This window comes from Cognatishimia activa, assembly GCF_001458335.1.
GTDB classification, from domain to species: Bacteria; Pseudomonadota; Alphaproteobacteria; order Rhodobacterales; family Rhodobacteraceae; genus Cognatishimia; species Cognatishimia activa.
In genome coordinates, this window is sequence record NZ_CYTO01000004.1 from 1 (window position 1) to 57,356 (window position 57,356).

Consider the following 57,356-nt stretch of genomic DNA (forward strand, 5'->3'; position numbering starts at 1 on the left):
CGCCCGCCACTGGCGGGCGTTTCGCGTTTTTACCTGTCCTTGACCGCGCTGAATGCGCCGGGTAAGCCAACCCTATGGATAAGCCAAAGAAAAAATCTCGTCAGCAGGTCTACACCCTGCTCGTGCAGGTCGGTCGCAAAGACGGCGACGGTCTTCCTGAAGGCGCTACGGGTGGGGCGTTGATGATCTACGCATCCGGTGTTGATGAAGCAGAGGCGGTGCGGGAGACGGTGGCGATCCTGAAACAAGCGGACCTCGCACCATTGGATGTAACCGGTTACGGTACTTTGCCTGAGCGGGAAGCACAGGGCCATGAGATCCACGCCGATGAACGCGAGTTGATGGCGCGAGCTTTGGAAGAGAACTCTGTGATTGTTGCGCAGATGACGCCTTTCTTTAATGGCGAAGAAAGCGCGGACGACGATCTAGTTCAGTGATCCGAACCATTTTCGACGCAGGCGATCGTATTCGCCATTTTCACGCAGCTTTAAAAGCGACTGATTGATGGGCTCTTTGAGCGTGCTGCCGCTTGGCATGGCAATCCCGTAGTTCTCTCTTAAGAACACCGGCCCGGTCAGCGTCGCGATGCCTTCGCCGGAGTTTTTTGCGTAGAATGCAAGAACCGGTGCATCAAAAACAACCGCGTCAAATTCTTCGGCGGCGAATCCCGCTTTCAAGCTGTCCAGATCCGGCTTCCCGACGAAAGCAATATCGCGATTGCCGAGGAAACTCGCGGCAGTCGACCCTTCAATTGTACCGACCTCACGACCGTAAAGATCGTTCACTGATGTGATGTTTTCGTTAATCGCCTCGACAGTCATAACGGCGGTGATGCGGGGCACAAAAACAGAAACAATGAAGAGGGATGAAAGCACCAAAAGCACAGCAAAGATGCGGCCAAAGAAGGAGCGAGGCACGCGTTCCTCAAAGCCGCCGTTCACCACAAGGTTCAGAGCCCACCAGAAGCTTGGGAACATTGCTTCTTTGGCTGGGCGGTCGAAATATGGCTGCGCTTTGCGTTCAAACACCCACATCAACATGCCTCCGCCAAACAGCATTGCGAAGGCTAGGACAATGGCAATCAACAAGTCTTTAGAGGCCAGTGCTGTCCAGATCGGAGACTGCGTGGAACCACCCTTTGGGACCATGATCTGCAAGCCGCTTTCAAAAATCGGATGGCTAAAATCCATGACCTGTTCACGAGACGCTGTGATCGAGATATTGGCGATTGCCACATCAGAGCTGCTTGCTTCGACAGAACCAAGCATGTCTGCAAAGGAGTCAAAGTAACTAATTTCGAAAGGGTAGCCGAGATCTTCAGCAATCAGTTCCATGAGTTCAATCGAGAAACCAGTTGGCGCGCCATCTTCCAAATAAGAGAACGGCTTGCGTTCGACGGTAGCGACCGAAACGGATTGTGCTGAAATTGGCAGAGCCCAAAACAGCAACATAAGTGTTGGAATCAAAAAACGTTTCAGCATCGGACGTCCCCACATCGACCCGAAGTGCCTACTCAATGCTTTGCTTTTGATCAAGAATTATGCGGCGCGCAGCTGTGCCAAGGTGACTGCTTCGTAGCTTTTGAGCACCGGAAATGCGGTTTTTGAATGCTCTGGCAGCGTATAAGGATCAAATTGACCCAAGAGTGTGGATTTCAACAGCTCTTTCTTGCGACGGATTCGACCTATGTTCATGCTTTCGATTGCTGTGCCACCTGCCAAAATTGGCTCGTGGTCGGGCAATAACAATTGGACATAAGTCACCAGTTTGTGCCCGTCCTCGTATCGCGCTGACGCCGCAGATGTCAGATGCTTCACTGGAACCAGCACGCTGTCGGATCCAAAGAGGTACTCGACCTGCGTTCCGCCGACGACAAGTCGCGCTTCTGGTGTGAGGACGACGTCTTGGGTTAGTCCGAAATAGGGCGCGCGCAGTCGGATTGGCTGAAATGATCCGCGCGCGGGCACGGTTTTTCTTAGAACTTGAAGAACCGGGATGGCGTCTCCATTCAACGACGTGACCAAATCACCGCGTTTGAGAGTGCCAATGGGTTTCATGCCCTCTGGTGTTTGCACAGGTGTTTTAGGGCAGATGCCGGGCATTGGGCCAATTGGCTCTACCTGATCGGACACTGCGATAAACACGAGATCTTCACACAAATGACGCCCGCCGCGCGGTTGCATCAGCGCCTCAATGGCGCGTGCGGTTATCGGTAGGGGGCGTTCGATTTCGCGCAGATACAGTTTATTGGTGCCTGGACGTTCGATCACCAATTGGCCGCGCCCGTTTGGCATGTCCCAGGAATAGCTGATCCGCAAAAGGCTCGACTGATCTTCTGCGTCGTGGGACAGGGCCGCGTGAATGATCTCATTCTCAGCACGCAGTAAGAAATGGATGCCGCCGCCGGGCATGGCTTGGATCGAAAGGTCACAGACCGAAGCGCCACGTAATTCAAGCCCTGCGATGGTTTGCGGTTTGCTGCCCGGTGCGACCAATGTTTCTAACATCAATGTGCCGCGCTCATGCAGCGCGCTTGCGCTCAGGTCTGACAGCGATTGGGAGCTGTTATCCGCAAGGGCTACCCAGCTCAAGAGATGGACTCCGGGCGTTTGAAGGTGGCGTGTTTTGTCATGTCTGCTCGTCCCAGATGTCTTGGGTCTTGTTTTGATTTTGTCTGATTCTAACACGGAGATTTAAAAGCTGAACAGGTTTTTCCGTTGGTTTGCACAGGTTCCGGATTCAGGCTAGGCGTGAGGGACCTAAGATCGAGGACATCATGCCCAAAACCGACGCAGCAAACCTGACCGCTGAACTTATCAAATGCCCTTCTGTCACCCCAGCAGAAGGCGGTGCATTGTTGCATCTGGAAAAGTTGCTTGTGGGCGCGGGTTTTGAATGCACGCGCGTTGATCGTGGCGAGGTGTCTAACCTTTTCGCGCGCTGGGGTGAGAAAGGCCATCCGCATACCTTTGGCTTTAATGGTCATACGGATGTGGTGCCAGTTGGTGATGAGGCTGCTTGGTCTAAGCCGCCTTTTGGCGCTGTGATTGAAGATGGCATTATGTTTGGGCGCGGCTCTACTGACATGAAATCGGGCGTTGCCGCCTTTGTCGCGGCGGCGATGGACCTCGTGAAAGACACACCGCCTCAAGGTGCGATCGTGATTACGATCACCGGTGATGAGGAGGGGGATGCCGTCGACGGAACCACTGCGCTGCTCGACTATATGGATGCCAATCAAGAAAAGATGTCCGTCTGTTTGGTGGGTGAACCAACCTGTCCAAATGAAATGGGTGAGATGATGAAGATTGGCCGACGCGGGTCTCTGACCGCTTGGTTCACCTTCAAAGGTGTGCAGGGCCATGCGGCCTATCCTCATCGCGCAAAGAACCCGCTTCCGGCGATGGCACAGTTGATGCACCAGTTTTCGAGCTATGAGTTGGATCAGGGAACCGAGCATTTTGATGCCTCTACTTTGGCAGTGGTTACGATGGATACAGGAAATCCGGCGACAAACGTGATCCCGTCAGAATGCAAATCCACAATGAATATCCGCTTCAATGATGCCCATTCAGGCGCGTCACTCACGGACTGGATCAATGAACAAGTGGCCGAAACCACGCGCCAAACCGGGATTGAGATCGATGTGACGATCAAGATCTCTGGCGAGAGTTTCATTACACCGCCCGGACCGCTGTCAGATCTGGTCGCCAGTGCGGTGCAGGCTGAGACCGGTGTGACCCCCGTATTGTCGACCAGTGGCGGAACCTCGGACGCGCGTTTCGTTCAGCATCACTGCCCCGTTGTGGAGTTCGGGCTGGTTGGGCAATCGATGCATCAGGTGGATGAACATGTTTCGGTGGCGCAAATTCACCAACTGAAAGAGATCTACAGCCGCATTCTAAAGGACTATTTCGCATGAGCTGGGAGATCTTCCAGACCGATGACATCGCGGCCTGTGTCGCTTTGCGGCGCGAAGTTTTTATCGTCGAACAAGGCATCGCTGAGGAAGATGAGATTGATGACCTCGACGATGAGGCGATCCATATCTTAGCGAGCGTTGACGGAACCCCTGTCGGCACCGCGCGGCTGTTGATTGCGGGCACCACGGGAAAAATCGGCCGGATTTGTGTTCTGAAATCCCAACGCGGCACCGGGCTTGGCGCGGCGCTTGTTCAATTTGGTGCGCAGCACCTCAAGGAACGTGGCGATCTAACCCGTATTGCACTGGGCGCGCAGGAATATGCGATTGGGTTCTACGAGAAGCTTGGCTTTAAAGTATGCGGCCCGATCTATGATGATGCGGGCATTCCCCATCGCGACATGGAAATCCTGCTCTAACCTTGCGGATCTCGCTTTCACAGTGACGTCTTGTGCCTCACGTGTTAGGGCGCAGATATGAGAATGCCTAGCAAAGAAGAAATCCTAGAATGGATTTCTGAGAACCCGACGCTTACCAGCAAACGTGACATCGCCAAAGCTTTTGGCATCAAAGGTGCTGCGCGCATCGATTTGAAACGCGTTCTGCGCGAGCTGGAGGCAGAAGGTCATCTGCGCAAACGCAGCCGCAGCTATCGCGATCCCGAACAGTTGCCGCCAGTCAGTGTCTTGCAAATCCTGGGCGCGGATGCGGATGGTGATTTGTTGGCGCGGCCCATGGAATGGGAAGGCGAGGGCGAAGAGCCGTCGATCCTGATGGTCCTGAAAGCGTCCGATCCAGCGCTTGGCGAGGGCGACCGGGTGCTTGCGCGCCTGACAGAAGTGAAGGGCGAGGATCACGCATATGAAGGCCGCTTGATCCGTCGCATTGGAACCAACCCGAAACGCGTGCTTGGTCTTTTCCGAAAAGGGACCGAGGGCGGGCGGATCGTGCCGATTGATAAAGGCACTGACAAAGAATGGTCTGTACCCGAAGGTCAGGTGAATGGCGCCAAAGATGGTGAGCTTGTCGAAGGTGAACAGATTGGCCCGAAATCTCGGATGGGATTGCCAAAGGCAAAGATCGTCTCGCGTCTTGGGGACCCAACCGCGCCGAAAGCGGTGTCTCTCATTGCCATCCACCAGCACGGTATTCCAGATAACTTCCCTGACGCGGTGATCGCTGAGGCTGATGCCGCGAAACCTGCTTCACTTGGTGACCGCACCGATTTGCGGACCATGCCGTTGGTTACCATCGACCCGGCCGATGCGCGGGATCACGATGATGCTTGCTGGGCGCATGCGGATGATGACCCCGAGAATATCGGCGGCCATATCGTTTGGGTCGCCATTGCAGACGTTGCCCATTACGTGACGCCGGGATCTGAGTTGGACCGCGAAGCAAAGAAGCGCGGCAACTCAAGTTACTTCCCGGACCGTGTTGTCCCGATGTTGCCGGATCGCCTGTCAGGCGATCTGTGCTCGCTGCATGAAGGTGTGCCGCGTGCTTGTATGGCGGTGCGTTTGAAGCTGAACGCCCAAGGGCAAAAGATCGGCCACCGCTTTGTCCGTGGGATGATGAAATCCGTTGCCTCATTGAACTATGAAGAGGTGCAGGCCGCACGCGATGGCAATCCGAATGAGCGCTGCGCCGAACTGCTGGATGAGGTGATTACACCGCTCTATGAAGCCTACGAAGCAACCAAGATCGCGCGGGCCGAGCGTCAGCCTTTGGAACTGGACCTGCCAGAACGTAAGATTGTGCTGAGCGATAAGGGCGAGGTGACCTCTGTCGATTTCCGTGAACGGCTGGACGCGCATAAGCTGATCGAAGAGTTCATGATCCTTGCCAATGTGGCTGCGGCGGAAACCCTGATTGCAAAGAAATCGCCACAGCTGTTTCGTGTGCACGAAGAACCAAGTCCCGAGAAATTGGACAGCCTGCGGGATGTGGCGCGGTCTTCGGGTTTGAACCTTGCGAAGGGGCAGGTGCTTCAGACGCGCCACCTCAATAAGCTGCTCAAAGACGCGCTTGGCACGGATGAGGCGGAGCTGATCAACCTGACAACTTTGCGGTCGATGACCCAGGCTTATTATGCGCCGAGCAACTTTGGACATTTTGGGTTGGCGTTGAAGTCATATGCCCATTTCACATCACCGATCCGCCGTTATGCGGATCTGATCGTTCACCGGTCGTTGGTGTCTTGCCATGGCTGGGGCGAGGATGGTCTGACACCGCATGACATTGAAAACCTCGAGCAGACTGGCAACCATATCTCCGAAACGGAACGCCGCTCTATGTTGGCGGAACGGGATACAACTGACCGTTACCTCGCCGCCTATCTGAGCGAGCGACTGGGCAATGAATTCAGTGGCAAGATCAGCGGGATCGCTCGGTTTGGGGTGTTTGTAAAACTCGATGAAACGGGTGCTGATGGTCTGGTGCCCATGCGCGAGCTGGGGAACGAATATTTCAAATATGACCCGGACAGCAATACATTGACCGGATCGGATACGGGTCTGGTGATCGGATTGGGTCAGCGAGTCACTGTGCGTTTGGCTGAGGCCGCGCCGGTGACCGGCGGTGTCATTCTTGAGATCTTGGAAATCAACGGCAAACGACCCTCGCAAGGACGCAAATCCGGCCGTCGAGGACCGTCGAAGCGCAAGATGTCTTCCGCCAAGAAAAAGGCAGCAAAGACCAAACGCAAAGTGGCGCGCAAAAGGCGTTAGTTCAGGTGATAGGTCAGGGCGTGTCGGATCAAGCTGCGCAAACGGAATGGCTCGATTTGATCTGTGCTGTCAAACAGCACCGCGCGGTTGCCGTCCAGCCGATCCCATCCCGGAAAACGCATGGCATAATCTGCAATGACCGTTGATTGGCAGTGCGCAAAAATCGCAAATTGGGCTTGTTTGTGGGTCCCAAGCCGAAGTGTGGTCGCCGCTTTCCGTTCCGGTGTGATGTAGCTGGGTTGTCCCCATCGCAAAACCTCTGACACTTCGCCGATTTCTGGAAGTGATTTTGCCTCTTCCAAAATCAAATCGCGCAGCGCGAGCAATCCCGCGCGGGCGGGAGGCGGGTAGGCGTCAAACACTTCTTTAATCTTTGGATCCGGAAACGTCATGCGACCTTCATGGCAGATACTCTTGCCAATTTTTGTCAGCAGTGGTCAGCTATACCGTAACCATGTCCAGAACCGCGCGTCTTTTTCAATTGATGCAAGCCCTTCGTAGCTTGCCTTCGCCCGTAACCGCCGAACGGTTGGCGGATGAAACGGACGTGTCAGTCCGCACGCTCTATCGTGATATCGACAGTTTGCGGGGCCTTGGTGCCGTCATCGATGGCGAGGCGGGCTTTGGCTATACGCTGATCGAGGATGCGACCCTGCCGCCATTGGGTTTTGAAGATGAAGAGTTGGAGGCGCTGGTCTTGGGTCTCCGAGAGGTCATGGCCGTTGGCGACCCGTCTTTGGCAAAGGGCGCTGAGTCCGCATTGGCGAAACTTGGTGCGCGGCTTCCAGAAGGGCAATCTCGACGTCTGAAACACGCGGTCTTGTCTGCCACGAGTTTTTTTCCGCCACCGCCGCCCACGGTCGACGCGGAGGTCCTGCGGCAAGCCGCTTGGGATGAACGGCGCATTCGGTTCAATTACTCTGATGCCAAGGGCGCAAAAACCCGCCGGGAGGTCTATCCGCTTTCCATTGTCTTCATGCAGTCCAGCCATTGCCTCGTCGGGTGGTGTCATTTGCGCAATGACTACAGGGCTTTCCGTTTGGATCGCATGTTGGATCTGGAGGTTATGGATGAAAGCTTCCGCCCGCGCCGCGTCAGCATGTTGCGGGACTATTGGCAAAAAATGCGCGCCGAAGCGCTGGAACATGGGTATTAACCATTTCGTTGTTCTGTGTTGCGCAGGTTTCCGGCTAAGCTGGCTTTGAGAGCGAGTAGAGAGTCAAATTATGGTATTTAAATCAACGTTGCGCGCTTTGATTTGCGCATTTGCATTGAGTCCAGCGAGCGGTTTTGCAAGCGCGCCAGAGACCTCGTTACGCCCTGTTCTGCGGGCCGCAACGTCGAATGTTCAGGTGGAAACGCCCGTTATTATGGCGTCGGTTTCGGTGCAAAGCTCGATGCGCCCTGTTTTGCGTCCAGAGAAGATCGCACCACAAGTCACACAGGCAAACGCGCGGTTCCAAGCTTGGATCAGGTCTTTCAAAACCCGTGCCGCAAGGCAGGGGATCTCAAAATCCGTACTCGATCGGGCATTCCGCGGGGTGCAATACAATGCGGACGTTGTGCGCCGAGATCGCAATCAGTCTGAATTCACCAAGACGCTTTGGGAGTATCTCGATTCTGCGGCCTCCGATAGCCGCGTGAAAAACGGGAAAGCTGCGCTTCGAAAGCATCGCCGTAAGTTGGAAGCCATCGAGCGCCAATACGGAGTCGACAAAGAAGTTGTCGTTGCCGTGTGGGGGCTAGAGAGTGCATACGGTGCCGTACGGGGTGACACACCCATCATTGAAGCTCTGGCGACCCTGGCATTCGATGGCCGACGTGGTCGGTTCTTTGAACAGCAGCTCATTGCGGCACTTAAAATATTGCAAAACGGTGATACCACGCCCCGCAACATGGTTGGCAGTTGGGCTGGCGCGATGGGTCATACGCAGTTCATTCCAACATCGTATTTGGCATTCGCTGTGGATTTCACGGGGGACGGGAAACGCGATATCTGGTCGGATGATCCAAGCGACGCTTTGGCTTCGACGGCAGCTTATTTGAAGCGTTCCGGTTGGGTCACCGGTCAGCCGTGGGGCGTCGAGGTGACATTGCCGCGCGGGTTTAACTACGCTTTGGCAAACAGAAAGATCAAAAAGAGTCCAAGCCAATGGGGTGCGCTCGGCGTCAAAGGTCTCGATGGGCGAAGTGTAAAAAACTATGGTCAGGCATCGCTCTTGCTACCTGCGGGCTCCAAGGGTGCAGCGTTCTTGATCTTCAAAAACTTCGACGCAATTGAGCGCTACAATACCGCCGATGCCTACGTGATCGGTGTCGGGCATCTAAGCGATCGGATCAAAGGTGGCGGCAAATTCCAATCGCGTTGGCCGCGCGAAGATCGGGCGCTGACGTTTTCTGAACGTAAGGAGTTGCAGCGACGTTTGACCGCCGCGGGTTTTGACACGGTTAAAATCGATGGCAAGATCGGACCGCTGACCATTGATGCGGTGCGGGCATATCAGCGGTCTGAAGGCCTAGAGCCAGACGGCTATGCCTCATTGGCGATTTTGAAACGATTGCGTTAGGCCGGATAGAGCGCGTTCAACTCTGCCTCTAGCGCCTCTTTGTAGGCTAGGTTTTCGCGCTCGATTTGCCACTGGCAGTAGGCAGACATCCTATAGTGATAGAGTGGCGCAAGCGCGTGGTAGCGCATCTGTTGCGCGTCATCAAACTGACGCAAGAAGCCTTGGGTTTCTTGCTCGGACAAGGTGGCACCCCGATAGAGAAGCTGCATCGCAGGGGACAAGAATACAGCGAGGTCTTCTGTTGGATCGCCGATTGCTGGACATTGCCAATCAATCAGGCGCAGGCCGTTTTCGCTCAGGATCAAGTTACCCGGCACGATGTCGCAATGGAGCATGACCTTGTTGTCGCTCGGCGCGACGCGACTTTCGACGGAAGGCGTCTGCAGGCTTTGTCCTGATTTTGCAAAAATGGCGTTGGCTTGTTGCATCAATTCTGCCGAGCCATTCGCTGCTGATCGTAAACCTGAGGGCGGTTCTATCGCATGAACACGCTTGACCAAATCCGCGACCTTTTTCACGCCATCCGTCCAAGGCTCGCCCGGCAAGGCATGATAGAGATTGCAATCCGCGCCGCTGGATTGGAAGCTTGCGATCCAGTCTGGGGCGATGCTCTTTCCAGCAAGATGCCGCAGTAATGTTGCTTCCGCACCCGCGTCATTGGGAAACAAAGGGTTGTCAGTCTTGTCGCGATAAAGCTTTAGAACCGCAGACTGTCCTTCGCTCCCATCAACGCGCCAAGACGCATTGGTCCTTCCGCCAATGAGCGCCTGCCAAACCCCGTGTTCCGCCCACGGAATATGCGCACATACTTCGGCGCGCACGTCAGAGGGAGGCAGCGGGTGGGATAGGATCACGGTGTCAGGTCCAATTTGAAAATCGCGCTGACGCTACTGGAGATGCGGTGATGCGGCAAGACTGTCAGTAGGGTGTGCCGCCGGGTGATTTCCATCTGGCCCAGAGACAACCATCATGGCACAAGGGTGCCCAAGAAACGTGGGAGCGGAACATGGCAGAAACGGGCGAAGCAAAGTTTGGCAAAGGATGTCACCTGCATCTGATCGATGGCTCGGCCTTTATTTTCCGCGCCTATCATGCTCTGCCACCACTAACGCGCAAATCTGATGGGTTGCCGATTGGCGCCGTCGCCGGGTTCTGCAACATGCTGCAACGCTATGTTGAAGGAAACACTGGACCGGATGCGCCGACCCATGTGGCAGTTATTTTTGACTATTCTGGCAAGTCCTTCCGCAATGACATGTACGACCAGTACAAAGCCAACCGCCCGCCTGCACCGGAAGACCTAGTGCCACAGTTTCCTTTGACACGTGATGCAACGCGAGCCTTCAATATCGCTTGCAAAGAGATCGAAGGTTTTGAAGCGGATGACATCATCGCAACGCTCGCTTGCCAAGCGCGCGATGCGGGGGGGCGCTGCACCATCATCAGCTCTGACAAAGACCTGATGCAGCTTGTGGGCGATGGGGTCGAGATGCTCGACGCCATGAAAAACAAGCGCATTGATCGCGACGGCGTGCATGAGAAGTTCGGCGTTGGACCGGAACGCGTTGTGGATGTGCAGGCCCTTGCGGGTGACAGCGTTGATAACGTACCTGGCGCGCCTGGGATTGGGATCAAAACCGCTGCGCTTTTGATTAATGAATTTGGTGATCTTGAAACACTTCTGGACCGTGCCGAAGAGATCAAACAGCCCAAACGCCGTCAGACGCTGATTGAAAAACGCGATCAGATCGAGCTGTCCAAGCGGCTCGTGCAATTGGATTGCGAGATGGAGCTGGACTTCACTCTGGAAAGCCTCGAGGTGCAGGACCCGGTGTCTGAGAAGCTGATGGAGTTTCTCGCAGAGATGGAGATGCGGACTCTGTCAAAGCGGATTGCAGCACAATTGGGTGTTGAAGCGCCGGTGATTGCCGAAGCGCCAAAGGCAGACACTGCTGCGGATGCACCCGAAGCGATCCCATTTGAAGTGGACAAATACCAACATGTCGATTCTGCCGCCGAGCTTGAAGCTTGGATAGCCAAGGCCCACAAACGCGGTTGGATTGCGGTGGACACGGAAACCACCGGGCTGGATGATATGCAGGTCGATCTGGTTGGGATCTCGCTTTGCGTCGAAGCCGGAGACGCCTGCTACATTCCTTTGGCGCATAAGAAAGGTGATGCTGACGACCTGTTTGGCAGCGATGATCTGGCGGACGGCCAGATGAACCTCGAGGAAGCGGTTTCAATGCTTAAGCCGTTGCTCGAAGACCCGGCGGTTATGAAGATCTTCCAGAACGCCAAATACGACTGCAAGATCTTCAAACGCTACGGTGTCTCTGTCGCGCCGATTGATGACACGATGCTGATGTCCTACGCGATGAATGCTGGGGTCCATAATCATGGCATGGATACGCTTAGTGAGACCTATCTGAGCCACAAGCCAATCTCGATCAAATCGCTCTTAGGGACCGGCAAATCCGCGATCACCTTTGACAAGGTGCCGTTGGAAGATGCGGTGAAATATGCAGCAGAAGATGCAGATATCACGCTGCGTTTGTGGCAGCTGCTCAAGCCGCAACTGCACCAAAAGAAAGTTACCACAGTCTATGAAACGCTAGAGCGTCCGCTGGTGCCGGTGCTGTCTGAAATGGAAATGCATGGCGTTTTGGTGGATCGAGATGCGCTTAGCCGAATGTCCAATTCCTTCGCGCAGAAGATGGCGCAGTATGAGGCGGAATTGCACGAGATCGCCGGTAAGTCATTCAACGTTCAATCTCCCGCGCAGGTAGGCCAGATCCTCTTTGAAGACCTCGAACTGGAAGGCGGCAAGAAAACCAAAACCGGCCAATGGTCCACGCCTGCCGACGTTTTGGAAGACCTTGCTGCGGAACATGACTTCCCGCGCCGCGTTCTCGATTATCGTCAGTTGCAAAAACTGAAGTCGACCTATACCGACGCGTTGCAAGACCATATCAATCCTGACACGGGACGTGTGCATACGTCTTACTCTCAGATCGGCGCGAACACCGGGCGGTTCTCTTCCAATGATCCGAACCTGCAAAACATACCCGTGCGTACGGAAGAGGGTCGTCGCATTCGCGAGGCATTTGTCGCGGCACCTGGCAACAAGCTAATTGCGCTCGACTATAGCCAGATCGAGCTGCGTATTCTGGCGCATATCGCTGGGATCGATGCGCTGAAACAGGCCTTCAAAGACGGGCACGACATCCACGCGATGACTGCGTCAGAGATGTTTGATGTTCCTTTGGATGAGATGACACCGGATGTGCGACGTCAGGCGAAGGCGATCAACTTTGGTGTGATTTATGGCATCTCGGCCTTTGGTCTTGCGCGGAACCTGCATATTCCGCGCAGCGACGCCCAGGCCTTTATCACACGCTATTTTGAACGCTTTCCGGGCATTCGCACCTATATGGATGACACAAAGGCCTTCGCGAAAGAGAACCTCTATGTGCAGACGTTGTTCGGGCGCAAAATCAACATGCCGCAGATCAATGCGAAGGGACCTCATGCGGGGTTCGCAGCACGCGCAGCAATCAACGCGCCGATTCAGGGTACGGCCGCTGACATCATTCGCCGCGCGATGATCCGCATGCCTTCAGCAATCAAAGGTCTTCCTGCCAAGATGCTCCTGCAGGTGCATGATGAATTGATCTTTGAAGTTGCCGAAGATGCGGTTGACGACACGATCGCGGTGGCACGCGATGTGATGCAAGGGGCGGCAGACCCAGCGGTGAAACTGGATGTGCCGTTGGTTGTGGATGCGGGCATCGGAGACAATTGGTCCGAAGCCCACTAAGTCACTTCGACATCGAGAAGATGCCGAGTGAGTTCCCAAAAGGGTCAATCGCATATTGAAACCGGCCAAATGGCATGTCGATGATTGGCCCGATGATGGCCGCGCCCGCTTTTTGTGCGCGGCCCACTGTGGCTTCTAGCGTGTCAGGCGCGTGAAGATGCGCCGTGATGCCTTCACCATTTGAAGCAGGTTTTCCGGGATAGATGTGGCCCGCTACATCGTTTTCGCTTTGCTTCGGGAAGAAGGAAACCGGGTTCGGCCCGCCTTCCTCGATTTCCATTTCGCTATCGAATACGGCGCTATAAAAGGCGCAGCCTTCTTTCATATCGGTCACGGGAATCTCGCACCAAACAAGAGTGTCTTTTACTGGGTAGGTCATTGGATATCTCCACTTTGAATGTGGGATATTCCTACCGCAGAGGCCTGTCAGTTTTTGGCAGGAACCCCTAAAGCTGGTCGGCTTTGATGAGCGGGAAGAAGGAACCGCTGGAATAAACACCAAACCAGCCATCACGTTCGGCACCCAAGTCCACAAGGCGATAGAATGTCTTGCGATCAATACGTGCTTCAAGCCTCGAACGTACCGTGGCGTATGGTTTTGGTTCATCACTTCCCGGATCGATTTCAACGCGGATCGGGTGTTCGTCATTCACTGTAGTGATATCGCCCACATGCGTTTCAAACTGAATCACCTGCGCGTCACCCTCGCCTTCCACGAAAATGTCCGTGGCAACAAAGGGGACATCCTCAACGGTAATCCCAACCTTTTCGACCGGGGTGACCAGAAAATAGGAATCACCCTCTTTGCGCAAAATCGACGAAAACAGCTTGACCATCTCTGGGCGATTGATCTTTCCGCCCTCATGAATCCAAGTTCCGTCTTTTTTGATTTGCATATCAAGATCGCCGCAAAACGGCGGATTCCACAGGTGAACTGGGGGCAAACCGCGCCCTTTGGCTTCTTTGGCCGCGGCAGCGATGCCTTCAGCAGACGGATTAACACCGTTTTGTGTACTCATAGTTTTTGCCATTTCCCGGAACCGCGATACAGTTACCCTAAACATATAGAAAAAGCAGGAGATTTGTCATGACTGATCCCGACCGCTTGTTGGCTGAGATCGAAACCCTCGGCGAGAAGTTGGGACAGGCCAAAGCCGCAGTCACCAAGCGCTTTATTGGCCAAGAACGGGTGGTTGACTTGACACTGTCCGCTTTGCTTTGCGGTGGGCATGCGCTGCTGATTGGTCTGCCGGGACTTGGAAAGACGCGATTGGTTGAGTCGATCGCCACGGTCATGGGGCTGCATGGCAATCGCGTGCAGTTCACGCCGGACTTAATGCCTGCCGATATTCTTGGCTCTGAAATCCTTGAAAAGGCCAAAGGCGGCGGCAAAGAGTTTCGCTTTGTTCCCGGTCCGATCTTTTGCCAGCTTTTGATGGCAGACGAAATCAACCGAGCCAGCCCTCGAACGCAATCAGCTTTGTTGCAGGCGATGCAAGAGAAGAAGGTCACGGTCGCGGGGGAAGATCGGCTGCTTGACACGCCATTCAATGTTCTCGCAACGCAGAACCCAATCGAACAGGAAGGCACCTATCCGCTGCCTGAAGCGCAGCTGGACCGGTTCTTGGTGCAAATCGACGTACCGTATCCGGACCGAGATACAGAACGCGATATCCTGCTTTCCACCACCGGTGTCTCGGAGGAAGCGCTGCATCAGATTTTCACTGCAGAGGAACTGGTGGCTGCCCAAGAATTGCTGCGGCGCATGCCGGTCGGCGAAAGTGTGATGGAGACGATCTTGGACGTCGTTCGCGCCTGTCGCCCGGATGATGACACCGCGACAGAGCATGTCAAAGACGTCGTGGCATGGGGGCCAGGGCCTCGTGCTGCGCAGGCCTTTATGATGATGACCCGAGCTTGGGCATTGCTAGATGGTCGTTTGTCACCATCCGCTGATGATGTCGTTGATCTGGCTGGACCTGTCTTAAGCCATCGCATGGCGCTTAATTTCGCGGCGCGTGCGCGCGGTGATAGCCTATCCGATGTGATCCAATCCGTTGTTGAGCGACCCAATCAGAGTGGTGCTGCTGCGTGAGCGCGCATCCGCAACTCAGACGCAGGGCCGAAGCAGCCGCGTCGACGTTGCCGCCGCTTTTGGCCCGGGCAAATACCTTGGCGAATACGGTATTGCTTGGCGAGCATGGTCGCCGACGTGCAGGGCTGGGGGATGACTTCTGGCAATACCGCCCGGTGCAGTTGGGCGACACTTACCGCATGATCGACTGGCGTAAGTCAGCAAAAACCAACGCACAATATGTGCGGCAGAAGGAATGGCAAATCGCCCAATCGGTTTGTCTATGGGTCGATCCCTCTGCTTCAATGGACTACTCCAGCAACCCTAAACGCCCGCCTAAGCTGGATCGTGCCCGGCTCTTAGCTCTGGCCGTCTCAATCTTATTGATCCGTGCAGGTGAGCGCGTCGGTTTGGCTGGGACGGCTTTGCCACCCAAGCGGGGTGATGGTCAAATTTGGCGTTTAAGCGAAGCAATGCTCGCACAGGATCAGAGAGATGATTACGGCATCCCGGAAGCGCGCGCGATGATCCCGAATTCGCGGGCCGTGTTTGTGTCTGACTTCATGGGTAACTTTGAGGCCGTTGAACATGCGCTCTACAAGGCCGCCGACCGCGGCGTGCGTGGTGTGTTGCTGCAGGTTCTGGACCCTGCGGAAGAAGCGTTTCCATTTTCTGGACGTGCAATCTTTGAAAGCATGCAGGCACAGGTGATGCATGAAACCCGCAAGGCCAATGATCTTCATGCAAAATACAAAGAACGTTTACAGGAACGTAAAACCTCTTTGCGCAGGTTGGCGCGCGTTACTGGATGGCAATACGAGTGCCATCTGACCGATGCACCAGTGCAAACCGCACTGTTGTGGCTGTATCGCGCATTAGAAAGGGGGCGCTGATGTTTGGATTGCCCCTCGCTTTCACGACCCCATGGATCCTTGTAGCCCTGATTGGATTGCCGGTTCTATGGTTGCTGTTGCGCGCGGTGCCGCCTGCTCCGATACGGCGTCGCTTTCCGGGCGTGGTGTTGTTGTTGGGCTTAGAGGACGACGAAAGCGTCATGGACCGCACACCTTGGTGGTTGTTGCTGTTGCGGATGTTGCTTGTGGCCTGTGCGATTGTTGCAATGGCAGGGCCAGTTCTTAATCCAGACACCAACGAGAGCTCCAATCGGCCAATGCTCGTACTGTTGGATGGAAGCTGGGCGTCTGCGCCGTCTTGGCGTCAACAAAGTGAAGCGATTGTCGCGACGCTTGAAGAAGCGGATCGGCAAGGCCGTGACGCAGCGGTATTGCAGATTGCGGCCCCAAACGAACTGGAGATCCTTCCCGCCGCCATTTGGGCGAAGCGGTTTGTTGACTTCGCGCCGAAACCCTGGCGCCCGTCGGAAGCGCAATTCGTCGAGGCTGCAGGGACCTTGAAGGATCAGAGCTTTGACACGCTCTGGGTGTCTGATGGCTTGCAAACAGCCGGGCGAGACGCGCTCTTGAGCACGCTTCGCGAACTTGGCGACGTTACGGTGTTGCAAGACCCCGCTGCGGTCATCGGTCTGCGCAATTTGGAACTAAAAGATGGGGAGCTTGTGCTGTCTGCCCATGCATCAAATGCCATAACACGCGCACCGGAAGTTCAGTTGATTGGTAAAGATCCGACTGGTGTTGATCGTGTGCTTGCGAATGGGAGTTTGGTTTTCTCAGGTGAGCAGAACGCTGAAACTGCTTTCGCGTTGCCTGCAGAGTTGAGAGGCCGCGTTTCGCGGGTTGAGATATCTGGCATAGATTCCGCCGGTGCTGTCTATTTGACCGATGATAGCATTCGCCGCCGCGAGGTGGCGCTGATTGAAGCGGATAGTGAGCAGGAAGGTTTAGAGCTTCTGTCGCCCAGCCACTTCTTGAAACAGGCTTTGATAGAGAATGCTGACCTTTTGGAAGGGGCTTTGCCGGATGTTTTGCCGGCCAATCCGAATGTGATTGTGCTGTCGGATGTCGCAGTTTTAGCTCCGGCGGAAAAGACTGCCTTATTGGAATGGGTCGAGACAGGCGGATTGTTATTGCGGTTTGCCGGGCCCCAAATGGCCGCAAGCGATCTGAGTCGTGATGTGGAAGATCCCTTAATGCCCGTGCGCCTGCGTGCCGGTGGCCGTGCGGTTGGCGGTGCGATGAGTTGGGGAGAGCCCAAAGCCATTGCACCATTCCACGAGGACAGCCCCTTTGCCGGTTTGGTGGTGCCAGAGGATTTAAGGGTAACCGCCCAGGTCGTCGCGCAACCTGATCCCAATTTGGCAGAACGCGTGCTGGCGGAGCTAAGCGATGGGACGCCGTTGGTCACGCGCAAAATCGTTGAACAGGGTCAAGTGGTTCTATTCCACGTGACGGCGAATGCTGAATGGTCTGATGTGCCTTTGTCTGGGCTTTTCGTGCAGATGTTGGATCGTCTTGCAGTATTGTCCGCGAGCGGGAGCAACGAAGCTGCTGCGATGGAGGGTACCGTTTGGCAGCCTATCCAAGTGTTGTCAGGACAGGGGCGGTTGTTGGATGGGCAGAATCTTTCTGGCGTAGATGGCGAAGCGCTCTTGAACGCCGATACTGGTCTAAATCTGCAACCGGGTCTTTACCGTTCGGGGAAGAGTAGTTTTGCGCGGAATGTCTTGCGACCTGATGATGTGCTTGAACGCGTTCGATGGCCAGATTGGGTGCGCGTCACAGGCTTTGAAAAACCTGCAGCATTCGATTTGAAATGGCTTCTCTTAGTTGCTGCTATGGCCTTGCTTGCGGTGGATACACTTGCATCGCTTGTGATGTCTGGCCGATTGAGAGGCACAAGCATCGCTGCAATTGCAACGTTCTTTCTGTGGATACCAGAACCGTCGCAAGCTCAGTCTCTCACGCCAAGTGAAACCACTGACGAGATCGCGTTGGCGTATGTTTTGACCGGCGACACAGCGGTGGATGATCTGTCTTATTCGGGGCTTTATGGTTTAAGCAATGTGCTCTTCCAACGCACATCGGTTGAGCCCGTCAATCCGATTGGCGTCGATCTTGAAGCGGATGAGCTCGCCTTTTTTCCGCTGCTCTATTGGCCCATCAGCACGGTTCAGTCACTACCTTCTGCGAAGGCGATTGAGAAAGTAAATGACTATCTTCGCTCAGGCGGCATGATCCTTTTTGATACTCGCGATGCGGACGTCGCGCGGTTGGGATCTTCTAGCCCAGAGGGCCGTCGATTGCAGCAAATCGCCGGCGCGCTTACGGTGCCTGCATTAGAGCCTATTCCAGCCGATCACGTGCTTACGCGGACTTTCTATCTTTTGCAGGATTTTCCGGGTCGTTATGCAAGCCGAGACGTCTGGGTTGAAGCCGCGCCGCCAGATGCTGAGCAGGTCGAGGGTATGCCGTTTCGCAACTTGAACGATGGGGTGACGCCCGTTGTGATTGGCGGCAATGATTGGGCGTCAGCCTGGGCGACGGATCGTTTTGGTGTGCCGCTCTATCAGGTGGGTCGCGGCTCGACTGGCGAACGTCAACGGGAGTTGGCTTACCGGTTTGGTGTCAATCTTGTGATGCATGTGCTGACCGGTAATTACAAATCTGATCAGGTCCATGTGCCTGCTTTGTTGGATCGGTTGGGTCAATGAGCAGCGAGATCCTCTTTGATCCCCTTATGGATTTACGCCTGATTGTGGCGCTGGCCCTGATCATGACAGCAATTTGCGGCTTCGCACTTTGGCGTGGTTTGACAGGTTGGTGGCTGCGCTCGTTAGGCGCAGTGATCCTTCTGGCAACGTTGATGGGGCCGGTCCTGCAACGTGAAGACCGTGACGAGCTGGCTGACGTTGTTTTGCTCCTGCACGATCAAACTTCAAGCCAACAGCTCGGCACGCGTGAAGCGCGTTCTGAAGGGGCGATCGAAGAGCTGACAAACAGATTGAACGCGCGCCGCATGACCGAAGTGCGGCGGATCAATGTTCGCGACGCCGAAGGCGACCAAGGCACCGCGTTGATGGGTGCCCTGAAAGATGCCTTGGCGAGCGAACCTTCAGGCCGGGTTGCTGGGATTATCGCCGTTTCTGATGGGCGTGTGCACGATCTTGAGGAAAGCCCGGATTTGCCTGCGCCTTTGCACTTGCTGCACACGGGACTTGAGGGCGATTGGGATCGTCGTTTGATTGTGCGCGATGCACCAGCCTTCGCAATTTTAGGTGAGCCGATTACCCTGCGACTGCGCATTGAAGATTCTGGTGCAGCACCAGGCGACGTGGAAGCGCCGCTGGAAATCTCGGTGGATGGCGAAGAGCCGCAGCGGGTCAATATTCCGATCGGAGCGGATATCGAAATCCCTGTGGTCCTCCCCCATGGTGGGCGCAATGTGTTGCAATTTACTGTCCCAACCGGCGATGGCGAACTGACGGACCGCAATAACTCTGCCATCGTTCAGATCAACGGCGTGCGAGATCGCTTGCGCGTTTTGCTGGTTTCGGGCGAGCCACATCCCGGCGGACGCACCTGGCGCAATCTGCTGAAATCCGATAGTTCCGTGGATCTTGTACACTTCACCATCTTGCGGCCACCAAGCAAGCAGGACGGCGTGCCGGTGGATGAGCTGTCTTTGATTGCTTTCCCCACCCGCGAGCTGTTTCTCGAGAAAATCGATGATTTCGATTTGATTATTTTTGACCGTTACAAACGGCGTGGGATTTTGCCCTCGCTTTATCTGCAATTTGTTGTGGATTACGTGAATGATGGGGGCGCGGTTCTGCTCGCTGCAGGACCTGATTTCGCGACGGCCGATAGCCTCTACCGTTCTCCGCTGTCAGAGATTTTGCCTGCGGGGCCCACTGCGCGGGTGGTCAATAAGCCTTATGTGCCTAAAGTTAGTGATGTCGGAAATCGGCACCCGGTTACGGCGGGATTGCCTCAGGTCGACGACTGGGGGGAATGGCTTCGGATCGTCGATGTGGTCCCAGAGCGCGGAAATGTGGTGATGACCGGGGCGGATGATCGTCCTTTGCTGACACTCGACCGTGTTGGAGAGGGCCGGGTCGCGCTTTTATCCTCTGATCAAGCATGGCTTTGGGCGCGTGGATATGACGGCGGCGGCCCTCAACTGGAACTGCTGCGCCGGTTGGCCCACTGGATGATGGCAGAGCCTGAACTGGAAGAAGAAGCGCTTTGGGGAGAAGCCATTGGCCAGAAAATGCGCATTCTCCGACGGTCTTTGGCAGATGAGGTTGGTGATGTTGAGGTAACGACTCCCTCAGGAAACACCGTCTTTCTGCCTCTCGAAGAAATCGAACCAGGCTTGTTTGAGGCACGCTTTGATGGCCCAGAGATTGGCCTTTACCGCCTCGCCAACGGGGACCAATCCGCGGTGATTGGCCTAGGGCCGGCTGCGCCGCGCGAATATGCGGAAGTCATCGCCACTGGGTCTGTTCTGGAACCGGTTATCGCGCCTTTACGCGGCGGGATCGTTTCATTGGAAAACGGTGTTCCCAAGCTGCGCGACGTACGCGCGGGGCGTCCGGCGGCGGGTAATGGGTGGATCGGTCTTACACCGCGAAACGCTTTTGAAACACTCAGTGTTTCGCGCACTCAATTGCTGCCCCCATGGGTTCTGCTGCTCGTGATCTCCGCCTTCATCATAGGCGCTTGGTTGCGCGAAGGTCGCCAATAACGCGTTAATCCCAACTAAGCGGTTCAAACACGGTGCTTGGCACGTTAGAAGACAGGCAAATTACTTCCCGGAGCGACCCTCATGAGCACCCCGAAACCTGTTGTCCTTTGCATCCTTGATGGTTGGGGTCTGTCAGACACCACCGAAGGCAACGCGCCTGTTCTGGCGCCGACTCCAAATTTCGATGCGATGATGGCAGGTTGCCCGAATGCGACGTTGATCACGCATGGCCCTGATGTGGGTTTGCCGACTGGGCAGATGGGGAACTCGGAAGTGGGCCATACAAATATCGGCGCTGGTCGGGTCGTGGCGATGGATCTGGGGCAAATCGATTTGGCCATTGAGGACGGCTCGTTCTTTGATAATGGCGAAATCGTCGCATTTGCGGGAAAGCTGAAATCCACTGGCGGGACCGCTCATTTGATGGGGGTTGTCTCCGATGGCGGGGTGCACGGCCACCTCAACCACATCATCGCTTCTGTGAAAGCGATCACCGATCATGGGGTGCCAGTTGTTGTGCACGCGATTGCCGATGGACGCGACGTAGCACCGAAATCAGCGCTGCCCTATATCGCCGCTCTGGAATCGGCTCTGCCTGCGAATGCCACCATCGGGACGGTCATCGGGCGGTACTACGCCATGGACCGTGACAACCGATGGGAGCGGGTTTCTGAAGCATATAACGCCATGATCTTTGGCGAAGGCCTCAAGGTCGACGGTGCAGCGCAAGCCATCGAAGATGGGTATGCGCGGGATGAGAGCGACGAGTTCATTAAGGCAAGCGTCGTTGGCGCTTTCGATGGCGCGAAGGACGGTGATGGATATTTCTGCCTCAACTTCCGCGCCGACCGCGCGCGCGAAATCCTTGCGGCGATTGGCCAACCGGGTTTTGACGATTTTGAGGTTGGAACGCGACCTGCGCTGACCATGCTCGGCATGGTGGATTACTCTGATGAGCACGTGAAATTCATGGCGTCAGCTTACCCAAAGAAGCCAATTGTGAACACCCTAGGTGAATGGGTCGCGAAACAGGGCAAGACACAGTTCCGTTTGGCGGAAACTGAAAAATACCCGCACGTGACATTCTTCCTGAATGGCGGAGAAGAAACGCCATCTAAGGGTGAAGACCGTTTCATGCCAAAGTCGCCGAAAGTCGCGACTTATGACCTGCAACCAGAAATGTCGTCTGCGGAAGTCACTGAGCAATTCGTTTCTGCAATTGAACACGGTTATGACTTGATCGTCACCAATTACGCCAACCCTGATATGGTGGGACATACCGGTGATCTCGATGCCGCCATGGCCGCTTGTTCTGCAGTGGACGAGGGTCTTGGCGCCGTGCGTACTGCATTGGAAAAAGTTGGTGGAACAATGATTGTCACCGCTGACCACGGCAATTGCGAAGTGATGATTGATCCAGTGACCAAAGGTCCGCACACCGCGCATACCACGAACTTGGTGCCGGTCGTTCTCGTGAACGGCCCGGAAGGCGCATCCCTTAAGGAGGGTCGCCTGGCAGATCTCGCGCCATCGCTGTTGGAGTTGATGGGATTGAGCCAGCCCGAAGAAATGACCGGGGAAAGCCTGATCTCACGATGAAGTTTCCCGCCGTCCTTGCTGCGCTGACCCTCAGCGCCCAACTTGCCCATGCTGAGATCGATGCGGCCTCGGCGGCGCGCGCGGCGGCAGAAAAGCTTGAGTCGGCGTCCTTGTCTTTGGCAAAGGCGAAATCCTCCCGGAACCAAGTCAAAGCGCTGACACAGACTATTCAGGCCTATGAAGAGGGTTTGGCCTCTTTACGAGAAGGCCTGCGCCGCGCGGCTATTCGTGAAAGCCAACTGGATCAGCAACTTAAATCTAAAGAAGGCGAAATCGCGCGCCTTTTAGGTGTCTTGCAAGCGGTTGGCCGGACCCAAAGCCCAACGATGCTACTGCACCCTGAAGGCCCGGAAGGAACTGTGCGTGCAGGGATGATCCTTGCGGATGTCACGCCTGCTATGGATGGTGAGGCCGCAAAGCTGCGGGATCTACTCATCGAGGTCCGGATTTTGCGGGAACTGCAGCAAGGCGCTGCAGACACATTGGGAGAAGGCCTAAGTGGCGCGCAAGATGCGCGGATTGCATTGGCGAAGGCGATCTCTGATCGCACAGATTTGCCAAAACGGTTCACGGAAGACCCGGTTCAAACTGCGCTTCTGATCGCATCCACTGAAACCCTTGAAGGGTTCGCGAGCGGCCTCACTGAAATGTCGCCGGAGCCTGAAGGGATTTCTCCGCTCCCAGATATTTCCCACCGCAAAGGATCGCTGCCACTGCCGGTGCAAGCAGAGGTCTTGCGTCGTCCCGGTGAAGCTGATGCTGCAGGCCTTGTGCGACCTGGTCTGGTATTGGCAACGCGCCCAAATGCGCTTGTGACGTCCCCTGCTGCGGCGACGATCCGCTATCGTGGCCCGCTTCTGGATTTCGGCAACGTTATGGTGCTTGAACCCCAACCCGGACTGCTTTTTGTTATCGCAGGGCTTCACACGGTCTACGGTGAGGTCGGTCAAGTGGTTGCAAGTGGCGCTCCGGTGGGTCTAATGGGCGGAAATGATCCTACGACCGATGCCATTCTTTCACAGTCCAGTGAGGGCACTGGTCAGGATCGCACAGAAACGCTCTATATAGAGGTGAGACAGGGCAAGACTCCGATCAACCCGGAGGATTGGTTCCAAACCGATAAGGATGGATGAAGATGAGAAGATTCGTCGTTGCTGCGTTGGGCGGCACATTGGCCGGTATTCTGGCGACAACCCAGATTGCAGGCCCGCTGATCGCGCAAGAGAACGACCGTCAGGCGACTGTGTATGAGCAGCTTGATCTTTTTGGCGATATCTTTGAACGCATCCGCGCTCAGTACGTCGAAGAGGTTGATGAGAAGGACCTGATTGAAGCGGCCATTAATGGCATGCTGACGTCTCTGGATCCGCATTCTGGCTATCTCGCACCGCAAGACGCTGCTGAGATGCGACAGCAAACGCGCGGAGAGTTTGGCGGCCTGGGTATCGAAGTGACCCAAGAAGAGGGCTTCGTTAAGGTGGTTTCTCCGATCGATGGCACCCCAGCGGATCAAGCGGGTATCGAAGCAGGTGACTTTATCACCCATGTCGATGGTGAAAGCGTTCTTGGTCTGACATTGGATGCAGCTGTGGAAATGATGCGTGGACCGGTTGGGTCCGAAATCATCGTGACCATTGCGCGCGAAGGTGAGACTGAGCCGTTTGATGTGTCTATCATTCGTGACACAATCAAGCTGACGGCGGTGCGCTCCCGGACCGAGGGCGACAGCCTCGTAATGCGTGTGACGACGTTCAACGACCAAACCTACCCGAACCTCGCAGAGGGTATTGCGAAAGAAGTCGAAGCGGCCGGCGGTTTGGACAATATCAATGGTCTCGTGCTTGACCTGCGCAACAACCCCGGTGGTCTGTTGACCCAAGCGATCCGAGTTTCCGATGCTTTCCTTGAGAAGGGTGAAATCGTGTCGACCCGCGGTCGTGACGTGGCTGACGGTGAACGCTTCAATGCAACTCCAGGCGATCTGATCAACGGTAAACCGATTGTGGTTTTGATCAACGGCGGTTCAGCATCTGCGTCAGAGATTGTAGCGGGTGCCTTGAAAGATCATCGCCGCGCGATTGTGGTTGGCACAAAGAGCTTTGGTAAAGGCTCGGTTCAAACGGTTATGCCGCTGCGCGGCGAGGGTGCTATGCGATTAACCACGGCGCGTTATTACACGCCGTCTGGCCGCTCTATCCAAGCGCTGGGCGTGTCACCTGACATCGTTGTTGAACAGCCGCGCCGACGCGTTGGAGAAGAAGAGGAAGAAGATCTTCGTCCAAACCGTAGCGAAGCGGACCTGCGTGGTAGCTTGAACAATGACAGCTTATCTGAGGACGAAATTCGTCAGATTGAAGAAGATCGCGCTGCCGCTGAAGCTGCTGCACAACTTCGCGAAGATGACTACCAGCTGGCCTATGCGATCGATATCCTGACCGGTCTGACAGCGCTTGCACCAGCAGAGTAAACTCTGTTCGTGAACTCTTTGATCTCTCCCCGGAAACGGGGAGAGTTTCTTTTTTAAGCCCCTTTGATTGGTGATGAGGAATCCATGACCCCTGAAGACATCGCTAAGTTGCCCTACCGCAAAAACGTAGGTGTGATGCTGGTAAACGCTGAAAACGACGTATTTGTCGGACAGCGCATGGACAGCGAAGTCCCTGCTTGGCAGATGCCGCAAGGAGGTATCGACAAGGGAGAGGCGGCGCAAACGGCTGCGCTGCGCGAGCTTGAAGAAGAAACAGGTGTGTCTCCGGATCTTGTGACCGTTGTTGCGGAAACCGATGGGTGGATTTCGTATGATCTGCCGCACGATATTGTTCCTAAGATTTGGAAAGGCCGGTATCGCGGCCAAGAACAGAAATGGTTTCTGCTCCGGTTCCATGGGGCTGACGACCAGATCAACATTAAGGTAGACCATCAGGAATTCTCGGAATGGCGATGGTTGCCGTTCTCTGAGCTTGTCGAGAATATCGTGCCATTCAAACGTTCAGTCTATGAACAGGTCGTCTCTGAGTTTGCAGACAAAATCTGAGACCGCGACGAACCGGCGCTGAATCCGATAGACAGGGTTTCCCCCAGACTGTAATCAATCCCGACCATGGCCAAGAAAGATAAATCCGACCCAAATTACAAAGTGATCGCTGAAAACCGGCGCGCGCGCTTTGACTATGCCATCGAAGATGACATCGAATGCGGGATTGTCTTGACTGGGTCAGAAGTAAAATCGCTTCGCGAAAACTCCGCGAATGTGGCTGAAAGCTATGCCGAGGTCGTAGACGGGGAACTGTGGCTTGTGAACAGTTACATCGCGCCGTACGACCGTGCGATGTTCAGCCATCTGGAACGCCGCCGCCGCAAGCTGCTTGTGAGCAAACGTGAATTGGCGCGGCTTTGGAACGACACCCAGCGCAAGGGTATGACCATCGTTCCGCTTGTCATGTACTTCAATCACAAGGGGTTTGTGAAACTGAAGATTGGCATCGCGAAGGGTAAGAAAAACCACGACAAACGTGCAAGCGAAGCCAAGCGCGATTGGGGACGTCAAAAGCAACGCCTGCTACGTCACGGCGAATAGACTTCGGCTCTTGAAGAACAAAGCCCCACGCTGCTTGCGCAGCATGGGGGTACTCATAACTCCCTGGCACTCGTAATTCTGGTGCCTCGATTCGAGGCGTTGCTTAAATTATACACCAAATTGAGAGCGTTTATCCCAGTTTTCATCGGATCAAAGTATTGTGATGTTATGGTGTAACGCTCTGGAGACTTTCCTTGGCTGTTTAGGTCAATCAATTCAGGCGATTTGCAGAGTTACATGCGATCTCAATGACGCTCAGGCTTGCCTACAGCAATCGTCAGATGTAGGCAGGTCGCGAACTCTGACATTGAGGTCAAACATGTCACAGAACGATCCCAAGACCTTGGTTTCGACAGACTGGCTTGAAGAGCAGTTGAAAAATCCAGATTTACGCATTCTGGATGCATCTTGGTTTATGCCAGCAGAAAACCGGGACCCGCGGGCCGAATTCAACCTAGAACACATCCCCGGCGCTCGGTTCTTTGATATCGATGAGATATCGGATTTGCGTTCCGATCTGCCGCATATGGTTCCGCCGGTCGAGAAGTTCCTGTCTAGGGTGCGCGACATGGGCGTGGGTGATGGACATCAGATCGTTGTATATGACCGCAAGGGTATTTTTTCCGCACCGCGCGTGTGGTGGCTCTTCAAATTGATGGGTCATGAAGACGTGGCCGTTCTAGATGGCGGCTTGCCGAAATGGAAATCTGAGGGTCGCCTATTGACCGCAGAACCTTCACAGATCCGAGACCGTCACATGTTTGCGAACTTCCGCAGCGAAATGGTCAAAGACGTTACCCAGGTGTCTCATGCATCCAAACTGCAAGACTATGCGATTGTCGATGCGCGCGCTGCTGAGCGATTCCGGGGTGAGGTCGAAGAGCCTCGTGAAGGGATGCGTTCTGGTCACATTCCGAATTCGCGCAACGTGCCATTTGCGAGCTTGCTCAACGTAGATCACACAATGAAAACGCCAGACGAGACTCGGGCGATTTTTGAGGCAGCCGGTGTCGATCTGACCAAACCAGCGATTACAACCTGTGGATCCGGCGTTACTGCCGCGATTCTCATTCTAGCGATGGAGCGGTTCGGCAAAACCGACCATGCGCTTTACGACGGATCTTGGACCGAGTGGGGTGCTTTCCCAACGGTCCCTATTGCCACTGGAGAGGCCTAATGCTCGGCAACCTGAAAGCTCAACCCGCAGATAAAATTCTCGCCCTCATGGCGAAATTCAAAGAAGACCCACGCGATCAGAAAATCGATCTGGGCGTTGGCGTCTACAAAAACGCTGAGGGCGTAACCCCAGTCATGCGCGCTGTGAAAGAAGCGGAGCGTCGTTTGCTGGAAGAGCAAACCAGCAAGAGCTACGTCGCTCTTGCGGGCGACCCAGCGTTTGCAGATGCAATGATTGATCTCGTTCTCGACGGCGCCGTTGCACGCGATCGGATTGCAGCGATTGCCACTCCGGGCGGTACAGGCGCGGTGCGCCAGGCGTTTGAGCTGGTGAAACTGGCTAATCCTGAAGCACGTGTGTTTGTCTCGAACCCAACATGGCCAAACCACGTTTCCATCCTGAAATATGTCGGTATCGAAACCGTAGCGTATCGTTACTTCGATACAGAAACCCGTGCGGTTGATTTCGACGGTATGCTTGAAGACCTGGCGCAGGCAAACGCGGGTGACGTCGTTCTGTTGCACGGCTGCTGTCACAACCCGACTGGTGCGAACCTGAACCTGACCCAATGGCAAGCCGTTGTTGATGTGATCAACGAAAAGGGCCTGATCGCGATGATCGATATCGCATATCAGGGCTTTGGTGACGGTCTTGAAGAAGACGCAGCAGCGACGCGCCTCGTCGCGTCCTCTGTAAAAGAGGGTTTGATCGCGGCGAGCTGCTCGAAAAACTTCGGTGTATATCGCGAGCGGACCGGCATTCTGATGGGGATTTCTGAATCCGCCGATCAAACAGGCATCGTACAGCAAAACCTGAACTTCTTGAATCGTCAGAACTATTCGTTCCCACCAGATCACGGTGCGCGCGTGGTGACAATGATCCTGACGGACCCAGAGCTGCGCGCCGATTGGGCGGCAGAATTGGAAGACATCCGCATCAGCATGCTGGGCTTGCGTCAGCAATTGGCGGATGAATTGCAGAAACTGTCTGGCTCTGATCGCTTTGGCTTTATCGCCGAGCACCGCGGTATGTTTAGCCAGATCGGCACAACACCAGAATTGGTCGAAAAGATGCGTGTTGATGCAGGGATTTATATGGTGGGCGACAGCCGCATGAACATTGCAGGTCTGAATGAAAAGACCGTGCCGATCTTGGCGAAAGCGATCGTAGACGCTGGCGTCTAAATATCGCCAAAACAGAATCGAAAGCCACGCCTGACTAGCGTGGCTTTCTTCGTTTTAGAGATCGAAGTGGCTGGCGATCGCTGCGATTACGTCAGCATGGATTTTTTTGCGATCCGCACCTTCTGGGTCAGAGCAAACCGCGTCGTCCTTCTCCATTTCTAGGATTTTTTCGCCTTCCGGTTTGCACAATGGCAAAGCTGAGAAATGGAAGGCCGGGGCAACCACGATACTTTCAAGATCGGGACGCTTTTGTTCAAACCCGCTGCCGCCACTTGTGACATCTGTGGCCTGCAGGCGGTCTTCGACTTCACCCAGTATGATCAAAAGCGCCTCGCCAATCAGTTCGTCGGCCATCTCTTGAGTGACGCCATATGTAAAGGCCGGATCGATTGCGGCGACTGCTGAAATGCGAGCGTCTTGGTAGGATGCACTCCATTTTTCCGCGTCCAGCGCTCGTAGGTCGACGCCGGCGCGTTGCAGATCGTTACAGTGGGTCGAGCCTCCTGCAGTCTTATCACAATACAATGCGTAACCGTCCGCACTGCTGCGCAGCCCGCCCATGCTGAGCGCCGTCCAGCCGCCAAAGGAGAAACCGGTGGCGTAGAGCCGAGACATGTCGACGCTGTCGCCAAATGCACCGGCAGCAACTGTGTCTAAGGCAACTTGCAGATCTTGGACACGCGTCCAGTGATCCATTCCGGCCAGCATGTCAAAGTCACGGAAGGTCGAGTTTGGGTGGTCCACCCCAATAACAATCGCGCCTTCCTGAACAAGACCGGCTGCCAGCCAACTCATAGCCGCAGCGCGACCGCCCAAACCGTGTGACATCAGCACGACCGGATGGGTCCCATCGGCCATAGCCGCGTTTTCAAACATCGGCGTGCCAAAGAAAACCGGGTTTTCGGCAAAGCTAATAGACTGCCCACTGTTTTCGGCAGCTGGGTAATACACGGTCATCAACATGTCGCGGCCGTGGTGCTCGGCAAAGACCATGCTGTTTTGAACGCCGACCGGGTCGGCTTTTGCCGCTTGAACTGCAAAACCAGCGGCAATTGCTATTGAGAGTGCTGTGATACGAAACATCGTGAATGTCCTTTCGGGTCAGTGATGTTTCTGAAATGCCAACCTCCCGTCGCGCAGGCGTCCTATAACCGGTTTTAGGTGGTCGAAAACCGGTTATAGGACTATCAAAACCTTATTGATTGGAGACGCATTATGCCGGTTCTGCCGCTGCCATTGGTATTTGCTTTGTTTCTTTGTGTGATGCTCTTGCAATCCGCGTTGCGTGGCGAAGGGGCTGGCTGGTTGCGTGTGTTGTTACTGTTCTGCGCGATACAGAACGTCTTGATCGCGTTTGTTCACCACTATGGCGTTTCAGAACTGCGGATCGTCTTACCCATCACAGCGTCAATTATTCCTTCCTTTGTGTGGGTCGCGTTTAAGTCCACGGCAGTGCGCTCCTTTGGCCCCGCAGATCTTGCCCATATCATACCTGCGGTGATTGTCGCCTTTGCCACGTTGACCAATCCGGCGTTGCTGGACGTGTTGGTTCCATTGGTCTTCTTTTTATATGGCTCCGCTCTGCTTTTTGCATTGTCGCGCGGCGAGGACCAATTACACCGGGTGCGCCTGCAACACGGCAGCAGCCCGTTGTTCATATGGCGTGGCATTGCGGCGGTTTTGCTGGTCTCTGCCCTGTCTGATGTGGCGATTGTTGCTGACCACATTCTTGGCGATGGCAGCTACACCCCATGGATTGTTAGCTTTATCGGGTCCGTCAGCGTCCTTGCACTTGGCGCGCTGGCGATGGCGAAACCGATTGCCGATGTCGAAGAAAATGTCGTGGTCTCTGTCGCGCCAGAGGAACAGATCGAAGACGCAGCTCTCATGTTGCGCTTAGATACCTTGGTGAGAGAGGGTGAACTTTACCTCAATCCGGATCTGACCCTTTCGATGCTGTCGCGTCGCTTGTCAGTACCGGCCAAGCGGTTATCGACGACGATCAACCGTGAAACAGGGCAAAACGTCTCTCGTTACATTAATGCCTTTCGCATTGAACATGCTTGCGTGCTTTTGTCGGCGGGAAAGAACGTGACACAAGCGATGCTGGAATCGGGTTTCAACACCAAGTCGAACTTCAACCGAGAGTTTCTCCGGGTGAAACATTGCACGCCCAGTGACTGGCGAACTTTGTCGCCGGCACCTACCGCTGCATGACGTTTCATCTTTCAGTCTGGCGCAAGTCCAGTAGCGTGCACAATGCGTCGATTGCGGCGCGAATTGGTGGATCGTGACGTCCATCTTGGTGGAACACCATCCAATTTTCGTGGCTAAGCTCGTCAATAACTGTCCCGCTTTGCACCAAACCGGGAATTTCGCGACCGGCGAAGATCGGTAGAATGACTTGTCCGATTCCGGAGAGTGCTAACTCTACCAAAACGCGCGGATCTGAAGCGGTCGCGAGAATCTTGTCACCATAGTGCTCGTAAACCCAACGCTGAGAGGGAACCATTGTCGCGTTTTCGCTGCGATTGACCCAACCTAAAGTGTCTTCCGATACAGCGAATGGGGCAAAGTGAATAGTCGCGAGTTTGCGCCCCGCGAGCCAATTCTGATCGGGTCGTCGGTTGCGAATACCAATATCAGCTTGCCGTCTCGCTATGTCTACTTGGGCATCTTCGGTCATAAAAGCTGGGCGCCAATTACTTTCAGGTGACCAGACCTGGGGCAGCCTCTGGGACATAAAACTGCAGGCCCAGTGGCCGGTTGTCACTCGGACGAAGCGCTGTGGCTGCTTGTCGCGAAAGCGACGCAATCTTGCTTGCAGCTCGCGCAGATCTTCAAGTTCGATCAACAAATTTGCGCCCTCAGGAGTGAGGGCGTAGCCACTATTGCCGCGTTGGAACAAGAGTTGTCCCATATCTGACTCAAGCTCGGTCATGCGTCGGCTAAGGGTCGCGATACTTTTGCCGGTGGTTGTCGCCGCCTGGGTCAATGAGCCCGTTTCGGCAATGGCAATAAAAAGTGCGTAGTCATCCAAGGACGGTTCTGTTTTCATTTTTGAAAAGCCTGTTTTGGAGCTTTGGCCTTATTGCTTGCATGTATTTCTCGTAATTGAAAGCATACCTTTCCGAAAATGAAAATTGGTGATGCCATGCAATTTGGTCTTTGGCCTTTGATCCACAAGCTGGATCCGAATTTACTCATTCAAACATCTGAGAAAGAACCGACCGAACAAGAGATTATTGCGGTTCGGGTTTATGCTGCAAAGCGGCAAGCGCGCCGAGACTTCATTTTGCGCTTACGGCGATTTGTTGCGGGGGCGTCTTAAAGCGATTTCTCCCAAAACAAAATTTTTTGCGTTCAGCGACGGAATCTCCCAGCTCATTCGTTTAGATTTTGTAGCCAGTTTGGTTACGTCGCCGTGTTGGGACTTGTCCCGCCCCCCGAAAGTCACGGCGTCGCGCGACCCCAGATTTGCGCAAGGGAAAAGCCTGAGCACTCGGCTCGCCGAGCGCTCAGGCTTTTCTTTTTCTGCGCAGCGCGTCACAACAGCGTTTGGAGGGTGTCCCAATGAAACAATCCTTAGCACATGTCGCATTGGTCGTACGTGACTACGATGAGGCGATCGCGTTTTATGTTGAAACCTTGGGTTTTGAGCTGCTTGCGGATGAATATCAGCCCGAGCAGGACAAGCGATGGGTTGTGGTACGTCCGAAAGGGGCGGAGGGATGTTCGATTGTTTTGGGTAAAGCCACGAACACCCATCAAGAGAAGTATATCGGCGATCAAGCCGGTGGCCGCGTGATGATGTTTCTACAAACCGATGACTTCTGGCGCGATTACCATACCTATCGCGATAAGGGTGTCGTTTTTGTGCGTGAGCCGAACGAAGCGGCTTATGGAACGGTTGCCGTTTTCAAAGACATCTACGGCAACCTATGGGATCTGATTGAATTCAGCGATGGTCGTTAGCGCTTGGGCCTAATCCTTAGGCAAGCGGCGATAAACCATATTGGTCTCGGCGTTTTCAGGCAGTGGTCGTGGTTTGCCCTCTTCATCAATCGCCACGAATACGAATTTTGAGTTGATCACATTCTCCGCGCTGGCCTCATTACGTGGTCGCGCCCAAGCCTGAATGTTCATCGTGATCGAAGAGCGCCCGATCTTTTCTAGCTTGGCATAGATGGAGACTTCGTCGCCCACGTGAACCGGGCGTACAAATTGAATGCCATCAATGGCCACGGTTGCACAGCGACCCCGCGCAATCTGGCCAGCGAGATTCCCTGCAGCCAAATCCATTTGCGCGAGCAGCCACCCACCAAAGATATCACCAGACGGGTTTGTGTCGGCGGGCATTGCGATGGTGCGGATTGCAAGCGTCCCGCGTTCTTCGAGTTGGTTGACGAGCTCTTTGGCGCGCGTTGCGAGATCTGGCATCCGTGTGTTCCCTAAAAGTCTGGGCCAAAATTAGTAGGTTAATGTGACAATCACAAACCGAAGGTTAGAAAGAAAAAGCCCGAGGCGTGTGCCCCGGGCTCTCTCAAACTTATGTCCTAAGACCTTAGCCTTTGGAGAACTCAGGATATGCTTCCATACCCAGCTCTGCCATATCCAGACCGTTAATCTCAGCTTCTTCCTCAACACGGATGCCCATGGTGGCTTTCAGGATGAACCAAACCAGACCGGAAGCAACGATAGTGAAGATGCCGACTACGAAGATAGAGTACAGCTGTGTGCCCAGGGATGCGTCGGAGTTGGTGAATACAACTGCGATTGTGCCCCAGATACCTGCGATCAAGTGAACAGGGATCGCACCAACAACATCGTCGATTTTCAGTTTGTCGAGCATTGGAACCGCGAAGACCACGATCACACCGCCAACGGCACCGATCAGAGTTGCAGAACCCAGAGTTGGTGTCAGAGGCTCAGCTGTGATGGACACGAGGCCCGCCAGTGCGCCGTTCAGAACCATAGTAAGGTCAGGCTTCTTGTACAGGATCTGTGTCAGAAGCAGAGCCGCGATCGCACCACCAGCAGCCGCTGTGTTTGTGTTTGCGAAGATACGGGAAACGTCTGCAACGTCACCAACAGTGCCCATCGCCAGCTGAGAGCCGCCGTTGAAGCCGAACCAACCCAGCCACAGGATGAATGTACCCAGTGTTGCCAGTGTCAGGTTAGAGCCAGGCATAGGAACGGTTTTGCCGTCTTTGTACTTGCCGATACGTGGGCCGAGGATGATTGCGCCAGTCAGAGCTGCCCAGCCACCTACGGAGTGCACAACAGTGGAACCCGCGAAGTCCAGGAAGCCTGCTTCGTCCAAGAAACCGCCGCCCCATTTCCAGGAAGCCTGCAGTGGGTAGATGATTGCTGTCAGAACGATCGTGAAGATCAGGAATGGCCACAGCTTGATGCGCTCAGCCAAAGTACCAGACACGATGGATGCTGTGGTTGCACAGAACATCAGCTGGAAGAAGAAGTCAGAACCAGTGGACGCATAACCGTAGTCATCTGCGCCATCACGGCCAACACCGACTGCTTCCAGAACACCTACGCCCCAAACGCCGGACAGAACGCCGTCGACGGACCATGTGCCCAGTGGGTACATCAGGTTGTAACCGATCAGGTAGTAGAAGATCGCTGCCAGAGAGAACAAAGAGATGTTCTTTGTCAGCTGCATGGTTACGTTTTTGCCGCGAACAAGGCCCGCTTCAAGCATCGCAAAACCAGCTGCCATCCAGAAAACCAGGAAGCCACCGACCAGGAACAGCAGGGAGTTCAAAATAAAGATAGAGTCTGTGGATGCGTCCACGCCCGGAACCGCGTCTTGGGCAAAGCCCAGAGTTGGAAGGGCGGTCAGCGCAGTTGCCAGACCAATTTTGTTAACGAGTTTCATTGGTATTTCCCTTTTCCCGCGCGCATTACAGCGCGTCCTCGTTGGTTTCGCCGGTCCGAACGCGTACCGCTTGGGATACGTCCAGAACGAAGATTTTGCCGTCGCCGATTTTGCCGGTACGTGCTGTGGAAGAGATTGTCTCCACAGTTTGGTCAACCATCGCGTCAGACACGACGAGTTCCAGCTTCACCTTTGGCACGAAGTTCACAGTGTATTCAGCACCGCGATAAATTTCTGTGTGACCAGATTGAGCACCAAAGCCCTTAATCTCTGTCACCATAAGACCGCGCACGCCGATATCAGTCAGCGCTTCGCGGACCTCTTCCAACTTGAACGGTTTGATTGTTGCAATAATCAGTTTCACCCGTTTCCCCTTTCTGATGCAGATGACCGACAACACGGCCACCAACTCGATGCAGCGGCAGAAAATCGCCTGATGGCGCGAAATCGAAGCAAAACGCGGGATTTTTGAGCTTTCGACTGGGTGAAAACGCACAATTTTTGCACAAATTGGTGTTTGTGATTAAAAAATATGCGAAATGAAAAGGGTTTTTTGCGACAAGATCGGCTCTACTTTCGTCTGTGAATTCGTTAGACTGCGCAAAAAGAGCGATCTCGGGCAGACATCACAATGAGTGATTCCAGAAAGAAAAAGCCGCCATTGGTGGCAGAGAAGCGGTATGGCGCAAAGGCGGCTTCGCCGAAAAAGGCAAAGCCTGCGCGGAAGGCAAAAACCAAAAAGCCTCGCTCGCGTCCTGCGACGCGCCGCCCTGACGCGAAGAAGCGCACTGGTATTCTGGGCTTTTTCACAAACCTGATCCTCTGGATGCTGAGCCTGATTTGGAAAGTGACATGGCGCAGCGCCATGGTGGTCGGTCTGATCATTGGATTGGCGGTCACCTATGTTTACTTGCAACTGCCGGAATTGGACGAGTTGCTCGATGGACGCGCTCAAGGGTCGGTGACATTGCAAGACCGCAATGGCGACGTATTCGCGTGGCGCGGGGATCAGTTCGGCGGTGTCGTGACTGCAGACACCGTGTCTCGTCATCTAAAGAATGCTGTGATCGCGACAGAGGACAAACGATATTATCGCCATTTCGGTGTCAGCCCGAGGGGCGTGGCATCGGCGGTTCGCATCAACCTGCGGGAGGGCCGTGGCCCGCTTTCCGGTCATGGTGGTTCGACCATCACGCAACAGACCGCAAAGCTTCTGTGTTTGGGTGTGGAGTATGACAAGACACAATGGGAGAGCGAAGCGGCTTACGTCTCTGATTGTCGTCGAGGGTCCATGTCTCGCAAGATCAAAGAAGCGATTTATGCGATGGCGATGGAGGCGAAGTATTCTAAGGACGATATCCTCTCCATCTACCTGAACCGCGCCTATATGGGCGGCGGCGCTTATGGTGCAGAAGCTGCAGCACAACGTTACTTCGGTAAAAGCGCCGCAACTTTGAACCCAGCTGAGTCTGCGACGATCGCGGGGCTGTTAACCGCTCCGTCACGGCTCGCACCGACCAGCAACCTGAAAAGGTCTCAGGACCGGGCCGCGACTGTTTTACGCTTAATGAATGATCAGGGGCTTTTGTCGGACGCGGACACGAAAAAATGGCAGAATAATCCGGCCACACTTTCGCAAGCAGCGCAGGCAAGGGCAGGTGGTTACTTTGCTGATTGGGTCATGTCGACGGGTCCGGAGTTCTTTACCAACAATACGACCGAAGACGTGATCATCTCTACCACGCTGGACCAGCGGATTCAGAAGGCTGCCGAAGACGGCCTGAGCTGGGTGTTTGAAAACAAAGTGCGGGAAGGGTCCAAAGCTGAGGCTGCAATTGTTGTAATGTCAGCCGACGGTGCGGTACGTGCGATGGTCGGCGGGCGGCAGTCAAAGGTGTCTGGTGCCTTTAACCGGGCGGTCCAAGCCAAGCGTCAAACCGGGTCCGCCTTTAAGCCGTTTGTTTACGCGACGGCTTTGGAGCTGGGTTACACGCATACTGATACAGTTATGGATGCGCCTTATTGTCTGAATATTCCGGGGTCCGGCGAATGGTGTCCGCGCAACTACACCAATAAGCACTACGGCGAGGTTTCGCTTGAGTGGTCCTTGATGAACTCGCTCAATGTACCAGCGGTAAAGATTTCCGAAGCGGTGGGTCGGGACAATGTGCGCAAAGTGGCTGGTGACTTTGGCATCGCGAGCGACTTGGCCGATGGTCCAGCGCTTGCTCTCGGTGCGTCTGAGTCGACCCTGCTGGAAATGACCGGCGCGTATGCCGGCATTTTGAACGGTGGCTCTTCAGTGACGCCATTTGGTTTGGTGGAATTGCGCCTGCAAGGAGATGCAGAACCGCTCATGGGCACTGGCGGCGGCATCGGTGAGCGCGTGATCAGCGACGGTGCGGCGCGCGAACTCATATACATGATGTCCAAGGTTGTCTCTGAGGGGACTGGCGCACGTGCGCAGCTGCCGAGCTGGCAGGTGGCCGGTAAGACCGGCACCACGAGTGCGGCGAAAGACGCTTGGTTCATTGGCTTCACAGCCGATTACGTTGTGGGTGTTTGGATGGGGTATGACGATAACACACCCTTGACCGGTGTGACTGGTGGCGGCCTGCCTGCAGAGATTTGGCGTGAAGTTATGCAACGGGTGACGGATGGCATGTCTCCGCGACCATTGCCTGCGTTCACACCGAAACCAAAACCACGGCCATTGCCGCCAAAGCGCGAAAACAATCGCGAAAATGTCTTGGAACAGTTGCTACGAGGCCTGCTCGGCGGGAATTGAACCTACTGGCTGAGTAGCACCGCTTCGACCCGGCGATTTGCATTTCGCCCGCTGTCAGTTTTGTTGGATGCGATTGGCGCGAGGTAGCCGACCCCCTGCGCATCAATTCGTGCGGCAGGTATGCCTAGGTCGTTGACCAGTCGCCCTTTTACTGCCAAAGCGCGACGCTCTGACAACGCGACGTTTCCTTCAAGACTGCCAACATTGTCTGTATGGCCAACCAGCGCGATACGGGCATCTGGAGTAGCGATGAGGTAAGCGGCGATGGCTTGTAAGGAAGCGAAGTCTCCATCTGCGAGATTGGCTGACCCAGTCTCAAATTTTAAGTCGCTCAGCACGACATGCCCACCAAGATCCAACGCCTTGATCAAATCAGATGGTATTGTTGGGTCGACCACGGTTGGTGCGACCGGAGCGGTCACCACCGGTTTGTCCAAAGGCAGCTCTCCAGCTTCGGGACCTGGCAGAACAGCAATCAATTGCGTGTAGCCAAGCACGTCGGATGTGCTTACCAAAACGCTCACCGCTTCGGTGCCTTTGCTTGTGTCTTTCAATGCAGACACAAAGCGATAATTGGCCAAATCGACGAACATTCCGGGGGCGGGCATAACTTCGGTTGCGAACCTGAAATCAAATCCACCACAGCTACTTGCATCACAATCTAGCAAAATCGCGAAACCTGAAGCTTCCAGCTGGCCACGCAGTGGCGCGATCAATTGTTCTGTGTCGAGATCTTCGCCCTGCAAATGCCAAGCTTGACGTGAGACATGACCCGTCAGTTGGCGGGATGAAAGAGTACCATCATAAAAAGGTCCATCAGGAAGTGCGTAGCTGCCTGACTCTTTGACCTCATCTTCTGCCAACACGCTACCCTGCGGCATCGCGATTTCAAGCGCCGCTGCAGCAACAGGAAAAAACAGGCATGGAATGAGGGCTGCGACTCTGTTCATGCTAGCTGTATGAGCCAGTGAAAAGGCTTATGCAACCGCTACACATCTGCGGAGGCTAGGCTTTGATCCGGTAGTGATAGCTGCCGATATTTTGCATGCCCAATGACTGATAGAGCTTGTTTGCGGCTGTGTTAGTTTGCGTGCAAATGACCGAAACTGTTTCCCCGCCGTTTTCTAGAGTCCAAAATCCCGTGCGGATCATCGCCCAGCGTCCAAGGCCGTTGCGGCGCTGACGTGGTGTGATCTCAAGTGCGTGGATCATAGAAACGCCGTCATGCATGCTGACAAATGATGTGCCCGCAGGCTTATCGTTCCATCGGCTAAGCAGTCCAGTTTTTGGATATGCAGCACGGAGCATCACTTCAATGCGCTCTTGGGCGACGCCGCCCTCGGACCAAAGCTCTTCCATGATTGCCAAAGGTTCCCAAGTCGGGATGGCGACGGTGCGCGGAGGCGTTTCTATTGCAAGGTCTTTGGCGGCGATGGCGTAGACATTTACGGGATCAATGACGCTATAGCCTCGCCCGATCAGAATTTGGTCCAGCGCCCCTTCGCCCTCACGAATTTGAAACAGGCGTGATTGGCCAAGTGCATCCATCGCTGCTTCTGCTTCATCATAATTGGCACGAGCGAGAGGGGCGTTCAGTGTCGCCGCGGAGACCCGTTTGCCACCACCTTTTCCATCGCGCACGATGAAGCCGCCGATCTCGCGTTGCGATGCGCAAGGCCAAGTGGCTTCACATACGTCATACAGCTTGTCGATGGTCGGCAGGGTCACGCAAACATATCCTTAAGCTCTCTCATAAACGCATCGATACGCGTTTGATCCGTTCCGCGTGCGACCACGTTTGCACCATAGATGCCATTGTCTTGGAAAGGGTATGAGCCAATCGAAAGCTCGGCAAATTTTTCTGCCAACACCCCAAGAGGCCCTGCAAGGTCCCCTTCGCCGCGGTTGATCCTTAGGGTGGCGGATAAAAGCGGCGCGCCTCCGGTGATGTTGGGCAAGACACTGGCAACCATGGCTTTGAAAACCGACGGTACGCCCGCCATGACGTGAACGTTTTTGATCGTGAAACCCGGTGCGACAGAAACGGGGTTCTCGATCAAAGTTGCATCGTCCGGTATACGGGCCATCCGCAGGCGTGCTTCATTCAATTCACGCCCAGTACTCTCATAATGTGCTGCCAAAAGATCGCGGGCATCGTCGCGCACGTCGATATGCTGATCAAAGGCGGCGGCCACACAATCGGCGGTGATGTCATCGTGAGTTGGACCAATGCCGCCGGATGTGAAGACATGATCGTAGCTATCTGAAATAGAGCGGACTGTTTCGGTGATCATCGCCGCGTCGTCGCTGATCACACGCACTTCTTTTAAATCCACACCGCGTTCTGTTAGCTGCCCAGCCAAGTAATGCATGTTTGCGTCGCGCGTGCGTCCCGAGAGGATTTCATCTCCGATCACAATCATCGCTGCGGTGGGGTTTGGCATAAGGCTCTCCGGACGCTTTAGGGTCTTTGGTCGGCAAGATAGCGTGCGCCTTGACCGTCGCAAGGCCCGCTGGCCGAGAAAGCTCTAATGTGGCCTTTCTTATTTGAAATGCCCTGCTACTAAGTTCCCATGAATTTTGCAGAACCATTGATCCCGGCCACCTTGGTCCGTCGTTACAAACGCTTTCTATCTGACGCCGTTTTGCCGGATGGGCGTGAGATTACCGCCCACGTCGCCAATCCCGGCGCGATGCTGGACCTGACGGAGCCCGGAACCAAGATCTGGTTGGAACCCAATGATGACCCCAAGCGCAAACTCAAATTTGCATGGCGGATGAACGAGACCGATGATGGCACTTTGATTGGTGTGGATACATCGATGCCGAACCGCATAGTGAAAGAGGCACTTCTGGCGCGCTCTATTCCGGAGCTCGCGGATTACGAGAATATCCGTCCAGAAGTGAAATACGGGGAAAACAGCCGCATTGATTTTCTGCTGACCGACCCAGACAAGCCGGACCTTTACGTAGAGGTCAAAAACGTTTCTACCAGCCGGTCGCCACATCTTTCAGAGTTTCCTGACTGCGTGACCGCGCGCGGTGCGAAGCACTTGTTTGAATTGGCTGAAATGGCCCGCAGCGGAAAGCGCGCGATGATGTTTTATCTAGTACAGCGTACCGATTGCCATGAGATGAGCATCGCTGCTGATCTGGACCCTGCATATGGCGAGGCGTTCCAAGCGGCCATGGCGGCTGGCGTTGAAGTTCTAGCCTATGATTGCGCAATGTCGCCCCAAGGTATCTCGATCGGGCAAAGGCGTGCGTTTATTCGCTAGAGCCCCTCTGGTCCTTTGCCGCAAAGAGTCCTAAGTAAGGGGAAATTTGACGATTTGGAGCGTGCCTCATGATTGGTAAGGCCGGACGAACCCGCGACGGGATCAAAATCTATCAGCAAGCCGATTTTGCCGGCATGCATGCGGCAGGCGCGGTCACGGCCACGATTTTGGACGAGATTGCGGAATTCGTGTTTCCGGGCCAAACCACGGGTGAGATCGATCGGATCATCACTGAAAAGGTCGAAGCTGCAGGCGCGAAATCCGCTACGATTGGCTATCGGGGCTATCAGCACGCAAGCTGCATCTCGGTGAACCACGTTGTTTGTCACGGTATCCCGGGCGGCAAAGTTCTTAAGGATGGCGACATTCTGAACATCGACGTAACCACCATCGTTGACGGTTGGTTCGGCGATTCAAGCCGCATGTATGTGGCGGGGAAACTGCCACGCAAGGCGGAGCTACTGATTCAAGCCACCCATGACGCGCTGTTCAAAGGCATTGAGATCGTGAAGCCGGGAAACACCTTTGGTGACATTGGCCACGCCATTCAGAGCTTTGCAGAAAAGAAACGGATGAGTGTGGTGCGCGATTTCTGCGGCCACGGTCTTGGCCGGGAATTCCACGAGCCACCAAACGTGCTGCACTATGGCCGCCCTGGCACCGGTGCGGTGCTGGAAGAAGGCATGTTCTTCACGATTGAGCCGATGATCAACCTAGGTCGGCCTGAAACCAAGGTGTTGGCGGATGATTGGACAGCGGTAACCCGTGATAAATCCTTGTCCGCGCAGTTTGAACACTCGATTGGTGTGACCGCCGATGGGTTTGAGATTTTCACTCTGTCGCCAAACGGGACCTTCCACCCGACCTATAATACCGCGTGATCTGAGGGGCTTTAAGCGATCCCCTGATATTCTAAGAACGTCACATGTGTGTCGCCGTATTTGCGCTGGTCTAACAGCTCGAAACCCGGCGGCGCGAGTTGCGGCGCGTTCTCTTCAAAAACTACGAGCGCTTCTTTCGCGATCCAACCGCCCTCGGTTGCGGCGACAAGTGCTTTGCCGCCTAAGTTTTTGCCGTAGGGTGGATCGAGGATGATCAGATCGAAAGCCTCTTCGGTGTTTGCAGGCAGCCGCGCGGCATCTCTAGCAAGCACTCGGCACGCGGCCTTGCTCTTTGTAATTTGAATATTCTGGCGAATGAGAGATTGGGCTTTGCGCCCGTCATCCACGAAACACACCGCTTCAGCCCCGCGCGACAGCGCTTCAAGGCCGAGTGCACCTGTGCCGGCAAACAAATCCAAAACCCGTGCGCCGGTGATGGGGTCTCCAAATTTTCCGCCCATCAGGACATTAAATAGGTTTTCCCGCACGCGGTCGGTTGTGGGGCGCAGATGTGCGCTAGCGTCGCCTTTGCCAACCGATGCAAGCGCAGTGCCTTTAAACTGGCCGGCGACAATCCTCATGCCTTCAGCGTTGCCTTCAAGTCTCTGGTTGGATCGGCGACCAAGTCAGCACTTGGTGATTTCCCCGCTTCAATCAGACGTTTGCCAATCATGTAGTCGCGGGGTGCATTCATCGCATCGACCGCCAAAAGCGTGTCCCCCTGATAATACCAAACAGACTGGCTTGTTTCATCGGCTTTGCGGGTCACAACATTGTCGTAACCGGTGTTCAGTCCCGCAATTTGCAGTTTGACGTCATACTGATCGGACCAAAACCATGGCTTGGCGATGTAATCGGCCTCGGCACCCATGATATTTCGAGCGATGACCTCTGCCTGATCAATCGCGTTTGGTACGCTTTCAAGGCGGATGAGGTTTCCTTTGTAAGGGAACGATGCGCAGTCACCTGCAGACCAGATATTAGCAACCGACGTGCGCCCATGGGCATCTGTCTTGATACCATTCTCCAGAACCAAACCGGCCATCTCAGCCAGCGCTGTATTTGGTGTGATGCCAACACCGACAATCACGAAATCCAGATCCAGTGCGGTGCCATCGCTGAGCACCGCCCCGGACACGCGGTCGGTTCCTGTCAGGTTCTGCAAGCCAAAACCTTCCCGAATGTCCACGCCGCGCGCTTGGTGCAGGTTCCTGAAATAATCTGACGTTTCCGGTGACGCGACACGCTGTAGGATACGCTCTGACATTTCGACAAGTGTGACCTTTAGGCCCTTTGCCGCCGCCACCGCTGCCGCCTCCAGGCCAATGTAACCGCCGCCCACAATCAAAACATGGCGGCCTTCCAAGAATTCCGGCGCCATGGCGTCAGCGTCCTTGAGATCGCGCATCGTATAAACACCTGCAAGAGCGCCGCCAATGGATGCTGGCAGGCGTCGAGGCGCAGATCCGGTGGTCAATACAAGATGGTCATAGTCGAGCGTTTCTGAGCCAACTGATATGGCGTTCTGACCTGGTGACACATTGGTCACTTCCTCGCCAAGACGCACATCGATGTTGTTCTCTTCGTAAAAACGCGCAGGTCTTAAGAACAGGCGTTCAAGATCCATCTCTCCAAGCAGGTACTTCTTTGAAAGAGGCGGCCTTTGATAAGGCAACGCGCTCTCCGATCCGATCAACGTGATCTCTCCATCGAACCCTTCACTGCGCAATTTTGCGACACAAGAGGCACCCGCTTGCCCTGCACCAACGACGATTACATGCGACATGTCTGAACCTTCTCAATTCCCGTTGCCGAAGCTAATCCGAACCCTATATCTCTACGCGAAGGAAACGCAATTACGGAGATACACCAAATGTCTATTTCAGTCGGAGATTCTTTACCGGGCGCCACCCTATCGACCATGGGTGCAGATGGCCCTGAAACCGTCGATTTTGGCGCGATGACCAAAGGGCGCAAAGTGGTTTTGTTCGGCTTGCCCGGCGCGTTCACGGGGACATGTGACGCTGCGCATCTGCCAAGCTTCATGCGCACTGCTGACGCTTTCAAAGAAAAAGGCGTGGAAGAGATTATCTGTGTCTCCGTGAACGATCCATTTGTAATGAAGCGCTGGGACGAATCTGCGGGCGCGTCCGAAGCGGGCATCACGATGCTGGCAGACCCACAGTCAGAGTTGACCAAAGCGCTGGGGTTAAACTTCACCGTTGAACCGCTGGGTTTCTATGACCGTTGCCAACGATTTGCTCTGCTCGCTGAAGATGGCGACGTGAAGGTCATGAACCTAGAGGAACAAGCCGGTGTTTGTGGTATCAGCAGTGGCGAAGAGCTGCTGGAACAAGTTTAAGTCAATTGGGCGGCTAATAGCCGCCCTTTTTTTAATCCTAGTCCTGCTCTTCACGCTGTTCATTTCGGAATGGGCCATAAGCTGTCAGGACTTCAATTTCCTCTGCCACCGCTTCTCTTTCGGCAACCAAATAGCGGGCAATAGCGTCTGAGAAATTTGGGTCTGAAATCCAATGAAGCGAGTGAGTGGTGACTGGCAGGTACCCGCGCGCCAACTTATGCTCGCCTTGTGCACCTGCTTCGACGCGCTTCAAACCATGTGCGATTGCCCAATCGATGGCTTGATAGTAGCAAATTTCAAAATGCAGGCAGTTGTGATGCTCGGTGCAGCCCCAATAGCGCCCATAAAGCGTATCCGAGCCAATGAAATTCATCGCACCCGCAACCGCGATCCCCTCTCTTTCAGCGAAGATCAGCAGTACATCCTCACGCATCGTTTGATGAACGCGATCAAAGAACTCACGCGTCAGATAAGGAGTGCCCCATTTTCGCGCTCCGGTATCCTGATAGAAGACCCACATTGCGTCCCAATGAGCAGACGTGATCTCGTCACCAGTGTACGTGTTTATGACACCGCCGAAGGCCTGCGCCTGCGCCCGTTCCTTGCGTATGTTTTTGCGTTTTCGAGAGCTGAGATCCTCTAAGAAAGCGTCAAAGTCAGCATAGCTCTGATTGACCCAGTGAAATTGTTGGCCGGTGCGGTGGAGCAAGCCAAGTTGCTGGCCAAGCTCACTTTCTAGGCCCGTGCAAAATGTTGTGTGGATCGAACTAAGGTTGTTGGCTTTGGCAACTTCCATTGCGCCTTGCATCAATGCCGCTTGGCCCACCTGTTCAAAGCCGGGTTTTACCAAAAATCGACGCCCAGTTGCCGGTGTAAACGGGACCGCGATTTGTAGTTTCGGATAGTAGCGCCCGCCCGCGTTTTCGTATGCGTGTGCCCAGTTGTGATCGAATATATATTCGCCCTGACTGTGGCCTTTTGCATAAAGCGGCGCGCCAGCGATCATGGCTCCGTTTGCGTGTGCGGTTACATATTGCGGTTGCCATCCGGTCCCAGGACCAACCGATCCACTTTCTTCCAGCGCAAGTAAAAAACGATAGGTCGTAAAAGGATCTAACGGGCGTGTCCCTTTGCCTGGATCGGCGCAGGCATCCCACTCTGCTTGAGGGATGCTCGCAAGAGACCCATGGACCTGAATTTCGATGGCGGTGTCTGACATAACGGCTCCCACTCGGCCATATTTGGGTCAGAAATCGGCAGCTTCAAGCAGGATGTTGGGCAAGGTACTGTTCAAACGTAATGTTTTCCGCCACTTCACGTGCTTTTGCCTCTATCGCTGCGGATGTCACCGTCCAGCACAAGATATTAGCGCCGTGCGATTTGAGTTCGGCGACACGCGGCCGGTTTAAATCAGCGACTTCGTGGCTGATGAAACTTGCGCGACTGCGCTCATAATCCGGAATATCACGCAATTGCTCACAGACCGTTCGCGACAGGGGTGCCCAACTTTCTGGATCGTACGCGCTTGTGACGATACCGCGCGGTATATCCGGGCAAAGATCAGCAAGTAGCGCGACAGTATTCGGGTTGAATGACATGACCGCGAGAGGGCCCTCATAGGTGTTCAAAAGGTTTGCAGCGGCTTTTTCCAAGGGCCCTACATCGGTCCCCATTTGCCCGTCTTGGTCCTTAAGTTCAATGAGCAGCGGCACCTGCCCATCAATGAGTTTAAGAACCTCGTCCAAAGTCGGAATTGTTTCCGAGCCGCCTTTGAGCGGGATGGCTATTAAGTCTTTCGCCGACTTTTGGCGAATGGGACCCGATGCTTCGGTCAGGCGGTTTAACCCATAGTCATGGAAAACCATCGCGACATCGTCGCTGGACAGTTGCAGATCAATCTCGATCCCGTATCCCAAATTTATCGCGGCCTTAATTGCGGCGCGGCTATTTTCGGGCCGCCCCTGAGCCACGTCGTGTAGGCCGCGATGGGCAAGGGGGGTGGTCAAAAATCTATGATCCAAGCGGGTCATTTAACTTGGAAAACCCCGTCGATTTCCACAGCGACGCCAAAGGGCAGGGACGGCGCAGATACCGCAGCGCGCGCGTGCTGCCCGACTTCGCCAAGCGCATCACCAAATAGATTAGACGCACCGTTGATCACCTGAGGCTGCTCAGTGAATTCTAAGGTTGAGTTCACAAAACCGGTCAACTTCACCACTTTCACCAAACGGTCGAGATCTCCGTCGCATGCAGCTTTGACCTGAGCCAAAAGAGCGATAGCACAAGCCTTCGCTGCTTCCGCGCCCGATTCAACATCCATCGTGTCTCCCAATTTTCCGATGATCAAACCATCCGGACCTGATGGGATCTGACCAGACACGTAGACCATGTCACCTACCTTTACGTAGGGTACATAATTCGCTGCCGGCGCAGGTGCTTCAGGCAAAGTGATACCCATTTCTGCGAGCTTGGTTTCGAAAACACCCATCACAAATCTCCTTTGAGTCGCTGGCGCGAAGCTATGCGCAGCAATGCGATTTGAGAAGGGCGATTTTGCGGTTGGTCAACTTTCGCGCATCGCGCGCGAGAAATAATTCGTGAAAGGTTCCAGCAAGTAAGTCAAAGGCGTTCGGTCTTTTGTTCTTAGAAAGGCATCGACCGGCAATCCTGGTCTCAGAACAAGGTCGTCCGGTAATTTCGCAAATTCGACCGGGTCGACGCGAACTTCAGCGCGATAATAGGTTTTCCCAGTGATTTCGTCCGCAAATGTGTCTGCGGACAGGTGTGCGACGACGCCCATAAGCGGTGGTGTTGTTTTTTGGTCCAAGGCAGACAGCCGAAGGTCGACTGATTGGCCTATATAGACTTCATCTACCTGAGTCGGCGCGACTCGCGCGACGACGCGCAGCGATGCATCTTTCGGGACGATGTACAGCAACGGTTCCGCGGCGATGATCACCGATTTTTCTGAGAAAACCGACATCCCATGAACGTGACCGGACACCGGAGCGCGGATTGTCATTTGTTCAAGGCGCCGTCTTTGGGTGTTGAGGGTTTGAATCAATTCAACTTCCTGCACCTCAATATCTCGCAGAGTTTCGATCGCCCGTTCGCGATATGCTGCTAAACGTCGCGTGGCTTCAATCTCAAGTTCAGTCTGCCGACCTGATGCTTGGGCACGGGCGGCCTTCAGTGACCCAATTTGACCCTGCAGATCTGCTTCGTCTCGCAGTAAGGACCGCACCTGATGAGACCGCGCCAATCCCTTTTTTAGAAGAACTTCTTGATCCAAGAGTTCCTTCCGCAGCAACACCAGTTGTTTTGATAAGGCGTCATTCTGGGCGTCCAGCCCAGCCAATTGATCGTCGATTTGCGCACGGCGTTCGTGAATTTGGTCGGTTTCTTGACGCAGTGCAGTCTGACGCGCTTTGAAGAGGTCGGATTGCCCCTCCAGCAACGATTGAACATCTGAATCTTTTGTCGCGATATTCAGAAGCTTTGCGTCGAAGGTGATGCTGTCGGCTCCATTGCGCTCGCTGATAAGTCGCCCGCGCCGCGCCGTAATTTCGAACAATTGCCTTTGCAGAATTGCGATGGTGGATTCCAAGCGATTTGTGTCCAATTGAATCAACGGATCACCGGCGCGCACCCAATCGCCTTCGTCTACAAAAATGTCAGAGACAATTCCGCCCTCGAGATGCTCGACCACCTGTCGCTTTTGACCTGCTTCGATTTGGCTCGGAACAATGAGAGCGCCAGCGATCTGGAAGCCTGTCGCCCAAGCACCGAATCCAAAAAACAAGAATCCTATGGCGATCAAACCAATCCAAACGTGCCTTTTTGTTGAATCTAGATTCCCCACTGTTACTACTGCATTCCCATTTGGGTGCGCGCGGTCTCAAGCGCTTGTTCTATGCCGCGGTGGTTTGAAACCGCCTTACGCAAAACACGGTCTCTTGCTCCGAAAGCATCGACACGGCCGTTCTTAAGAACAAGCACATTTTCGCATTCTCGGATGGCATCCGGTCGTTGAGACATGATGATGACTGATTTTTTTGCCGTCTTCATGCGTTTTATGGAACGGTTGAGAGCGGCTGCGCCAGAACTGTCGAGATGAGAGCTTGGTTCATCCAAAACCAAAATCACTGGGTCCGAGTAGAGCGCGCGGGCCAACGCGATACGTTGCAATTGACCCGCAGAGAGGAGCTCATTGGCATTGTTAAAAACAGTATCGTAACCTTTTGGAAGGCTTAAGATCAGCTCGTGCGCCTCAGCCCATTTCGCTGCCTGAACAACTTTTTCGGAGTCTGGTTCTGACGAAAGTCCAGCGATGTTCTCTGCAATCGTAGCTTCAAATAGTTCAACATGCTGAGGCAGATAGCCGATATATTTTGCAAGCTGAGCGATTGGGTATTGATCGATTGAAGCTTGGCTCAGCTCTATCTTTCCTGAAGTGATCGGCACTGCGGTCACTAGGGCACGCGCCAAAGTGGATTTCCCTGATGCAGATGGCCCAATCACGCCAAGGGCCTCACCTGGTTGTAGATTGAAATGAACGTTTTTTAGAACGACACGATCGTTTAGATTAGGCGCAACGCTTAGCGCCTTAACATCCAACCTCGCCTTGGGCTTGGGAAGTTCGATAGGTTGGGCTATGCGTGGTGCTTGTGTGAGCAAAGCAGCAAGATTCCACCAACTCTTACGCGCATTTTGAAAATTCGACCATTGACTGATGGCGATTTCAATTGGTGCCACGGCACGTGACGCCAAGATTGAACTGGCAAGCACCGCGCCCAGCGAGAGTTCTGATCGCACGACCAAATGCGCCCCTGTTGCTAACATGGCTGATTGCAACAACAATCGAAGCGTTTTGATTGCTGCTGAGAACCCACCCGTTATATCCGAACCTTGCAGGTGGTGCGCATGCAGATTTCGGATGTTTCTCTGCAAACGTTCGAAACCGCTGCCTTGAATGCCAAGACCCTGAAACGAATTGGGGTCACGGCCTAGCATGTTTCTTAAACCTGATCCTTGATGAGCGAGCTGATGCGCTTTTTGCCGCGGGTTTTGGGATAGGTGCTGATTGAGGATGGCGGCAAAAATCAAAAGGATGGTTCCCAATAGTGCCACGTGACCTAGCCATGGGTGGAAAACAAAGAGGCCCAGCAAGAATATCGGGGTCCACGGCATATCAAATGCTGCTAACGGACCGGGGGAGGCGGTAAAGCGTTTGAGCGTCTCGAGGTCTGACAGCCCCCATTGCGTTCTATGCGACGCAAAACGGGAAGGGGGCGTGAGCAGAGCGTCAAACACACGTTTCTCAAGTTGCTCATAAAATTTTTCAGCAATGCGCGCCAATATGCGTCCACGGACATAATCCAGCACTCCCATAATCAGCAAAAGAAAGACGACTAAACCTGTGAGTACGACGAGGGTTTCAATGCTTCGGCTCATCAATACCCTATCATAGATCTGCAACATATAGATCGGGCCAGAGAACATGAGGAGATTGGTAATCGTACTGAAGAACGCTACGATCCAATAAAACGCGCGGCTTTGACGACGCGCGGCGCGTAACTCTTCTAGTCCGCTTGCAAACTCTTTCAGATTTCTTGCCATGAGCGTTTAGATAGCGCTCATTTCCAAAGAAATGCTTACGAATTGAGCGGGAAAACGCCTGTGGCGCGTCGGACACAGCTTTTGTGCATAATCAACGTTGGGTGTAGTCTATTCCAATCGATATTCTAAATGGAAACTGTCTGATTCAGTCGAGAAAACCAGTGCCCTTTGTAATTCCTTCTTCGCGCCAATTTCTGCGTGGTTCTATTTTATTGAGTTTCATTTCTTTGGTGGGCGCATGCGCGACGCCGCGTGATAGCGTGTCTTCGGCTGAGATCTACGATCCAAACGAAGCCGCAAACCGTGAAGTTCATGAGTTTAACCGCAAGGTGGATCGCGTGTTATTTCGTCCGGTGTCAAATGGTTACGGCAATTATGTTCATGAAGACCTTCGCATGTTGGTTTCAAATTTTGCTGACCACCTGTCATTGCCTGCGGACATCGTTAACAATTTGCTGCAGGGCGATTTAAAAGGAGCTGGCGGTAACAGTTTTCGTTTGGTTTTCAACACTGTTTTTGGTTTCGGCGGGATTGTTGATCCAGCAGACGCAGTTCATGTGCCACGTCGGGAAACCGATTTCGGCGAGACGTTCCACGTTTGGGGTGTAAAAGAGGGTGCGTATGTGGAATTGCCGCTTCTGGGCCCATCGACTGAGCGTGATACCGTCGGAACGATTCTTGATTTTACCTTGGATCCGGTATCGGTATTTCTGCCGCGCCCGGAGAAATATGTCGGTACCGCAGCCAACTTCGCAGACTTAATGGGTGACCGTTATGATTTGCGCGCCACCATCGACTCTGTCCTCTACGAAAGCGCAGACAGCTACGCGCAAGCACGGATTCTTTACTTGCAAAACAGGCGCTTTGCGCTTGGGGTAGAAGTGGAAGAGGCAGAAACTGATTTCGATCCGTTTGCGGATCCTTTTGCACAGTGAGAGTGAAACTTTGAAACGTCGTACTTTTCTTTCCACCATCGCTGCTTCTACGCTTGTGCCTGCGCATGCTTTCGCGCTGACAAGTGCAGAGGCCGAGAAGCTTGTGGACAAAGTGGTTGCCGACATCAACAAAGTGATTGGGTCGGGGAAATCCTTGAACGCGATGATTGGCGATTTTGAGAGGATTTTTAAGCGTTATGCGGACGTTGCCTTCATAGCGGGTTCGGCTCTTGGTCCTGATGCGCGCGGCCTTAGCAACTCTCAGCGCAATAGATATGTCGATGCGTTCACAGGATACATTTCACGAAAATACGGCAAACGTTTCAATGAATTCGTGGGCGGACGGGTCGAAGTGAACAGTACTCGGAAAGTGAAAAGCTATTACGAAGTCTTGGGCACGGCGCATCTTCGCGGAGAGTCTCCGTTCGAATTAAATTTTCGCGTGTCAAACCGCACAGGCAAAGATCTGTTCTTTGACCTTATCATTGAAGGGATTAGCCTGCGTTTGACTGAAAAAAGTGAGATCGGCGCGATGCTGGACAAACGTCGTGGTGATATCGACGGATTGATCGCGGATCTTAAAAAAGCGGGTTAACCGCACGGCGCATTTTCCACTACCTTGTTTGGTCGCATATCTTGATCGCGGCGATTCTACGTTTGTGTGCACAAAAAAATCCCCGGTGTTGAACCGGGGATAGTCGGCTTTCAAAGCCTCAGGAATTTCGTTGGTATTACTATCACCACTCGGCCGGACCTTTGGCAGCGAAGGAGTGCACCAAGAAGTCGATGAAGGCGCGCACTTTAGGCTGGGTGAACCGGCCTGGCGGATAAACCGCGTAGATGCCTTGTGTCTCGATTGGTAGATCAGGAATTGCGTCCTCAACCAGACCTTGCTCCATTGCATCCGCGTAGAGGTAGCTTGGCAAGTAAGCGATACCGAGACCTGCGATGGCCGCATTCAGCAAGGACTGACCGTCATTTACGCTTAGCCAACCTGCTGTGCGCACCTGGCGTTTTTCGCCGGATGGTGCTGTTAGCTTCCACACAGCGCCATTGGACTGGCTGGAGTAATGCAGCAGCTTGTGCTCGTTTAGATCATCGATCTTGGTCGGGCGACCGTGCTTTTCAAAATATTCCGGGCTCGCGATCATTCGCGTGGTCGTCTCTGTCAGCTTGCGCGCACGAAGAGAGCTGTCTTCCAGCTCTCCGACACGAATTGCCATATCAAAGCCTTCGGAAATCAGCTCCACATAGCGGTTGTTCAGAACCATATTCACGGTGACTTCCGGGAAATCCGCAAGAAACTCACCCAAGACAGGGCTCAGGTGGTTAACCCCAAAGTCGGTGGCAACAGAAATGCGCAGCAAACCTGATGGTGCTGACTGCATAGAAGTTACAAGTGCATCCGCTTCGCCTGCGTCATTCAAAACACGGCGGGCGCGGTCGTAATAAGCGAGGCCAATTTCTGTTGGGCTAACCCGACGGGTGGTGCGGTTAAGCAGGCGGGCACCCAAACGTGCCTCCAGGCTGGAAACATGCTTGGAGACCGCGGATTTTGAGATACCCATCTTTTTGGCGGCATCAGTGAAGCCACCTTGGTCAACGACCGTGGCAAAAGCTTCCATTTCCGTTAGGCGATCCATTTCGCAATCCTCGTGTCAAAACGTGTTGACCTAAGGTTTGATATCAAAATGAGGCGTGAAAGGGGCAGGGGGCGGACAATATCGGGGTTTTGTGAGGGATCGTTTGCGGCGTGGAAACAACTTGGTTGGCTGCAATGACCTATTTTAAAGCGACTACATGGATTCCAAACAATGCCGACGGAATGCGCGTTTGAGCATATCCAGTTCCGCTCGCAGCAAATCCATTTCGGCGCGGATATCTTCTGCAATCGCTTCACCAGAAATGATCGTAATCACCTCCAGTGTCTCTTGTGCCATCACATCGCGGATTAAGATTGTTTGAACGCCATCCCCTAAAATATGCGCTGGAATCGGAATGCGCAGGGTCCAGCGCCCTTCGCCAACTTCCACCAGCTTTAACTGGTCAAGCGGCTTTTCTTCAAAGACGGGTTCCAGATGCGGTTGATCCGTGACGCCTTTTTCTGCGGTCACGATACCTTCCCAAATGCCTTCAAAGAGACGGGTTTTGCTGATGCTATATTGGCTCATCTCTTATCCTCACATCTCGGCGCGGGGGCGGCGACTAAAGGTAACATCGCGCAAAATGACTTGGTTCATTTCGGGACCTTCAAAGATCAAATCGACCCAAGCCTTTTCGATGCGCTTTTCATTGAGTTTGGAATAGGCGAGATCAAACTCAACCATAATGTCTTCTTCATGCAGGGGCAGTTCCCGGACAATTTGTTCGGTGTTGGGCCCATGTTTGATGTTGAACCGTGCAAAGATCTCCAACGGTTTTTCCATCTCAACAATCGTGTCCATGCGGATCACGTATTGCCGGTTGAGGTCGTGAAGCGCGTCTTTAGGGAAATCGATCACCAGTGACAAAAAGGAGCCGTCAAAGCGGAAAACATCCATTCTTAGACCGTAGGGCGCGAGGTCCTTGGCGCGGGTATTGCGCAATTGGCGAAGCGTTAGTTCAGAGATTGAGCAATCGTGAAAAAGTGTAACCTCTTCACCAAGACCCTCTTTGCTTTGCACCGCAACGCGACCCTTCGATGGCAGGCTCTCGCGCCAAACAGTAGGTCGCCATGCCCAGTCGGTGCCATGGGGTTTTGGGAAGGTGTTGGACCCAATGATCGGTAATGCAAGTCGACCGTCGGCCACCGAGATCAGAGAATCAAGGTGGGAGCGCAGTTGGCGTGCCAAAGTTCGGCGTCGTTTCAAAGTGCGCAGGTCTGTTTCTGAGGCTTCGCGCGCAGCTTGCGCCCAAAATCGGGTCACGCCGCGATTTACAATTCTGCGCCAGATTCTACCTGATCTAATGCCCATCCTGCCCGTCTTCCCGCCTCGCTGAGACTGATCGCGATTTGGAAACAATTCGCGACTTGTTTCTGTATTGTGTAGCCTATTGGTTTATTTGAAACAAACGTCGAAATGCGAGAATGGTCGTTTTTTGCGATTGTATCTTAGCGGTAGCCTGATCGGACAAAGGTTTGGCTTGGATGCCTCGCGCGAGATCTTCCAAAATAGGTTTGCCTTTGGCACCAATCACCGATCCCTTCTCAGGGCCATAGAGCGCCAAGGTCACAATCCGATCCTGCACCTTCATTGCGGCACGCCAATACTGCGCCGCCGCTCCATCAAGGCGGGATGTGTCGCTCGCGTTCACTTGTTGCATAATGAGGCCCGGAACGCGCGGGGATTGGGTCGCGCCGGTTCCCATCAACGTTTCTAATTCAAGGTCGCTTTGATCCGCAGTCAGCTGTGCGCCAAGGCTAACAGTAAGAATTCCACGATCTGCGGGATTCGTTTTCGGTGTGCCCGCCAGTACGTCACAATTGGTCATAAGAACAAAACTGCTCGAAGGTCTAGAAGACGTATCGACACAATATGACCTAGGCGCATTAACAAGGATTTCACCGCCCGCTAGGGCATGTATGCGGGCTTGCTTTGGTGAATTGGTGGACGGGCCGATGGTCGGAATACAAGCGGCCAAAGCGAGAGTTGAACTGCAAATCGCGAGGGCTTTGATCAACGGTGATTGGCGCAGCATTCTCAACTCGTAACAGAACGTTACGGATGAATATCCAAGCGGGGCATCCATAGCAAGTCTCGGGCAAACCAATCGCGATCACGCACTATACCTGTGGCCTAAATGACGATAGGGCTTTGTCATGTCCGTTTATGATCCGCATCAAGTTCTTGTTGCACCTGCCCGCACCAGCGCCAGTTTGCCACGCCTGTTTGGCGGAGTGGTCGTTTTGATGATTTCGATCATGGCGTTCAATGTCGCGATGATCCGAGTCTTGGAGGGGATGACCGATTGGGAACGGTTACAGATTGAGCTGATCACCGGTGACACGGCGCGTGCAATGCTGATCACGCTGTATTCATTTACCCTTCCTATCGCATCTCTTTGGGTGGTCACCCGTCTTTTGCATGACCGATCATTCACCAGCTTAATCGGTCCGCTGCGTCATGCTTTTGTCGATTTCTTCAGGGTTTTCCGCTGGCTCATTGTGCTGGTCGCAGTGATGCTTGTGTTGCCCGCGCCTGCATCCCAACAACCCAGCATGCATCTTGGGTTTGATACTTGGTTACCTCTGGTCTTGCCCGCACTGCTGGGGGTTCTGATCCAAGTAAGTGCAGAAGAGTTGATGTTCCGCGGCTATCTTCAAAGCCAACTCGCCGCTCGCTTCTCTCACCCGATCATTTGGATGGTCATTCCAAGCATGATTTTTGGCTTCTTGCACTTCAGCCCCGAAGCCTACGGAGAGAACGCACTCTTTATAGCGCTATGGGCGACCCTGTTTGGTGTCGCTGCGGCTGATTTGACAGCGCGTTCAGGCTCCCTAGGCCCTGCGATAGCCCTGCATTTTGTAAATAATGTCGTGGCGATTATGATCGTGGGCATGCAGCATCATTGGGATGGGCTCGCGCTGCTTCATATGCCCTATGGTCCACAGGATGCGGGTCATGTTCGGACAGCTTTGATCGTAGAGGGGCCAATTTTGTTTTGTTTTTGGCTTGCAGCGCGGATCGCGATCAGGCGTTGATTGCAATTCGTGAAAGAGCAGCTTATCTGGGTGCCGTTGCGCGACTTTTGAGGTTTTGTAGATGAACTGGATCACCAACTACGTCCGTCCACGGATCAACTCGATCTTCTCCCGCCGAGAAGTGCCCGAGAACCTGTGGGTCAAATGTAGCGAATGTAATACGATGCTGTTCCATCGGGAACTGAAGGACAATCTGAACGTTTGTCCTCAATGTGATCACCACATGGCCATCTCACCGCGGGACCGCTTCGCCTCGATGTTTGATGGCGCGATCTTCACCGAGATCAAAGTGCCAGAGCCAATTTCTGACCCGCTGCACTTTAAAGACCAGAAGAAGTACCCGGATCGCATGAAAGCCGCTCAGAAGAAGACTGGCGAAAAGGAAGCCATGCTGGTGGCTGAAGGCGAAATCGGGCGCACCCCAGTTGTGGCCTGCGCGCAGGACTTCTCTTTCATGGGTGGTTCTATGTCCATGTATGTGGGCAATGCGATTGTCGCCGCTGCAGAGCGCGCGGTCGAGCTGAAGCGCCCACTGATCCTTTTCTCCGCCGCTGGTGGCGCGCGAATGCAAGAAGGCATTCTTGGTCTGATGCAAATGCCACGTACGACGATCGCCATTCAGATGCTGAAGGAAGCTGGCCTTCCATACATCGTGGTGCTCACTCACCCGACCACGGGTGGTGTGACCGCGTCCTATGCGATGTTGGGTGACGTGCAGATTGCCGAACCAAATGCATTGATTGGCTTCGCAGGTGCCCGTGTGATCGAGCAAACGATCCGCGAGAAACTGCCTGAAGGTTTCCAGCGCGCCGAATATCTCTTGGACCACGGTATGCTAGACCGCGTGACCAAGCGGACCGAGATGCGCGACGAACTGATTACGATCGTACGCATGCTTCTTGATATGCCACCAGCGATTAAAGGTGACTTGCCTGCGCCAAACGCTGATGAATTAGCCGAAACACCTGCGGAGCCTGAAAAAGCTGAAGCAGAGGCTGGAAAAGCTGACTGATTACAGCGTTTCTCTTGTGAATTATGACGCGTCCTGCATTGAGCAGGGCGCGTTTTTTATATAGCGCATTTAAGAGCATCTATTTGAGACCTCCCCATGGATAACACCGCAAACCAATCCTCTGACGCAATCCTTGACCGGATGATGGCCCTACACCCCAAGATCATTGATCTGACCTTGGATCGAGTTTGGCGGTTGTTGAAAGCGCTCGACGACCCACAGGAGAAATTGCCGCCAGTGATCCATATCGCAGGCACCAACGGCAAAGGCTCTACCCAAGCAATGATCCGTGCTGGGATCGAGGGTATGGGCAAGTCTGCTCATGCATATACGTCGCCGCATCTCGCGAAGTTTCACGAACGCATTCGTTTGGCGGGTGAGTTGATCAGTGAAGAGCATCTGACGGAAGTTTTGGACGAGTGTTACGCCAAGAATGATGGCATCGACATCACGTATTTTGAGATCACAACCTGCGCCGCGCTATTGGCCTTTGCTCGGACCAAAGCGGACTACACTCTGCTTGAAGTGGGGTTGGGGGGGCGACTGGACGCGACCAATGTGATCACGCCAGAGATCTCGGTGATTACGCCTGTTTCAAAAGATCACGAGCAATTCTTGGGAGATACCATCGACAAGATCGCCGCTGAGAAGGCGGGTATCATCAAACGAGGCGTGCCTTGTGTGGTTGGCCCTCAGGACGACGCTGCGATGGATGTGATTGAGGCCACCGCATTGCGTCTGGGTGCTCCGTTGCTTGTCTATGGTCAGCACTGGCATGTGAGCACTGAGCGTGGCCGTTTGATCTATCAAGATGATCATGGCCTGCTGGATTTACCGATGCCGGCACTGCTTGGAGCCCATCAGGTGATCAACGCCGGTGCAGCTTTGGCTGTTTTGCGCCACTTGGGCGCTGATGATGCAGCTTGTGAAGCGGCGATGGTGAATGCGGAGTGGCCTGCAAGGATGCAGCGCCTTAAATCCGGCCCACTGATCGACATCGCCGGCGATGCGGAACTCTGGCTCGACGGTGGCCATAACGCCGCTGCTGGGATTGCGATCGCGGAGCTTCTGAAGGCTCTGCCACAACGGAACGTGCACCTGATTTGCGGCATGCTGAATACCAAGGATGTAAACGGCTACCTCGCGCCGATTGCTAAGGAAGTCGTCTCTCTCACAGCTGTATCTATCCCAGGTGAAGCCAACACTCTGCCTGCAGAAGCGACCGCTCTTGCAGCGGCGCAAGTCGGGATGGAGGCGAAAACGGCTGCGAATGTGGCAACTGCATTGAAAGATATCATCGCAGATCATCCAGATTGTCGGGTTTTGATTTGTGGATCACTCTACTTGGCCGGAGTGGTGCTTCGAGAGAACGGGTAGCGCGAATTTTTTTTGCAGGGCTAAGTCGTTGAAACGACTCACTTCTGCGAATCGCTGAGTGACCGATTCGTAGAAATCGATTCGGAGCCACTTGACCGATTCGTTTACCGATGCGTATAGTCTCTCTAGCAGGACTTTTTTCAATAATGGCAGTGGGATAGAGGTGGCCGAGCAGCGCCTTTAAGCCCATGACAGGCAAGTCTATCGGGACCAG

54 protein-coding genes are annotated in these 57,356 nt (G+C 54.2%); 29 read left to right on the top strand and 25 right to left on the bottom strand.

Annotation, left to right across the window (positions count from 1 at the left end):
* The first annotated feature begins 74 nt into the window (after positions 1–74).
* The gene (locus tag TA5113_RS01125) at positions 75–437 is read left to right on the top strand and encodes a DUF8846 family protein (RefSeq protein ID WP_058313669.1); all 363 of its coding nucleotides are present in this window, start codon (positions 75–77) and stop codon (positions 435–437) included.
* Here the strand turns inward: TA5113_RS01125 and TA5113_RS01130 are convergent.
* Both TA5113_RS01130 and TA5113_RS01135 read right to left on the bottom strand, forming a co-directional pair.
* On the bottom strand, positions 426–1,481 hold the full coding sequence (locus TA5113_RS01130) for a transporter substrate-binding domain-containing protein (protein ID WP_082638100.1): 1,056 nt from the start codon (positions 1,479–1,481) through the stop codon (positions 426–428). The two genes, TA5113_RS01125 and TA5113_RS01130, sit on opposite strands and share 12 nt — an antisense overlap.
* 57 nt (positions 1,482–1,538) lie before the next feature.
* Complete coding sequence (locus TA5113_RS01135) at positions 1,539–2,591, bottom strand: Hint domain-containing protein (protein ID WP_058313670.1); 1,053 nt, start codon at positions 2,589–2,591, stop codon at positions 1,539–1,541.
* Between the two features lie 185 nt (positions 2,592–2,776).
* Here TA5113_RS01135 and dapE point away from each other — a divergent pair, with 185 nt between their 5' ends.
* From dapE to rnr, 3 genes are read left to right on the top strand one after another with little or no spacing between them, the layout of a single operon-like run.
* Entirely contained in the window at positions 2,777–3,922 is a 1,146-nt protein-coding gene (gene dapE / locus TA5113_RS01140) for a succinyl-diaminopimelate desuccinylase (RefSeq protein ID WP_058313671.1), read from the top strand.
* The gene (locus tag TA5113_RS01145) at positions 3,919–4,341 is read left to right on the top strand and encodes a GNAT family N-acetyltransferase (protein ID WP_058313672.1); all 423 of its coding nucleotides are present in this window, start codon (positions 3,919–3,921) and stop codon (positions 4,339–4,341) included. Before dapE ends, TA5113_RS01145 begins: the two co-directional genes overlap by 4 nt.
* A 57-nt stretch (positions 4,342–4,398) precedes the next feature.
* Positions 4,399–6,651, top strand: a complete 2,253-nt coding sequence (rnr, locus tag TA5113_RS01150) for a ribonuclease R (RefSeq protein ID WP_058313673.1) — start codon at positions 4,399–4,401, stop codon at positions 6,649–6,651.
* On the opposite strand, the gene TA5113_RS01155 is transcribed toward rnr, so the two are convergent.
* Entirely contained in the window at positions 6,648–7,043 is a 396-nt protein-coding gene (locus tag TA5113_RS01155; protein ID WP_058313674.1) for a DUF1801 domain-containing protein, read from the bottom strand. The two genes, rnr and TA5113_RS01155, sit on opposite strands and share 4 nt — an antisense overlap.
* Before the next feature lie 62 nt (positions 7,044–7,105).
* On the opposite strand from TA5113_RS01155, the gene TA5113_RS01160 reads away from it, so the two are divergent.
* Positions 7,106–7,807, top strand: a complete 702-nt coding sequence (locus TA5113_RS01160) for a helix-turn-helix transcriptional regulator (protein ID WP_058313675.1) — start codon at positions 7,106–7,108, stop codon at positions 7,805–7,807.
* A 70-nt stretch (positions 7,808–7,877) separates the two neighbouring features.
* Positions 7,878–9,218, top strand: a complete 1,341-nt coding sequence (locus TA5113_RS01165) for a lytic murein transglycosylase (RefSeq protein ID WP_082625772.1) — start codon at positions 7,878–7,880, stop codon at positions 9,216–9,218.
* Here TA5113_RS01165 and TA5113_RS01170 read toward each other — a convergent pair.
* Positions 9,215–10,072, bottom strand: a complete 858-nt coding sequence (locus tag TA5113_RS01170) for a phosphotransferase (protein ID WP_165589370.1) — start codon at positions 10,070–10,072, stop codon at positions 9,215–9,217. The two genes, TA5113_RS01165 and TA5113_RS01170, sit on opposite strands and share 4 nt — an antisense overlap.
* Before the next feature lie 152 nt (positions 10,073–10,224).
* Between TA5113_RS01170 and polA the strand changes: the two genes are divergently transcribed.
* A complete protein-coding gene (polA, locus tag TA5113_RS01175) occupies positions 10,225–13,038 on the top strand; it encodes a DNA polymerase I (protein ID WP_058313676.1) in 2,814 nt (937 codons plus the stop codon).
* A gap of 1 nt (position 13,039) precedes the next feature.
* On the opposite strand, the gene TA5113_RS01180 is transcribed toward polA, so the two are convergent.
* On the bottom strand, positions 13,040–13,417 hold the full coding sequence (locus TA5113_RS01180; RefSeq protein WP_058313677.1) for a VOC family protein: 378 nt from the start codon (positions 13,415–13,417) through the stop codon (positions 13,040–13,042).
* A gap of 67 nt (positions 13,418–13,484) precedes the next feature.
* Positions 13,485–14,057 carry a DUF1285 domain-containing protein gene (locus tag TA5113_RS01185; RefSeq protein ID WP_058313794.1) on the bottom strand — a complete coding sequence of 191 codons (573 nt, stop codon included), beginning with the start codon at positions 14,055–14,057 and terminating at the stop codon, positions 13,485–13,487.
* Positions 14,058–14,125: 68 nt separating this feature from the next.
* Between TA5113_RS01185 and TA5113_RS01190 the strand changes: the two genes are divergently transcribed.
* The 11 genes from TA5113_RS01190 to TA5113_RS01240 all read left to right on the top strand — a co-directional run bounded on the left by TA5113_RS01190 (position 14,126) and on the right by TA5113_RS01240 (position 28,313).
* Positions 14,126–15,133 (top strand): AAA family ATPase, encoded by a 1,008-nt coding sequence (locus TA5113_RS01190; protein ID WP_058313678.1) that lies wholly within the window; start codon positions 14,126–14,128, stop codon positions 15,131–15,133.
* On the top strand, positions 15,130–16,005 hold the full coding sequence (locus TA5113_RS01195) for a DUF58 domain-containing protein (protein ID WP_058313679.1): 876 nt from the start codon (positions 15,130–15,132) through the stop codon (positions 16,003–16,005). The genes TA5113_RS01190 and TA5113_RS01195 overlap by 4 nt, the downstream gene beginning before the upstream one ends.
* Positions 16,005–18,740: a DUF4159 domain-containing protein gene (locus TA5113_RS01200; RefSeq protein WP_058313680.1), complete on the top strand. Its 2,736-nt coding sequence runs from the start codon at positions 16,005–16,007 to the stop codon at positions 18,738–18,740. Before TA5113_RS01195 ends, TA5113_RS01200 begins: the two co-directional genes overlap by 1 nt.
* Positions 18,737–20,776 (top strand): glutamine amidotransferase, encoded by a 2,040-nt coding sequence (locus tag TA5113_RS01205; RefSeq protein WP_058313681.1) that lies wholly within the window; start codon positions 18,737–18,739, stop codon positions 20,774–20,776. The genes TA5113_RS01200 and TA5113_RS01205 overlap by 4 nt, the downstream gene beginning before the upstream one ends.
* A gap of 81 nt (positions 20,777–20,857) precedes the next feature.
* The gene (gpmI, locus tag TA5113_RS01210; RefSeq protein ID WP_058313682.1) at positions 20,858–22,375 is read left to right on the top strand and encodes a 2,3-bisphosphoglycerate-independent phosphoglycerate mutase; all 1,518 of its coding nucleotides are present in this window, start codon (positions 20,858–20,860) and stop codon (positions 22,373–22,375) included.
* Positions 22,372–23,508 carry a murein hydrolase activator EnvC family protein gene (locus tag TA5113_RS01215; RefSeq protein WP_058313683.1) on the top strand — a complete coding sequence of 379 codons (1,137 nt, stop codon included), beginning with the start codon at positions 22,372–22,374 and terminating at the stop codon, positions 23,506–23,508. The genes gpmI and TA5113_RS01215 overlap by 4 nt, the downstream gene beginning before the upstream one ends.
* Positions 23,509–23,510: 2 nt before the next feature.
* A complete protein-coding gene (locus tag TA5113_RS01220) occupies positions 23,511–24,842 on the top strand; it encodes a S41 family peptidase (RefSeq protein WP_058313795.1) in 1,332 nt (443 codons plus the stop codon).
* 84 nt (positions 24,843–24,926) lie between these two features.
* A complete protein-coding gene (locus TA5113_RS01225) occupies positions 24,927–25,409 on the top strand; it encodes an RNA pyrophosphohydrolase (protein ID WP_058313684.1) in 483 nt (160 codons plus the stop codon).
* Positions 25,410–25,475: 66 nt separating this feature from the next.
* Positions 25,476–25,952: an SsrA-binding protein SmpB gene (gene smpB / locus TA5113_RS01230; RefSeq protein ID WP_058313685.1), complete on the top strand. Its 477-nt coding sequence runs from the start codon at positions 25,476–25,478 to the stop codon at positions 25,950–25,952.
* Positions 25,953–26,271: 319 nt separating this feature from the next.
* Positions 26,272–27,129: a 3-mercaptopyruvate sulfurtransferase gene (gene sseA, locus TA5113_RS01235; protein WP_058313686.1), complete on the top strand. Its 858-nt coding sequence runs from the start codon at positions 26,272–26,274 to the stop codon at positions 27,127–27,129.
* Complete coding sequence (locus tag TA5113_RS01240; RefSeq protein ID WP_058313687.1) at positions 27,129–28,313, top strand: amino acid aminotransferase; 1,185 nt, start codon at positions 27,129–27,131, stop codon at positions 28,311–28,313. Before sseA ends, TA5113_RS01240 begins: the two co-directional genes overlap by 1 nt.
* 54 nt (positions 28,314–28,367) lie before the next feature.
* On the opposite strand, the gene TA5113_RS01245 is transcribed toward TA5113_RS01240, so the two are convergent.
* Positions 28,368–29,396, bottom strand: coding sequence for an alpha/beta hydrolase family protein (locus TA5113_RS01245; protein ID WP_058313688.1), 1,029 nt, complete (start codon positions 29,394–29,396; stop codon positions 28,368–28,370).
* A 132-nt stretch (positions 29,397–29,528) separates the two neighbouring features.
* On the opposite strand from TA5113_RS01245, the gene TA5113_RS01250 reads away from it, so the two are divergent.
* Positions 29,529–30,530, top strand: a complete 1,002-nt coding sequence (locus tag TA5113_RS01250; RefSeq protein ID WP_058313689.1) for a helix-turn-helix domain-containing protein — start codon at positions 29,529–29,531, stop codon at positions 30,528–30,530.
* 4 nt (positions 30,531–30,534) lie between these two features.
* Here TA5113_RS01250 and TA5113_RS01255 read toward each other — a convergent pair whose 3' ends face one another.
* Entirely contained in the window at positions 30,535–31,371 is an 837-nt protein-coding gene (locus TA5113_RS01255; RefSeq protein ID WP_058313690.1) for a LysR family transcriptional regulator, read from the bottom strand.
* Between the two features lie 515 nt (positions 31,372–31,886).
* On the opposite strand from TA5113_RS01255, the gene TA5113_RS01265 reads away from it, so the two are divergent.
* On the top strand, positions 31,887–32,288 hold the full coding sequence (locus TA5113_RS01265) for a VOC family protein (protein ID WP_058313692.1): 402 nt from the start codon (positions 31,887–31,889) through the stop codon (positions 32,286–32,288).
* Positions 32,289–32,297: 9 nt separating this feature from the next.
* Here TA5113_RS01265 and TA5113_RS01270 read toward each other — a convergent pair whose 3' ends face one another.
* From TA5113_RS01270 to TA5113_RS01280, 3 genes are all read right to left on the bottom strand, one after another.
* Positions 32,298–32,753, bottom strand: coding sequence for an acyl-CoA thioesterase (locus TA5113_RS01270; RefSeq protein WP_058313693.1), 456 nt, complete (start codon positions 32,751–32,753; stop codon positions 32,298–32,300).
* A 124-nt stretch (positions 32,754–32,877) separates the two neighbouring features.
* Complete coding sequence (locus TA5113_RS01275; RefSeq protein WP_058313694.1) at positions 32,878–34,209, bottom strand: ammonium transporter AmtB; 1,332 nt, start codon at positions 34,207–34,209, stop codon at positions 32,878–32,880.
* A gap of 25 nt (positions 34,210–34,234) precedes the next feature.
* The gene (locus TA5113_RS01280) at positions 34,235–34,573 is read right to left on the bottom strand and encodes a P-II family nitrogen regulator (RefSeq protein ID WP_058313796.1); all 339 of its coding nucleotides are present in this window, start codon (positions 34,571–34,573) and stop codon (positions 34,235–34,237) included.
* A gap of 267 nt (positions 34,574–34,840) precedes the next feature.
* Here TA5113_RS01280 and TA5113_RS01285 point away from each other — a divergent pair, with 267 nt between their 5' ends.
* Positions 34,841–36,997 (top strand): transglycosylase domain-containing protein, encoded by a 2,157-nt coding sequence (locus TA5113_RS01285; protein ID WP_058313695.1) that lies wholly within the window; start codon positions 34,841–34,843, stop codon positions 36,995–36,997.
* 2 nt (positions 36,998–36,999) lie between these two features.
* Here TA5113_RS01285 and TA5113_RS01290 read toward each other — a convergent pair whose 3' ends face one another.
* Genes TA5113_RS01290 through TA5113_RS01300 form a run of 3 tightly spaced genes read right to left on the bottom strand, consistent with a single transcriptional unit; the run spans position 37,000 to position 39,441 of the window.
* A complete protein-coding gene (locus TA5113_RS01290; RefSeq protein ID WP_058313696.1) occupies positions 37,000–37,947 on the bottom strand; it encodes an OmpA family protein in 948 nt (315 codons plus the stop codon).
* 55 nt (positions 37,948–38,002) lie between these two features.
* A complete protein-coding gene (locus tag TA5113_RS01295) occupies positions 38,003–38,725 on the bottom strand; it encodes a GNAT family N-acetyltransferase (RefSeq protein WP_058313697.1) in 723 nt (240 codons plus the stop codon).
* Entirely contained in the window at positions 38,722–39,441 is a 720-nt protein-coding gene (locus TA5113_RS01300) for a competence/damage-inducible protein A (protein WP_058313698.1), read from the bottom strand. The genes TA5113_RS01295 and TA5113_RS01300 overlap by 4 nt, the downstream gene beginning before the upstream one ends.
* Before the next feature lie 129 nt (positions 39,442–39,570).
* On the opposite strand from TA5113_RS01300, the gene sfsA reads away from it, so the two are divergent.
* Positions 39,571–40,275: a DNA/RNA nuclease SfsA gene (gene sfsA, locus TA5113_RS01305; protein ID WP_058313699.1), complete on the top strand. Its 705-nt coding sequence runs from the start codon at positions 39,571–39,573 to the stop codon at positions 40,273–40,275.
* Positions 40,276–40,343: 68 nt separating this feature from the next.
* Entirely contained in the window at positions 40,344–41,156 is an 813-nt protein-coding gene (map, locus tag TA5113_RS01310) for a type I methionyl aminopeptidase (protein WP_058313700.1), read from the top strand.
* A gap of 11 nt (positions 41,157–41,167) precedes the next feature.
* Here map and rsmD read toward each other — a convergent pair whose 3' ends face one another.
* Positions 41,168–41,737: a 16S rRNA (guanine(966)-N(2))-methyltransferase RsmD gene (rsmD, locus tag TA5113_RS01315; RefSeq protein ID WP_058313701.1), complete on the bottom strand. Its 570-nt coding sequence runs from the start codon at positions 41,735–41,737 to the stop codon at positions 41,168–41,170.
* Positions 41,734–42,942, bottom strand: a complete 1,209-nt coding sequence (locus tag TA5113_RS01320) for an NAD(P)/FAD-dependent oxidoreductase (RefSeq protein WP_058313702.1) — start codon at positions 42,940–42,942, stop codon at positions 41,734–41,736. The genes rsmD and TA5113_RS01320 overlap by 4 nt, the downstream gene beginning before the upstream one ends.
* An 87-nt stretch (positions 42,943–43,029) precedes the next feature.
* On the opposite strand from TA5113_RS01320, the gene TA5113_RS01325 reads away from it, so the two are divergent.
* Complete coding sequence (locus TA5113_RS01325; RefSeq protein WP_058313703.1) at positions 43,030–43,518, top strand: peroxiredoxin; 489 nt, start codon at positions 43,030–43,032, stop codon at positions 43,516–43,518.
* A gap of 37 nt (positions 43,519–43,555) precedes the next feature.
* Here the strand turns inward: TA5113_RS01325 and TA5113_RS01330 are convergent, their stop codons facing one another.
* From TA5113_RS01330 to TA5113_RS01350, 5 genes are all read right to left on the bottom strand, one after another.
* A complete protein-coding gene (locus TA5113_RS01330) occupies positions 43,556–44,737 on the bottom strand; it encodes a GNAT family N-acetyltransferase (RefSeq protein ID WP_058313704.1) in 1,182 nt (393 codons plus the stop codon).
* 43 nt (positions 44,738–44,780) lie between these two features.
* The gene (locus TA5113_RS01335) at positions 44,781–45,548 is read right to left on the bottom strand and encodes a glycerophosphodiester phosphodiesterase family protein (protein WP_058313705.1); all 768 of its coding nucleotides are present in this window, start codon (positions 45,546–45,548) and stop codon (positions 44,781–44,783) included.
* Complete coding sequence (locus TA5113_RS01340) at positions 45,545–46,006, bottom strand: RidA family protein (RefSeq protein WP_058313706.1); 462 nt, start codon at positions 46,004–46,006, stop codon at positions 45,545–45,547. The genes TA5113_RS01335 and TA5113_RS01340 overlap by 4 nt, the downstream gene beginning before the upstream one ends.
* A 75-nt stretch (positions 46,007–46,081) precedes the next feature.
* The gene (locus tag TA5113_RS01345) at positions 46,082–47,380 is read right to left on the bottom strand and encodes an HlyD family type I secretion periplasmic adaptor subunit (protein WP_082625774.1); all 1,299 of its coding nucleotides are present in this window, start codon (positions 47,378–47,380) and stop codon (positions 46,082–46,084) included.
* A 5-nt stretch (positions 47,381–47,385) separates the two neighbouring features.
* Entirely contained in the window at positions 47,386–49,137 is a 1,752-nt protein-coding gene (locus tag TA5113_RS01350; protein WP_058313708.1) for a type I secretion system permease/ATPase, read from the bottom strand.
* Between the two features lie 212 nt (positions 49,138–49,349).
* Between TA5113_RS01350 and TA5113_RS01355 the strand changes: the two genes are divergently transcribed.
* A complete protein-coding gene (locus tag TA5113_RS01355; protein ID WP_245627099.1) occupies positions 49,350–50,072 on the top strand; it encodes an MlaA family lipoprotein in 723 nt (240 codons plus the stop codon).
* Between the two features lie 10 nt (positions 50,073–50,082).
* Complete coding sequence (locus TA5113_RS01360; protein WP_058313709.1) at positions 50,083–50,667, top strand: MlaC/ttg2D family ABC transporter substrate-binding protein; 585 nt, start codon at positions 50,083–50,085, stop codon at positions 50,665–50,667.
* Positions 50,668–50,809: 142 nt separating this feature from the next.
* Here TA5113_RS01360 and TA5113_RS01365 read toward each other — a convergent pair whose 3' ends face one another.
* The 4 genes from TA5113_RS01365 to TA5113_RS01380 all read right to left on the bottom strand — a co-directional run bounded on the left by TA5113_RS01365 (position 50,810) and on the right by TA5113_RS01380 (position 53,750).
* Complete coding sequence (locus tag TA5113_RS01365; RefSeq protein ID WP_058313710.1) at positions 50,810–51,715, bottom strand: LysR family transcriptional regulator; 906 nt, start codon at positions 51,713–51,715, stop codon at positions 50,810–50,812.
* A gap of 153 nt (positions 51,716–51,868) precedes the next feature.
* Complete coding sequence (locus TA5113_RS01370) at positions 51,869–52,243, bottom strand: hypothetical protein (RefSeq protein ID WP_058313711.1); 375 nt, start codon at positions 52,241–52,243, stop codon at positions 51,869–51,871.
* Between the two features lie 9 nt (positions 52,244–52,252).
* Positions 52,253–53,026 carry a DUF6478 family protein gene (locus tag TA5113_RS01375; RefSeq protein WP_058313712.1) on the bottom strand — a complete coding sequence of 258 codons (774 nt, stop codon included), beginning with the start codon at positions 53,024–53,026 and terminating at the stop codon, positions 52,253–52,255.
* A 76-nt stretch (positions 53,027–53,102) separates the two neighbouring features.
* The gene (locus TA5113_RS01380) at positions 53,103–53,750 is read right to left on the bottom strand and encodes a hypothetical protein (RefSeq protein WP_131726391.1); all 648 of its coding nucleotides are present in this window, start codon (positions 53,748–53,750) and stop codon (positions 53,103–53,105) included.
* Between the two features lie 121 nt (positions 53,751–53,871).
* On the opposite strand from TA5113_RS01380, the gene TA5113_RS01385 reads away from it, so the two are divergent.
* From TA5113_RS01385 to TA5113_RS01395, 3 genes are all read left to right on the top strand, one after another.
* Positions 53,872–54,753 carry a CPBP family intramembrane glutamic endopeptidase gene (locus tag TA5113_RS01385; RefSeq protein WP_058313714.1) on the top strand — a complete coding sequence of 294 codons (882 nt, stop codon included), beginning with the start codon at positions 53,872–53,874 and terminating at the stop codon, positions 54,751–54,753.
* 61 nt (positions 54,754–54,814) lie between these two features.
* Positions 54,815–55,765: an acetyl-CoA carboxylase, carboxyltransferase subunit beta gene (accD, locus tag TA5113_RS01390; protein ID WP_058313715.1), complete on the top strand. Its 951-nt coding sequence runs from the start codon at positions 54,815–54,817 to the stop codon at positions 55,763–55,765.
* 96 nt (positions 55,766–55,861) lie between these two features.
* Positions 55,862–57,142 (top strand): bifunctional folylpolyglutamate synthase/dihydrofolate synthase, encoded by a 1,281-nt coding sequence (locus TA5113_RS01395; protein ID WP_058313716.1) that lies wholly within the window; start codon positions 55,862–55,864, stop codon positions 57,140–57,142.
* Positions 57,143–57,356 lie beyond the last annotated feature (214 nt).

Coding starts and splice junctions, on each gene's coding strand:
- polA (WP_058313676.1), top strand. CDS start 10,225: ATGGCAGAAACGGGCGAAGCAAAGTTTGGCAAAGGATGTCACCTGCAT.
- TA5113_RS01185 (WP_058313794.1), bottom strand. CDS start 14,057: ATGAGTACACAAAACGGTGTTAATCCGTCTGCTGAAGGCATCGCTGCC.
- TA5113_RS01145 (WP_058313672.1), top strand. CDS start 3,919: ATGAGCTGGGAGATCTTCCAGACCGATGACATCGCGGCCTGTGTCGCT.
- TA5113_RS01155 (WP_058313674.1), bottom strand. CDS start 7,043: ATGACGTTTCCGGATCCAAAGATTAAAGAAGTGTTTGACGCCTACCCG.
- TA5113_RS01245 (WP_058313688.1), bottom strand. CDS start 29,396: ATGTTTCGTATCACAGCACTCTCAATAGCAATTGCCGCTGGTTTTGCA.
- TA5113_RS01340 (WP_058313706.1), bottom strand. CDS start 46,006: ATGGGTGTTTTCGAAACCAAGCTCGCAGAAATGGGTATCACTTTGCCT.
- TA5113_RS01380 (WP_131726391.1), bottom strand. CDS start 53,750: ATGCTGCGCCAATCACCGTTGATCAAAGCCCTCGCGATTTGCAGTTCA.
- TA5113_RS01200 (WP_058313680.1), top strand. CDS start 16,005: ATGTTTGGATTGCCCCTCGCTTTCACGACCCCATGGATCCTTGTAGCC.
- TA5113_RS01215 (WP_058313683.1), top strand. CDS start 22,372: ATGAAGTTTCCCGCCGTCCTTGCTGCGCTGACCCTCAGCGCCCAACTT.
- TA5113_RS01365 (WP_058313710.1), bottom strand. CDS start 51,715: ATGGATCGCCTAACGGAAATGGAAGCTTTTGCCACGGTCGTTGACCAA.
- accD (WP_058313715.1), top strand. CDS start 54,815: ATGAACTGGATCACCAACTACGTCCGTCCACGGATCAACTCGATCTTC.
- rsmD (WP_058313701.1), bottom strand. CDS start 41,737: ATGAGGATTGTCGCCGGCCAGTTTAAAGGCACTGCGCTTGCATCGGTT.
- TA5113_RS01165 (WP_082625772.1), top strand. CDS start 7,878: ATGGTATTTAAATCAACGTTGCGCGCTTTGATTTGCGCATTTGCATTG.
- TA5113_RS01220 (WP_058313795.1), top strand. CDS start 23,511: ATGAGAAGATTCGTCGTTGCTGCGTTGGGCGGCACATTGGCCGGTATT.
- TA5113_RS01240 (WP_058313687.1), top strand. CDS start 27,129: ATGCTCGGCAACCTGAAAGCTCAACCCGCAGATAAAATTCTCGCCCTC.
- smpB (WP_058313685.1), top strand. CDS start 25,476: ATGGCCAAGAAAGATAAATCCGACCCAAATTACAAAGTGATCGCTGAA.
- TA5113_RS01290 (WP_058313696.1), bottom strand. CDS start 37,947: ATGAACAGAGTCGCAGCCCTCATTCCATGCCTGTTTTTTCCTGTTGCT.
- TA5113_RS01335 (WP_058313705.1), bottom strand. CDS start 45,548: ATGACCCGCTTGGATCATAGATTTTTGACCACCCCCCTTGCCCATCGC.
- TA5113_RS01265 (WP_058313692.1), top strand. CDS start 31,887: ATGAAACAATCCTTAGCACATGTCGCATTGGTCGTACGTGACTACGAT.
- rnr (WP_058313673.1), top strand. CDS start 4,399: ATGAGAATGCCTAGCAAAGAAGAAATCCTAGAATGGATTTCTGAGAAC.
- TA5113_RS01125 (WP_058313669.1), top strand. CDS start 75: ATGGATAAGCCAAAGAAAAAATCTCGTCAGCAGGTCTACACCCTGCTC.
- TA5113_RS01300 (WP_058313698.1), bottom strand. CDS start 39,441: ATGCCAAACCCCACCGCAGCGATGATTGTGATCGGAGATGAAATCCTC.
- TA5113_RS01130 (WP_082638100.1), bottom strand. CDS start 1,481: ATGCTGAAACGTTTTTTGATTCCAACACTTATGTTGCTGTTTTGGGCT.
- TA5113_RS01350 (WP_058313708.1), bottom strand. CDS start 49,137: ATGGCAAGAAATCTGAAAGAGTTTGCAAGCGGACTAGAAGAGTTACGC.
- TA5113_RS01275 (WP_058313694.1), bottom strand. CDS start 34,209: ATGAAACTCGTTAACAAAATTGGTCTGGCAACTGCGCTGACCGCCCTT.
- TA5113_RS01285 (WP_058313695.1), top strand. CDS start 34,841: ATGAGTGATTCCAGAAAGAAAAAGCCGCCATTGGTGGCAGAGAAGCGG.
- TA5113_RS01255 (WP_058313690.1), bottom strand. CDS start 31,371: ATGAAAACAGAACCGTCCTTGGATGACTACGCACTTTTTATTGCCATT.
- TA5113_RS01320 (WP_058313702.1), bottom strand. CDS start 42,942: ATGTCGCATGTAATCGTCGTTGGTGCAGGGCAAGCGGGTGCCTCTTGT.
- map (WP_058313700.1), top strand. CDS start 40,344: ATGATTGGTAAGGCCGGACGAACCCGCGACGGGATCAAAATCTATCAG.
- TA5113_RS01330 (WP_058313704.1), bottom strand. CDS start 44,737: ATGTCAGACACCGCCATCGAAATTCAGGTCCATGGGTCTCTTGCGAGC.
- sfsA (WP_058313699.1), top strand. CDS start 39,571: ATGAATTTTGCAGAACCATTGATCCCGGCCACCTTGGTCCGTCGTTAC.
- TA5113_RS01385 (WP_058313714.1), top strand. CDS start 53,872: ATGTCCGTTTATGATCCGCATCAAGTTCTTGTTGCACCTGCCCGCACC.
- TA5113_RS01270 (WP_058313693.1), bottom strand. CDS start 32,753: ATGCCAGATCTCGCAACGCGCGCCAAAGAGCTCGTCAACCAACTCGAA.
- TA5113_RS01370 (WP_058313711.1), bottom strand. CDS start 52,243: ATGAGCCAATATAGCATCAGCAAAACCCGTCTCTTTGAAGGCATTTGG.
- TA5113_RS01250 (WP_058313689.1), top strand. CDS start 29,529: ATGCCGGTTCTGCCGCTGCCATTGGTATTTGCTTTGTTTCTTTGTGTG.
- dapE (WP_058313671.1), top strand. CDS start 2,777: ATGCCCAAAACCGACGCAGCAAACCTGACCGCTGAACTTATCAAATGC.
- TA5113_RS01395 (WP_058313716.1), top strand. CDS start 55,862: ATGGATAACACCGCAAACCAATCCTCTGACGCAATCCTTGACCGGATG.
- sseA (WP_058313686.1), top strand. CDS start 26,272: ATGTCACAGAACGATCCCAAGACCTTGGTTTCGACAGACTGGCTTGAA.
- TA5113_RS01375 (WP_058313712.1), bottom strand. CDS start 53,026: ATGGGCATTAGATCAGGTAGAATCTGGCGCAGAATTGTAAATCGCGGC.
- TA5113_RS01190 (WP_058313678.1), top strand. CDS start 14,126: ATGACTGATCCCGACCGCTTGTTGGCTGAGATCGAAACCCTCGGCGAG.
- TA5113_RS01160 (WP_058313675.1), top strand. CDS start 7,106: ATGTCCAGAACCGCGCGTCTTTTTCAATTGATGCAAGCCCTTCGTAGC.
- TA5113_RS01225 (WP_058313684.1), top strand. CDS start 24,927: ATGACCCCTGAAGACATCGCTAAGTTGCCCTACCGCAAAAACGTAGGT.
- TA5113_RS01325 (WP_058313703.1), top strand. CDS start 43,030: ATGTCTATTTCAGTCGGAGATTCTTTACCGGGCGCCACCCTATCGACC.
- gpmI (WP_058313682.1), top strand. CDS start 20,858: ATGAGCACCCCGAAACCTGTTGTCCTTTGCATCCTTGATGGTTGGGGT.
- TA5113_RS01205 (WP_058313681.1), top strand. CDS start 18,737: ATGAGCAGCGAGATCCTCTTTGATCCCCTTATGGATTTACGCCTGATT.
- TA5113_RS01180 (WP_058313677.1), bottom strand. CDS start 13,417: ATGACCTACCCAGTAAAAGACACTCTTGTTTGGTGCGAGATTCCCGTG.